This window comes from Acinetobacter wuhouensis (assembly GCF_001696605.3).
In the GTDB taxonomy this organism is placed as follows: Bacteria; Pseudomonadota; Gammaproteobacteria; order Pseudomonadales; family Moraxellaceae; genus Acinetobacter; species Acinetobacter wuhouensis.
In genome coordinates, this window is record NZ_CP031716.1 from 2,363,438 (window position 1) to 2,421,108 (window position 57,671).

Annotated in this window: 53 protein-coding genes and 1 tRNA gene (2 of these 54 running past the window's edge); 33 read left to right on the forward strand and 21 right to left on the reverse strand. The window is 37.4% G+C overall.

Annotated elements, in window-relative coordinates:
• Both BEN71_RS12065 and BEN71_RS12070 read right to left on the reverse strand, forming a co-directional pair.
• Positions 1–2,366, reverse strand: the 5' portion of a protein-coding gene (locus BEN71_RS12065; protein WP_068976175.1) for a translocation/assembly module TamB domain-containing protein. It extends 2,173 nt beyond the left edge of the window; only the first 2,366 of its 4,539 coding nucleotides appear in the window; it begins with the start codon at positions 2,364–2,366; the stop codon falls past the left edge of the window.
• Positions 2,367–2,401: 35 nt separating this feature from the next.
• The gene (locus BEN71_RS12070) at positions 2,402–5,128 is read right to left on the reverse strand and encodes an autotransporter assembly complex protein TamA (protein ID WP_068976176.1); all 2,727 of its coding nucleotides are present in this window, start codon (positions 5,126–5,128) and stop codon (positions 2,402–2,404) included.
• Between the two features lie 176 nt (positions 5,129–5,304).
• Between BEN71_RS12070 and BEN71_RS12075 the strand changes: the two genes are divergently transcribed.
• Entirely contained in the window at positions 5,305–6,624 is a 1,320-nt protein-coding gene (locus tag BEN71_RS12075; RefSeq protein WP_068976177.1) for an MFS transporter, read from the forward strand.
• Between the two features lies 1 nt (position 6,625).
• Entirely contained in the window at positions 6,626–7,261 is a 636-nt protein-coding gene (gene coq7 / locus BEN71_RS12080; protein WP_068976178.1) for a 2-polyprenyl-3-methyl-6-methoxy-1,4-benzoquinone monooxygenase, read from the forward strand.
• 85 nt (positions 7,262–7,346) lie between these two features.
• Here coq7 and BEN71_RS12085 read toward each other — a convergent pair whose 3' ends face one another.
• The 6 genes from BEN71_RS12085 to BEN71_RS12110 form a co-directional block, all read right to left on the reverse strand.
• A complete protein-coding gene (locus tag BEN71_RS12085) occupies positions 7,347–8,066 on the reverse strand; it encodes a hypothetical protein (protein ID WP_068976179.1) in 720 nt (239 codons plus the stop codon).
• Between the two features lie 604 nt (positions 8,067–8,670).
• Positions 8,671–9,510 carry an SDR family NAD(P)-dependent oxidoreductase gene (locus tag BEN71_RS12090; protein WP_068976180.1) on the reverse strand — a complete coding sequence of 280 codons (840 nt, stop codon included), beginning with the start codon at positions 9,508–9,510 and terminating at the stop codon, positions 8,671–8,673.
• 245 nt (positions 9,511–9,755) lie between these two features.
• Positions 9,756–10,190 carry a 2-amino-4-hydroxy-6-hydroxymethyldihydropteridine diphosphokinase gene (locus BEN71_RS12095; RefSeq protein WP_068976181.1) on the reverse strand — a complete coding sequence of 145 codons (435 nt, stop codon included), beginning with the start codon at positions 10,188–10,190 and terminating at the stop codon, positions 9,756–9,758.
• The gene (gene folB, locus BEN71_RS12100; RefSeq protein WP_068976182.1) at positions 10,147–10,527 is read right to left on the reverse strand and encodes a dihydroneopterin aldolase; all 381 of its coding nucleotides are present in this window, start codon (positions 10,525–10,527) and stop codon (positions 10,147–10,149) included. The genes BEN71_RS12095 and folB overlap by 44 nt, the downstream gene beginning before the upstream one ends.
• A gap of 155 nt (positions 10,528–10,682) precedes the next feature.
• Positions 10,683–11,981: an ABC1 kinase family protein gene (locus BEN71_RS12105; protein ID WP_068976183.1), complete on the reverse strand. Its 1,299-nt coding sequence runs from the start codon at positions 11,979–11,981 to the stop codon at positions 10,683–10,685.
• A 39-nt stretch (positions 11,982–12,020) separates the two neighbouring features.
• Positions 12,021–12,800, reverse strand: coding sequence for a HesA/MoeB/ThiF family protein (locus tag BEN71_RS12110; protein WP_068976184.1), 780 nt, complete (start codon positions 12,798–12,800; stop codon positions 12,021–12,023).
• Here BEN71_RS12110 and BEN71_RS12115 point away from each other — a divergent pair.
• Complete coding sequence (locus tag BEN71_RS12115) at positions 12,799–13,365, forward strand: hypothetical protein (protein ID WP_068976185.1); 567 nt, start codon at positions 12,799–12,801, stop codon at positions 13,363–13,365. The two genes, BEN71_RS12110 and BEN71_RS12115, sit on opposite strands and share 2 nt — an antisense overlap.
• A 150-nt stretch (positions 13,366–13,515) precedes the next feature.
• A complete protein-coding gene (locus BEN71_RS12120; protein ID WP_068976186.1) occupies positions 13,516–13,989 on the forward strand; it encodes an Lrp/AsnC family transcriptional regulator in 474 nt (157 codons plus the stop codon).
• Between the two features lie 106 nt (positions 13,990–14,095).
• Here BEN71_RS12120 and BEN71_RS12125 read toward each other — a convergent pair whose 3' ends face one another.
• A complete protein-coding gene (locus BEN71_RS12125) occupies positions 14,096–14,848 on the reverse strand; it encodes a YebC/PmpR family DNA-binding transcriptional regulator (protein ID WP_068976187.1) in 753 nt (250 codons plus the stop codon).
• 107 nt (positions 14,849–14,955) lie between these two features.
• The gene (locus BEN71_RS12130) at positions 14,956–15,519 is read right to left on the reverse strand and encodes a 1-acyl-sn-glycerol-3-phosphate acyltransferase (RefSeq protein ID WP_068976188.1); all 564 of its coding nucleotides are present in this window, start codon (positions 15,517–15,519) and stop codon (positions 14,956–14,958) included.
• 350 nt (positions 15,520–15,869) lie between these two features.
• On the opposite strand from BEN71_RS12130, the gene BEN71_RS19145 reads away from it, so the two are divergent.
• The 4 genes from BEN71_RS19145 (at position 15,870) to BEN71_RS12145 (ending at position 19,872) form a co-directional block, all read left to right on the forward strand.
• On the forward strand, positions 15,870–16,013 hold the full coding sequence (locus BEN71_RS19145) for a hypothetical protein (protein WP_161553511.1): 144 nt from the start codon (positions 15,870–15,872) through the stop codon (positions 16,011–16,013).
• A gap of 131 nt (positions 16,014–16,144) precedes the next feature.
• Positions 16,145–16,221: transfer RNA gene (locus BEN71_RS12135), tRNA-Ile, on the forward strand.
• A gap of 494 nt (positions 16,222–16,715) precedes the next feature.
• A complete protein-coding gene (locus tag BEN71_RS12140) occupies positions 16,716–18,776 on the forward strand; it encodes a TonB-dependent receptor domain-containing protein (protein ID WP_068976189.1) in 2,061 nt (686 codons plus the stop codon).
• 373 nt (positions 18,777–19,149) lie between these two features.
• Positions 19,150–19,872, forward strand: a complete 723-nt coding sequence (locus BEN71_RS12145) for a pirin family protein (protein WP_068976190.1) — start codon at positions 19,150–19,152, stop codon at positions 19,870–19,872.
• Positions 19,873–20,022: 150 nt separating this feature from the next.
• Here the strand turns inward: BEN71_RS12145 and BEN71_RS12150 are convergent, their stop codons facing one another.
• The 3 genes from BEN71_RS12150 to BEN71_RS12160 all read right to left on the reverse strand — a co-directional run bounded on the left by BEN71_RS12150 (position 20,023) and on the right by BEN71_RS12160 (position 24,406).
• A complete protein-coding gene (locus tag BEN71_RS12150; RefSeq protein WP_068976191.1) occupies positions 20,023–21,669 on the reverse strand; it encodes an AMP-binding protein in 1,647 nt (548 codons plus the stop codon).
• A gap of 564 nt (positions 21,670–22,233) precedes the next feature.
• A complete protein-coding gene (locus tag BEN71_RS12155; RefSeq protein ID WP_068976192.1) occupies positions 22,234–23,370 on the reverse strand; it encodes an acyl-CoA dehydrogenase family protein in 1,137 nt (378 codons plus the stop codon).
• Between the two features lie 265 nt (positions 23,371–23,635).
• Entirely contained in the window at positions 23,636–24,406 is a 771-nt protein-coding gene (locus tag BEN71_RS12160) for a 3-hydroxyacyl-CoA dehydrogenase (protein ID WP_068976193.1), read from the reverse strand.
• A 220-nt stretch (positions 24,407–24,626) separates the two neighbouring features.
• On the opposite strand from BEN71_RS12160, the gene BEN71_RS12165 reads away from it, so the two are divergent.
• The 5 genes from BEN71_RS12165 to BEN71_RS12185 all read left to right on the forward strand — a co-directional run bounded on the left by BEN71_RS12165 (position 24,627) and on the right by BEN71_RS12185 (position 29,268).
• A complete protein-coding gene (locus BEN71_RS12165) occupies positions 24,627–25,652 on the forward strand; it encodes an AraC family transcriptional regulator (RefSeq protein ID WP_068976194.1) in 1,026 nt (341 codons plus the stop codon).
• A gap of 177 nt (positions 25,653–25,829) precedes the next feature.
• Positions 25,830–26,177: a hypothetical protein gene (locus BEN71_RS12170; protein ID WP_068976195.1), complete on the forward strand. Its 348-nt coding sequence runs from the start codon at positions 25,830–25,832 to the stop codon at positions 26,175–26,177.
• A gap of 280 nt (positions 26,178–26,457) precedes the next feature.
• On the forward strand, positions 26,458–27,429 hold the full coding sequence (locus tag BEN71_RS12175) for an aliphatic sulfonate ABC transporter substrate-binding protein (RefSeq protein ID WP_068976196.1): 972 nt from the start codon (positions 26,458–26,460) through the stop codon (positions 27,427–27,429).
• The gene (locus BEN71_RS12180) at positions 27,429–28,244 is read left to right on the forward strand and encodes an ABC transporter permease (protein ID WP_068976197.1); all 816 of its coding nucleotides are present in this window, start codon (positions 27,429–27,431) and stop codon (positions 28,242–28,244) included. Before BEN71_RS12175 ends, BEN71_RS12180 begins: the two co-directional genes overlap by 1 nt.
• Positions 28,245–28,356: 112 nt before the next feature.
• Positions 28,357–29,268 carry a bestrophin family protein gene (locus BEN71_RS12185; protein WP_068976198.1) on the forward strand — a complete coding sequence of 304 codons (912 nt, stop codon included), beginning with the start codon at positions 28,357–28,359 and terminating at the stop codon, positions 29,266–29,268.
• Positions 29,269–29,333: 65 nt separating this feature from the next.
• Here the strand turns inward: BEN71_RS12185 and prmC are convergent, their stop codons facing one another.
• Positions 29,334–30,152, reverse strand: coding sequence for a peptide chain release factor N(5)-glutamine methyltransferase (gene prmC, locus BEN71_RS12190; protein ID WP_068976199.1), 819 nt, complete (start codon positions 30,150–30,152; stop codon positions 29,334–29,336).
• Positions 30,153–31,241 (reverse strand): peptide chain release factor 1, encoded by a 1,089-nt coding sequence (gene prfA, locus BEN71_RS12195; protein WP_068976200.1) that lies wholly within the window; start codon positions 31,239–31,241, stop codon positions 30,153–30,155.
• A gap of 393 nt (positions 31,242–31,634) precedes the next feature.
• On the opposite strand from prfA, the gene BEN71_RS12200 reads away from it, so the two are divergent.
• The 5 genes from BEN71_RS12200 to BEN71_RS12220 all read left to right on the forward strand — a co-directional run bounded on the left by BEN71_RS12200 (position 31,635) and on the right by BEN71_RS12220 (position 35,906).
• Positions 31,635–32,069: a hypothetical protein gene (locus BEN71_RS12200; RefSeq protein WP_068976201.1), complete on the forward strand. Its 435-nt coding sequence runs from the start codon at positions 31,635–31,637 to the stop codon at positions 32,067–32,069.
• 569 nt (positions 32,070–32,638) lie between these two features.
• Positions 32,639–33,196, forward strand: coding sequence for a glycine zipper domain-containing protein (locus BEN71_RS12205; protein ID WP_068976202.1), 558 nt, complete (start codon positions 32,639–32,641; stop codon positions 33,194–33,196).
• A 177-nt stretch (positions 33,197–33,373) separates the two neighbouring features.
• Positions 33,374–34,387, forward strand: a complete 1,014-nt coding sequence (locus BEN71_RS12210; protein ID WP_068976203.1) for an LLM class flavin-dependent oxidoreductase — start codon at positions 33,374–33,376, stop codon at positions 34,385–34,387.
• Between the two features lie 238 nt (positions 34,388–34,625).
• Positions 34,626–35,102 carry an inner membrane protein YiaA gene (gene yiaA / locus BEN71_RS12215; RefSeq protein WP_068976204.1) on the forward strand — a complete coding sequence of 159 codons (477 nt, stop codon included), beginning with the start codon at positions 34,626–34,628 and terminating at the stop codon, positions 35,100–35,102.
• A gap of 249 nt (positions 35,103–35,351) precedes the next feature.
• Positions 35,352–35,906, forward strand: coding sequence for an NAD(P)/FAD-dependent oxidoreductase (locus tag BEN71_RS12220; protein WP_068976205.1), 555 nt, complete (start codon positions 35,352–35,354; stop codon positions 35,904–35,906).
• A 715-nt stretch (positions 35,907–36,621) separates the two neighbouring features.
• Here the strand turns inward: BEN71_RS12220 and ppsR are convergent.
• Positions 36,622–37,458, reverse strand: coding sequence for a posphoenolpyruvate synthetase regulatory kinase/phosphorylase PpsR (gene ppsR, locus BEN71_RS12225; protein WP_068976206.1), 837 nt, complete (start codon positions 37,456–37,458; stop codon positions 36,622–36,624).
• 155 nt (positions 37,459–37,613) lie between these two features.
• Here ppsR and ppsA point away from each other — a divergent pair, with 155 nt between their 5' ends.
• From ppsA to dnaB, 14 genes are all read left to right on the forward strand, one after another.
• Positions 37,614–39,989 (forward strand): phosphoenolpyruvate synthase, encoded by a 2,376-nt coding sequence (gene ppsA / locus BEN71_RS12230; protein WP_068976207.1) that lies wholly within the window; start codon positions 37,614–37,616, stop codon positions 39,987–39,989.
• Between the two features lie 302 nt (positions 39,990–40,291).
• Positions 40,292–41,053 carry an RDD family protein gene (locus tag BEN71_RS12235; protein ID WP_068976208.1) on the forward strand — a complete coding sequence of 254 codons (762 nt, stop codon included), beginning with the start codon at positions 40,292–40,294 and terminating at the stop codon, positions 41,051–41,053.
• 600 nt (positions 41,054–41,653) lie between these two features.
• On the forward strand, positions 41,654–42,706 hold the full coding sequence (gene cyoA / locus BEN71_RS12240; protein ID WP_068976209.1) for a ubiquinol oxidase subunit II: 1,053 nt from the start codon (positions 41,654–41,656) through the stop codon (positions 42,704–42,706).
• Positions 42,707–42,709: 3 nt separating this feature from the next.
• Positions 42,710–44,704, forward strand: a complete 1,995-nt coding sequence (gene cyoB, locus BEN71_RS12245; protein ID WP_068976210.1) for a cytochrome o ubiquinol oxidase subunit I — start codon at positions 42,710–42,712, stop codon at positions 44,702–44,704.
• Positions 44,705–44,708: 4 nt separating this feature from the next.
• The gene (cyoC, locus tag BEN71_RS12250; protein WP_068976211.1) at positions 44,709–45,329 is read left to right on the forward strand and encodes a cytochrome o ubiquinol oxidase subunit III; all 621 of its coding nucleotides are present in this window, start codon (positions 44,709–44,711) and stop codon (positions 45,327–45,329) included.
• Positions 45,329–45,658, forward strand: a complete 330-nt coding sequence (gene cyoD / locus BEN71_RS12255) for a cytochrome o ubiquinol oxidase subunit IV (protein ID WP_068976212.1) — start codon at positions 45,329–45,331, stop codon at positions 45,656–45,658. Before cyoC ends, cyoD begins: the two co-directional genes overlap by 1 nt.
• A 6-nt stretch (positions 45,659–45,664) precedes the next feature.
• Positions 45,665–46,543: a heme o synthase gene (gene cyoE / locus BEN71_RS12260; RefSeq protein ID WP_068976213.1), complete on the forward strand. Its 879-nt coding sequence runs from the start codon at positions 45,665–45,667 to the stop codon at positions 46,541–46,543.
• Positions 46,544–46,683: 140 nt separating this feature from the next.
• Positions 46,684–48,771 (forward strand): hypothetical protein, encoded by a 2,088-nt coding sequence (locus BEN71_RS12265; protein ID WP_068976214.1) that lies wholly within the window; start codon positions 46,684–46,686, stop codon positions 48,769–48,771.
• A 5-nt stretch (positions 48,772–48,776) separates the two neighbouring features.
• Positions 48,777–49,517 (forward strand): DUF3142 domain-containing protein, encoded by a 741-nt coding sequence (locus BEN71_RS12270; RefSeq protein ID WP_068976215.1) that lies wholly within the window; start codon positions 48,777–48,779, stop codon positions 49,515–49,517.
• Between the two features lie 75 nt (positions 49,518–49,592).
• A complete protein-coding gene (locus BEN71_RS12275; RefSeq protein WP_152033044.1) occupies positions 49,593–50,324 on the forward strand; it encodes a hypothetical protein in 732 nt (243 codons plus the stop codon).
• Between the two features lie 168 nt (positions 50,325–50,492).
• Positions 50,493–50,879 (forward strand): 30S ribosomal protein S6, encoded by a 387-nt coding sequence (gene rpsF, locus BEN71_RS12280; RefSeq protein ID WP_068976217.1) that lies wholly within the window; start codon positions 50,493–50,495, stop codon positions 50,877–50,879.
• An 11-nt stretch (positions 50,880–50,890) separates the two neighbouring features.
• Entirely contained in the window at positions 50,891–51,118 is a 228-nt protein-coding gene (gene rpsR, locus BEN71_RS12285) for a 30S ribosomal protein S18 (RefSeq protein ID WP_004719336.1), read from the forward strand.
• A gap of 9 nt (positions 51,119–51,127) precedes the next feature.
• A complete protein-coding gene (rplI, locus tag BEN71_RS12290) occupies positions 51,128–51,574 on the forward strand; it encodes a 50S ribosomal protein L9 (RefSeq protein ID WP_068976218.1) in 447 nt (148 codons plus the stop codon).
• Between the two features lie 209 nt (positions 51,575–51,783).
• Complete coding sequence (gene dnaB, locus BEN71_RS12295) at positions 51,784–53,232, forward strand: replicative DNA helicase (RefSeq protein WP_068976219.1); 1,449 nt, start codon at positions 51,784–51,786, stop codon at positions 53,230–53,232.
• A gap of 72 nt (positions 53,233–53,304) precedes the next feature.
• On the opposite strand, the gene BEN71_RS12300 is transcribed toward dnaB, so the two are convergent.
• A complete protein-coding gene (locus tag BEN71_RS12300) occupies positions 53,305–53,889 on the reverse strand; it encodes a hypothetical protein (protein ID WP_227542602.1) in 585 nt (194 codons plus the stop codon).
• Between the two features lie 68 nt (positions 53,890–53,957).
• Positions 53,958–54,377, reverse strand: a complete 420-nt coding sequence (locus BEN71_RS12305) for a DUF4259 domain-containing protein (RefSeq protein WP_068976220.1) — start codon at positions 54,375–54,377, stop codon at positions 53,958–53,960.
• A gap of 282 nt (positions 54,378–54,659) precedes the next feature.
• Here BEN71_RS12305 and alr point away from each other — a divergent pair, with 282 nt between their 5' ends.
• Positions 54,660–55,733, forward strand: a complete 1,074-nt coding sequence (gene alr / locus BEN71_RS12310) for an alanine racemase (protein WP_068976221.1) — start codon at positions 54,660–54,662, stop codon at positions 55,731–55,733.
• Positions 55,734–55,971: 238 nt separating this feature from the next.
• On the opposite strand, the gene BEN71_RS12320 is transcribed toward alr, so the two are convergent.
• The 3 genes from BEN71_RS12320 to BEN71_RS12330 all read right to left on the reverse strand — a co-directional run.
• A complete protein-coding gene (locus BEN71_RS12320; RefSeq protein ID WP_068976223.1) occupies positions 55,972–56,706 on the reverse strand; it encodes a proteasome-type protease in 735 nt (244 codons plus the stop codon).
• Positions 56,707–56,788: 82 nt separating this feature from the next.
• The gene (locus tag BEN71_RS12325) at positions 56,789–57,568 is read right to left on the reverse strand and encodes a transglutaminase family protein (RefSeq protein WP_068976224.1); all 780 of its coding nucleotides are present in this window, start codon (positions 57,566–57,568) and stop codon (positions 56,789–56,791) included.
• Positions 57,565–57,671: the end of an alpha-E domain-containing protein gene (locus tag BEN71_RS12330; RefSeq protein ID WP_068976225.1), read on the reverse strand. 502 nt of this gene lie beyond the right edge of the window; the window shows 107 of its 609 coding nt (coding positions 503–609); its start codon lies beyond the right edge, outside the window; it ends in the stop codon at positions 57,565–57,567. Before BEN71_RS12330 ends, BEN71_RS12325 begins: the two co-directional genes overlap by 4 nt.

A 57,671-nucleotide genomic window follows, 5' to 3' on the forward strand; every position in this document is an offset into this window, starting at 1 on the left:
GCAGGCGCATTCACTTTTAAACGTAGGTTTTGTGCATTTCCTGTTGCTTGAACTTGGTTTTGTGCATAAGACAAGAATAGGTCATTTGCCTCAAACTGTTGTGGCATAAATCCTTTTTGATTATTGTTTAAAACAACAGCAAGGTTACCTTTTCCGCGTAAAGGCTTACCATTAATCATCCCTGCAATATTTAATTGCTGAATATTAATTCTTTTTAGTTGATCAGACCAATTGCCTTGTGTTTTAACATTACCAGAAACCTCACCACGTACAGCAGAGACAAAGTATTGTGGCTTAAAGCGAACCAATGAGGCATTGATGTCCCAACCGATTCCATTGCTGATATGCACCAAACCATTGGCAAGTATTTTTCCAGCGATACCATCATGCTGAAATTCGCTAATTTTGATGAGCTCAGGAGTTCCTGCAACTTTAAGTTTGAGTAAGCCACTGCCTTGCTTCATTTGTGTTGCATTTAATGCACCATCGTAATTCACCGCAAAGCCTTTAAAACCACCACCCGCTTTTTGATCATGGAAAAGTACAGCAGCAGTACTCTTACCTGTTAACTGAATTGTTTCAGCATTGGCTTGACCTGCCATGCGCCCTGTTAAATTAATCGACTCTAAGTTGATAATTTGCTGATTTGGTTGTGCATATCCACTGGCTTTGAGCTGACCATTGAGTAAATTAACTGGTGCTGTATCAATAATACTTTGCGGATTAAAATTCTTCGCATTTAATAAAGCGTTCCATTTTAACTGGCGTTTCTCATCTGGTAATTCTACAACCGCACTCCCCGATAAAGCGCCTTGATCAGCTAGATAATTGAACTGTGGTACATGTAAGTCATTGCCTTTTAGATCAAGTTGAACATCGTATTTTCCAGCAGGCAGACTGCCTTTTTCATGCTTTTTCACTACTGTTGCGACATGAATGTTTTGCTGACCTTCAACAAGCGCTAATTTGACTTGCCCTTGCTCACTACTCAACCAACCAACATAGGGTACCGCACGATCAATATTTTTCCATGCAACATCCATTAACATTGGTTCAGGCTTTTTACCCTTTTGCTCTGCCTGATCTAATCTTACATTCCAATTTTCATACTTATCAAAATCAACTTTTGCAGATAAATGTAAGCCTTGTTTTAATTCACCAACTGAACCAATCTCAGCATCTAAAGATGGGGGTAAGAAATCCTGTACCACTTGTGGAATCAGCTTGTCTTTTGGATTTAGACGATCTAAACGACCTTTAATATCCCAATGCACATGATCTTGCCAACTGACTAACCCAGCCGCATTGATTGCGCCCCCCATCAACTGAGCATTTAAATTATTAATATTGAGTTGGTTGACTAAATCGGTATGTGCGGATGCAGTGTATTGTCCCTGTGGAATATTCTGTCCACTCAAATCTGTATTTAAATCTAGATTTAAACCTTTAATATCACCTTGGAATGTCGCTTTACCTGATTTCGCCAACAATTTTTGCTCAAGTAAAAATGGCAAATGGTAATCTTTAAAAATTAAAGCGCCATTCATTGGTACATTTGGACGCATCGGATGGACAACCGCCCAACCTGTCAACATATCAGGCGTCTTGGTTGCAATACCTGCTCTGATTGTACCCAATGAACCACGCGCATGTACGTAAATGTCTTCAACATTGATACTTTTTAAAGCGGGTAATTTTACGATTGCTGTTGCATTTAACGGATAATCACCTTGTTTAAAGTCCATACTCCCTGTGGCATTACGTACTGACAGATAGCCCATATCCATTTTGGAGTTTTTAAATTTGAGCGCAGTTTCAGACCACAATGTATCTTCAAGATGAATATCATTAAAACTTATTTTTGATGAGGCAGTTTTTATTTCAAGATGATCGACATCAGCTTTATCTAAACGCAAAACAAAAGGCAGTTTAATTTCGTTGAATTTGAATGGTTCATCACTGGGTGGTGATTTGCTGATGATTTGTAAATTGTTAACATCGGCATGGCTCAAATGAATTTCTTTATCTAGAATTGCGCGCCAACCAAGTGATACATCCGCACGATCAATTTTCACATCGACAGGTTTGAGCGTTACCAAAATATTTTTGAGAATAATACCTTTGAGTAAATTACCACCTTCATATTCATAATGAATAATTTTCTGACTAGAAGCGACACGGTCTAATAAAAACTTACTGCCTTTATCCGTACTAAACATAATGACCAATGCCGTAATCAAGAGAATGATCACCAAAAGCAAAGACATCAGGACATTACGTAACCAATGACGTTTTTTTGCCTGCTCTTGCTCTAGTTGATCATTTTGCTGTTCATTTTGAACATCTTGATGCTCTTCATCAGCCATAATATTTCCAGTAATTCTCTTATATTTTTAGTCGATTAAAGTTGCGAACCAATAAAAAAGTGCAGTCGAATTGGATGCCCAGGATCGGATATACCTGACGCGACATCTAAACGAATTGGACCAATTGGAGATTTCCAACGAATCCCTAACCCTAAACTGTATTCTGAATCATTACTAAATGACTTGTCGTAAGCATTACCAAAATCACTGAAGATTGCACCACGCCAACCTTCTTTAAATTGGTAATTGTATTCCAAAGTACCTACAGCTAAACCTTGACCACCCACTTTATAACCATATTCAATTGGAGAAAGGCTCTTATAATCAAAACCACGCAAGCTTTGATCTCCACCCGCGAAGTAACGTAAATTATAAGGAACTTTCTCAAAGTCTTTGGCAAAAATATACCCCACATTCAAGCCACCTACGACTTGGTGATTATCATTTGCCCCAAAAGAATATAAACCTTTCCAATCTGCACTGGTAATCGCCATATCTGTATCAGACAGTAACGATCCGCTACCTAATTGAATTTTATAACTTTGCTTATAACCACGGGTTGGGTTAATACGGTTATCACTTGTCGTTTTAGTCGCTTCATAACCAAGCAATAAAGATTGTTGTTCTTGATTTGAACCTGGAATCAAAAAAGCATCTGGAATATTGGAAATATCGACTGGACCATCTTGAGTGACACGGTCTAAACGATAACGCACGCCCAAAATATGTTGCCACTCTCGACGCGAACCTTTGATAATACGGTCTACCCCTGCAACAGCAGACTCAATAACCAAATCCATGTCATTACCAATACCATCCCTAGTTTCACGCTCATAACCTGCGACTAAGCTAATATAGTCATTCAGTGGATGCTTATATGGAATGTTGTAGCGTGCATCTATAGATTGGCGGATCTGAGACAATTCCATATTGGCGTCAAAAGAATGCCCTAAATGATTGACGATAGCACGGCGATATTGTCCACGTAAACGAACACCTGTATCCGTTCCATAACCAATACCTGTTTCTAAGCTATTTAAACGATCTGCATTCAAAGTCACAATCACTGGAATTTTTTTAGTTTCACGCGCTTGCTCACGCATCGCATCTTCATCCAATTCTTTTTCTTTTTGCTGGGCTTGTAATTGTTTCAAATTAGGATTTACACCCGAATTCTGAGTCCCCGCAAACTGATTCTCATTGACTACATTCTGGGTCACTTCCTTATTGGAAACATGCGCCTTTTCCACACCAGTCTGTTCAGTAAATACTGATTCAGCGACTTTTTCCTGATCCACCAATGCTTGTAGATCTGCTGGAAGCTCTAGTGGTTTTACAATTGCATCAGGCTTAACAGCATCTACTAGGGTGTAGTTAAAATAACGCGAGTTGGTTAAGTTATTGGCTAAACCATTGACACGCCATGCCGTATAGTCTGCCCCATCTTTCCAAGGTGCTAGTGTTTTGAGAATTTTTAAATCAATAGGCAATGGCTTAGATGGATCACTCATTCTAAATTCGACATCAGCCAATTTATAACGATCACCCGTTTCATATTTTAAATCAATTTTGGCCGTATTTTGAGGTTGCTCAACTTTGACATCATGTAAGCGCCAATAGCTATCAAAAAAACCATTGTTTGAAGCAGCGTCGCTAATCCGCATTTTCATGGTTTCATAAGCACCATGATGCAGAATATCTCCCTTATCTAAATCTGGTAATACGCTAATCACTTGGAATTGTGCAAGCTTCGAGCCTGCTCCAGAAAACTCTATATTTTGATCAACAATTTTAACTGGATTGTTCGGTGTTACATCCACATGTAAAGCATTATCACCCGCTTTGGAAAATTTAAATTGCGCATTGTAATACCCTACTGCTTGTGCCGCTTGAACCGCTAGAGTACGCAGTTGAGGAACCGAACCATTAAAATCAGAATAAGCTTCCTGAGTAAATGTTCCAAGTTTTGCTTTTAAATTATTGGTGAGAATCGTAGGCGCGCCTGAAACCGATACACTAATTTTTGCAATTGCCACACCATTGTCTTGAGGGCCTCGAACACGATTTACAATCCGTTTAAAAAAGCCTGGTTTCTCTTGCTCAGCTTCTACATTCTCTGAATCATTGCGATCGACTAAAGTTGTACCTGATGCATTTTCACGGACATCAATTTTATTGTCTGCGCGAATAGTCTGAATCAATTGATCAACATTAATAGGCGCCTGAGTGATTTCAGACATTTCTATTTGTGTCGCTTCACTTACACCGACTTCTGGTGCTTTCGTTACACCATGTTCAAAATTTTGTGCTTCTGTTTTGGCAGCTTCAGCTGTTTGATAAATTTCATTTGCTAAAGACTGATCAATAGATACTGCTGGTAATTCTTCAAGATCTTCAAACTGAATTGGTTTAAAGTCATTTTGAACACCTAAACCTTGTTGTTGCTGTTGCAACATTTGAGTGCTATCAAATTGATCAATGTGTCGTGCTTCTTTGATTTTTTGATCTAACTGGTCTATTTTTTCGTTCGATACACCTTGTTGTAATGCAGCAGATTCTAATTGTTCTGCACTATGCGTAATTTCACTTTTCACCTCAGTCGGATTCAAGTTGTTTGAAATCTGTTCAGCATTACTTACAGGTACAGCAAAAATACTTAAAAAAACACTTGCGCATAACATTTTATTGATATGATACCAATCGAAATGTGGCTGTATAGAATAAGCAAGCACTGATTTTTTAAACTGATTTTTTGCTGGCATACCAAGCTCGAATAACCTGAATTTATGGAAAGTTAATTCTGTTTAAAAAGAATCTTTCAAAACACTCAAAACAATTGGTTTTAAACATGATTTAAGGTTAAAACATCATACATGATTTTGCACGAGAGTTACTATTTTCAAACATTTCTTCTAAATAACTAAATGAAGTCAACTCAATGGAAAAAAATAAACATATCTTAGGTACACGACGGTTTTTACCGATGTTCCTGACCCAGTTTTTTGGGGCTTTAAATGACAATGTGTTTAAACAATCACTGCTTTTAGTGATTACCTATGGATGGATTCAACAACAAACTGCCGCAGTCAGTACCTTAAATAATGTCGCTGCTTTGCTCTTTATTTTACCTTATTTCATCTTCTCTGCGACCGCTGGGCAAATTGCGGACAAATATGAACGTTCATTTTTAGTCCGAAACATCAAAATATTAGAAATCGTTATTATGCTAATTGCGACAGCAGGATTTTTATTGGGCAATTTATGGATTTTATTGGCTGCGTTATTTTTGATGGGAACACACAGTACTTTCTTTGGTCCAATTAAATATGCCATTTTGCCTGAAATATTGAAACCGAATGAACTGATGTCAGGGAATGCGCTATTCCAATCTGGAACATCTATTGCAATCTTAGTGGGAATGATCTTAGGTGGTGCGGTCATTTCACTTTCGCAAGGCAATATGGTTTGGATTTGTTTAACCATCTTGGCGATTGCAGTTTTAGGTTATTTATCTAGCCGATTTATTTTAGAACAACCCACTTCAAATGCTGATTTAAAAATAGATTGGAACTTTTTCCGCACCAGTTTTCAGACTATTAAATATGCCAAAAGCCTTCCATTAGTATTTCTCGTATTGCTTGGAAATTCATGGTACTGGTTCTATGGCGCAACGTATCTGACTCAAATCCCACAACTAACACAACAAAACCTACATGCCAATGAAAATGTCGTCAGCCTTTTACTGACTTTCTTTTCTGTCGGTATTGGTGTCGGTTCATTACTGTGCCGTAAAATTGGTGGCGCAAGTGTAAATATTAAAATGGTGCCCATCGGTGCTATAGGTTTAACTGCATTTGCACTTTACTTAGCTGGGAGTTTAGCGTTTGTTCCTGTAGTTACTGGAGATTTGCTTACCGTCGGTGATATGTTTAGCTCAGGTTTAGTCTATTATCATGTGATGCTTGCTGTAACACTTCTTGGTATCAGTGGTGGTTTTTATATCGTTCCCCTTTATGCCATGATGCAAGCCTATGCACCGAAGTCGCATCGTGCGCGCGTTGTTGCAGCGAACAATATTTTTAATGCAATATTTATGGTTTCATCTGCAATTTTCTCGATTATTATCTTAAGTATTTTGAAAATAGATATTAAAATTCTATTTTGTATTACTGCTGTACTCAGTGCTATTTTTAGTATTTGGTTACTGACTCGTTTAAAACCATTAGTGGCTACAACTCAAGTGTCTTTGGAGGACTAATATGCGTCAATATACGGGCATCGACAAATTGATCAATTCATTCGATCAAGCTTTAAGAAGTTTAGTGCCTGGCGCAACTTCTGCTCAACGTGCCAATCCTTCAAATGAAACTGAAACCAAACTTGCAGTGAGTGAAGCTCGCCATGTTGCAGGTTTAATGCGTGTCAACCATAGTGGTGAAGTCTGTGCACAAGCACTTTATCATGGTCAAGCTTTAACAGCCAAACTTCCAAATGTACGCCGTGAAATGGAATTTGCTGCGATCGAAGAGCAAGATCATTTGGCATGGTGCGAAGATCGCTTAAAAGAATTAGATAGTCATACCAGTCTACTTAATCCAGTTTGGTATGGGCTTTCTTTTGGTATGGGCGCACTTGCAGGTATTGCAGGTGATAAATATAGTTTAGGTTTTGTTGCTGAAACTGAACGCCAAGTCAGTATGCATTTACAACATCACATTAGCCAGTTGCCTGCACAGGATGAACGCTCACGTAAAATCTTAGTGCAAATGAATGAAGATGAATTACATCATCGTGATACCGCTTTAGATGCAGGTGGTGTAGATTTACCGATCCCAGTGAAAATCACCATGACTGCGATTTCTAAATTGATGACCAAAACCAGTTATTTTATTTAAATCTTAAAATTTTAAATCGTATAAGTTGAATCTGAAGACCTGTTTTTATAACAGGTTTTTTATATTTCTAATCTTCAATAAAAGATCACTTAGCCTTTAAATCCTTTACATTTCTCAGACCATCACCATTCAATGCTAAAATAAGTAATCCACCTTCCCCTGCATCAAAACATCCAACAGCTTGCCATTGACTCGGTTTAAACCACGTATAATTTTGTTGATACCGATAATTTTCAGGTAGTACTTCTGAATAGGCAAGTTGTAAAATCCAACCTTTCGGGCAATTCCATTGTGCCTCTTTCGCTTCAAATTGATAATCTTGCGCAACTTCAATCAACAATTCACGATGCAGTTCAAAGGCTTGTGCAGAATATTGACCTAATTTCACAGGCTGTGGAAAATATGCTCTCGATAATCCAATACGTGCATCATTCGGGAGTAATTCAATATCATGCTCAGAATCTCCATCGCGATTTACCCACGTCCCCTTCGGCAATATAATTTCACCATAAGACAACGCTGTTTCAAGCTGAACATTTTGCTTTTTCACGATATTGAGTCGGGCACGATCTGTTGAAATATCACTCACCCAAATCATGCACCATGAAATAACAACCAGTATTGGAAATACACTTAACAGCACTAACAAACTTGTCACGATTGAGTTAGCAAATCGGCTTGTTGTACCTTTACCTCGACGATAGTATTTCCAACCACCCCATATTGCAAAAATGACCAATACATTGATAAAGGTAAGGAATAAAACAATCACGCCACCTGCACCAGCGCCATATCCTAAGCCCATGATTGTTTCCTATAAATTTATGCAACTCATTTACCCAACATATACTTTTGGAATGTCGTTTCAAAAGCATGTAATTTATATTCTATCTACCTTTTAAAAGTTATGACATAGTCAAAATACGATGCATTATTCATACTTATTTCCAATTTTATGGGTTAATAATTTAAGCCAGTATTCATTTTAAAGCACCGACCTATTTTCATTATCAACTAATGTTACGCAGTAACATCAAAACATTTTTTATTTCTCAATAGAATTGGATACGCGGTAACGTCATCCGCAACGTGTTTGAGGCATGAGCCAGTCATGGCGCAAGATCTATAAGTTAATGTTTCTGCGATATATCAATCAAAAGTTGGTAGTTGACGAGTTTTGCGGTGAGAAGCGAAGCTTCGCAAGATGGTTTCCTTGCGCAGTTTCACTGCTCATTTTTCCGAAACAAAAGTAGGTCAAGCTGAAAGCTAATCCTGAAATTGAAATTTTCGATGTACGACTCCGCCGAGTGTGCTCTAAAACTATTTGAAAGGTGCATTGTTTTTTTAAGTGCGTAACATCAATTATCAATAAAAAAAGCCCGTGGAAACGGGCAATTTACAAGTCAATTCTATTTCTTTTTGGTTAATTTTTTCGTTAAAAAATCGACAGTTTTAGCATAATGCGATGGCGTTACACGCTGAATCAAGTCTAGAATTTTTGCATCATTACCAATTAAAACACGCGCTTTATCTTGCTTAACAGCATCTAAAATCACTTTAGCGGCAACTTCTGGCGGTGTTTTGAGTACTTTATTAAATGAACGGCTGGCTTTTTCAGGATTCATGCCTAAAGCACGAATGCTATCACTCATCCGTGCCGAATTGGCAATATTGGTACGAATACCGCCTGGATGCACTGACGTTGCACTTACACCTGCATTTTCAATCTCTAATTCTTGACGTAAAGATTCAGTAAAACCACGCACTGCAAATTTAGTCGCATTATAGGCACTCTGTGAAGGTTGAGCTGTTAAACCAAATAAGCTCGAAGTATTGATAATATGCCCTTCACCACTTTGTTTTAAATACGGTAAAAAGGCTTTCGTGCCGTAAACCACACCCCAAAAATTGATATTGAAAATCCATTCCAATTCATCATAACTCATCCCCTCAACGGTACTTGCCAGTGCTACACCTGCATTGTTGAAGATCAAATTAATTTGACCAAATTCATTGAAACAACTTTCTGCCCATGCATAAACTGCCTCACGATTTGCCACATCTAATTTTGTAATGCTTACTTTTACAGGGTAATCTTTGAGTAAATTTAAAGTTTCAATCAAACCTTGTTCATTCATATCACTCAATGCCAAATGCGCACCTTGTTGTGCCAATTGAATCGCAAGTTGGCGTCCAATCCCTGAACCTGCACCCGTAATTGCTGCCACTTTCTGATTAAAATTTTTCATGAATGAATGTCCTAAAACCAAGTCACAACTTGATTGATTATAAATATTTGAATTGAATAATTTTAGAGTACAAAATTAAGTGACATGAATAAAATGATATTTTCTAATGCCTAACTATGTATAAAATTCATAATGATATTTAGAGAGAAAATAATAGCAAATGCATATCATTTTTATAACGAAGTATGATGCAATGCTGCCGTAAAGACAGATTTGATCAATATAAAGTTGAAATCAAATCAATTTTATACACACTCAACAATGGGAAAATGATGTACTGGATGTTGAAAAGCTTGATTTAGCCAAATATCCAACATCGGAATTTTCACATCCAATGCTAAAGGCAGTTTTTTTGGATTAAATTGCATTTGAGATAAATCCGTTCCCCATGCAATCAGATCAACATCCAAAGAAATTTGATGTGATGGACGTACACGTCCTGAACCTGCTTCCATTTTTTTTAATAAAGCAATCATCTCATTGACAGATAAATGACTTTTGACGAGACACGCAGCATTCCAATAATCCGCACCGACACCATCACGACATGGAATTAGATAAATTTTAGAAAACGTTACTTCGCCCAAATGACAGATTTGAGCAAAAGCATTTTTAAAATTTTGTTGAGGATGGTTGTTACTCGCCAGTGCTAAGGCGAATATCGTTGCGGTGTCGTTCAAGACGAATTCCTACAGAATTTGCTTGCGGGATAATAGCAGGCTTACGGATCGTAATCATAATTGATTCAACCACTGGATAGGTAGTAAAAAGTGCATTTAATACTAACTTGGCTGCATGTTCGATCAATTTCGGGGCAGCTTCTTGAATCACTTTGGTTGAAATTTCACAAATTTCCGCATAATTCAAAGTATCGTCTAATTCATCTGAATTGGATGCTTGCTCTAAACTGGTTTGAATCGTGATATCGAGCATTAAAGGCTGAATGATTTGACGTTCCCAATTGAAACACCCCACCACTGTATCGACTTTTAACCCTTCAATGATAATTGCATCCATGAATGTTCCCTTAGAATCCCCCCTTGCGGAGTATGCTCCTCACCTTTTATAAGGGAGACTTCCAACTCTCTAATTTACAATATAAAAGAAAGCTCCTCCCTTTTATAAAGGGAGGTTGGGAGGGATTATTTAATCTATGAAGTTTACTTAGAAAATCAATGCTTCAACAACGAAGCAGGATCTAAATCTTGCACCATTTGCAAACGCTGATCTGCATAAATATCAGTATACGGCGCAAGCACACGCATGAAACGATCAAAATACAACATTTGCTTAAATAACAATGCGAAATCACGTGGGAAACGGATACCGTGACGCTCACCTACGCCAACCATATCCATCATGATGTCATTTAAATCTGAAGGATTCGAAGTCATGATTTGTGCAGGATCAGCCAATAATACGCCACTAAATAAACGCTCTAAATCATCTGCAAGCACTTTGGTATCAATCTGCTGACTGGTCATGCCCATTTTCAGCATATTTTCAGCCATGAGTGGATAATCTGTCTTTTGCAGCGCATCCATAAATGCCATACACGCTTGCCAAACTTCAGGTTTTAATTGACCAACAATACCAAAGTCAATAAAGCCGATACGACCATCTTCAAGCAACATCAGATTGCCTGCATGTAAGTCTGCATGGAACGATTTACATAGCATTAGACTACCAAACCACGTATTCATTGCGGTAATCAATACTTGAGATGGATCTTTAGCCACCTTCTTCACCACGTCAAAGTCGGTTAATGGTACACCGTATAAACGTTGCATGGTGAGTACACGGCGCGTTGAATATTGGTGATAAACCTTTGGTGCAGTCGCAGCGGTATTTTGTGAAACATTTAAATAATTTACAAAATCATCGAGGTTTTGTGCTTCTTCAATAAAATCAACTTCACGCACCATACGGGTTTTAATTTCATCGACAATATCTGCCAATGAAGCAAATTTAACCTTTGGCACAGCTTTTTCTAAGATTTTTGTCGCCCAATGTAAGACATTCAAATCTGTATAGAGAATGGTTTCCACACCTGGCTTTTGTACTTTAATCACCACATCTTCGCCACTGACCAATTTCGCAGCATGCACTTGTGCAATTGACGCAGATGCAAGTGGTTTTTCTTCAATTGAAGCAAAAATTTGACTTAAATCACGCCCTGCAAATTCAGAAGCTAAGACTTCTTGTACATAGCTAAATGGCAATGATGGAGTTTGATCTAAACAGCCTTGAAATTCTTCAACATATTCACGTGGAAAAAGTGATGGCGTACTGGCAATAAATTGTCCCAACTTAATATAAGTAGAACCCAGCGACTCAAAGGTTTCACGCATTAACTTTGCATTACTCGGTTTTTCAGTCGCATATTTAATGCCTGCTTTGGCTGCAATCACCGCAGTTTCCCCCACTCGGGCAACTGAACGCAGACCATCTAGAAAGATATTATTTTTCATAATGTCAAAATAAAATTAAATTTGTCTGAGTGTAGCAAATTATTGAGCATTTGCAGTATGGCTTGCCTGACAGTTTGGACAATCTCTATCTTTTTCAAAGGCTAAAATTCGTTGTTTCATTGTTAAACCATCCCAAAGCATCAGTTTTTGCTTGAGCGGTGTTGCACCTAAACCTAAAAAGAGTAAAGCATGATGCGCTTGTAAACTCGCCATGACATTCGGTGTAGTTGCTAAAACGCCTGAATCTGCACAGCGTAAACTTTCATTTGCCTGTTGTTCTTTTGGGAATAGACATTCATAACATGCTGAATCCCCTTCGACCATAAACAATTGCCCCTGAAAGCCAATCGCAGAAGCACTAATTAACGAGACTTGTGACGATGTGCAAACTTGATTAACGAGATAGCGTGTCTTGAAATTATCACAACCATCGAGAACTAGATCTTGTTGAGAAATTAAATCTTGTGCATTCGATTGATCTAACTTATTTGTATAACTTTCAACTTGAATAAATGGATTGATGCTTTGTAATCGTTTGGCAAGAATTTCTGATTTATAAAATCCAATATCTTGTTCTGTATAGGCAATTTGACGTTGTAAATTACTGATCTCAATAGTATCTGCATCAATTAAAGTGATTTTACCGACACCTGCACGCGCGAGTAATTCTGCTGTAGTACAACCAATCCCACCACAACCCACGATCAGCACATTGGCAAGTTTTAATTTTTCCTGTGCGTCTATGTCCCATCCATCTAACAAAATTTGACGTGAATAAAGGTGCATTTCTGCTTCGGTGAGTTCGAATTCCATATTCATGATGTACTCAATCGATTTTGATGTTACGCTTTACAATATAACACTTTTACAAAGCTATTATTCCAACCTTAATCAATATTTTAAGACAATGAACCTAAAAAAAATCTTTGGAACATTAACCACAATTTGTTTTGCATCAGCAATGCTCATTTATCACCTAACATTTCCACACCCAACTCCAAATCTTGAAGATATCAGGATTTATGAAACTGTTCCCAATCAATATTTTTCGCAATATCAACCTGCATTAGACATCGGTTTTAAAAAACCTGAAGTAAAAACTATGCAAATTCAAATTGATAAATCAAAAATGCGTTTAGAAGATATGGCAGCTATAAAATCGCAACTTATACAGAATCATTGGCGAGTAATAAAAGAAACAAAGTATTACTTTGAATTATGTAATGGAAAAAATAACCAATTATCAATTCTTTTCCCAACTAATTCTCCCCAAACAACTAGTTCGGGATACGAGTTTAAATTTGATAATCTTAATCAATGGACTATGGACAACCACTATAATATTTCGGGAATTGATGTATGTGAAGAATCCTCTAAAAAATAATGAAACTTATGAACACCCTATTTATTTAAAATAAAAATTCCCATTAATGAATAATTCTAAGATTTTATTTCTCATTTATTATTAAATATTGAAAATAATAATAAAAAAAGATACATTTAAGGAGAAAATATTTCCATTTGGAAGACAATCATGGAACTTGACCGCTACGACAAACAAATTCTTGAAATTTTAACCCATGAAGATATCAACCTAAACGAGCTGTCAGAGCGTATCAACCTATCGGTTAGTTCTGTACATCGTCGGATCAAACACCTGATTGAAACCGATATTATGACCAATTTAAAACGTGATATTAATTTTCAAAAATTAGGTTTTAAACTGCATGTAATTTTACAAATCTCACTCAGTAAACACGATACTGATACCTTTGCAAAGTTCTTAGAAGAACTGGAAAATATTCCTGAAGTCATTAATGCGTTTTTAGTGACAGGACAAACAGCAGATTTCTTGGTCGAAGTGATTGCCAAAGACATGGAAAATTATAGTGAAATTTTACTGAAAAGAATTGGGAAAATTGATCATGTCGTTGCACTCCACTCTAGTTTTGTGATTAAAGAATATAAACAAGTATTTAACTGCACTGGTTTGTTGAATAGAGTTTAATTGAACTAATGTGCACGATTTTAAGTTTTAATAATAATGAAAAATAAAAAACGCACTCTGAGGTGCGTTTTTTTAATTCGAGGTTTTTTAATTTGAGTAAGTTAACTTACATCGCATCTAATTCAGCCATTACTTCGTCAGTGAATTCAACGTTGGTATAAACGTTTTGTACATCGTCTAAATCTTCAAACATATCAATCATTTTTACGATTTTTTTCGCTTGATCAATATCAGAAATCAATGCTTTAGTTGAAGGGTTCATCGTCACTTCTGCATTGTCAGATTTTAAACCCGCTGCTGTTAAAGCATCTTGTACATCACCAAATGCTTCAGGAGTTGTGATGACTAAGATCTCTTCTTCATCCACTTCGATGTCTTCTGCACCTGCTTCCAAAGCGATTTCCATGATTTTATCTTCTAAAGATACATCTTCAAAAGAAATTTCACCACGTTTCGTAAACATATAAGCCACTGAACCTGCAGTACCTAAATTACCATCAGTTTTAGAGAAACAGTGACGAACATCTGGAACAGTACGGTTTAAGTTATCTGTCATTGTTTCCACAATCACAGCTACACCACCAACGCCATAACCTTCATAAGTGACTTCTTTCAAGTCAGCATTTTCTTCACCACCAACACCACGCTGAACTGCACGGTTGATGGTATCGCGTGTCATATTTGCGACCAATGCTTTTTCAACAACAGCACGTAAACGTGGGTTAGATGCAACATCACCACCACCTAAACGAGCTGCTGTTACGATTTCACGAATAAATTTTGTGAATACTTTAGCGCGGCTCGCATCTTGTTTTGCTTTACGATGCTTTGTGTTAGCCCACTTGGAATGACCCGCCATGCGAAATATGCTCCTGTAGATTGGCCTTATGCCATATCAAATTTTTTGCAATTCTACCATAAGCGCTTTTTTTTGAAAAAGGGCTTATTTTTTAGATTTAGAAAAAATTAAGTATTTTTTTGTTCAGGAATCACAATATCCAAGCCTGTATGCTCTTTATATAAGCGCTTGATTTCCGCCAAATCTTGATCTAAGTCTGTTGGATAGATCTTTCCAAAAATCCCACCCTGCTTTGTTTTAGAGTTTGCATACATCAAAACAATCGGAACACCAGCTGCTTTGGCAATATGCCAGAAGCCGGTACGAATCGGTTTACGCGCTTGACCTCGTTCTGCGCGAGTTGCTTCAGGCGCAATCACCAAATTGAACTCATCATTATTTTGAAAATGCTCAACCATTTGCGAAACAATATCTTTGTTTGATTTACGATCTACTGGAATGCCCCCTATTTTTTCTAAAATAGGTTTCATTGGACCTTTAAATAGTTCTTTTTTAATTAAAGTATGAATTTTTATATCGTATATTTGGAAAATAGCAAGTGAAAGGACAGCATCCATCATTGAAGTATGTTCAAAACCAATAATAACTTGTTTTTTTTCTAATACACTTGGATCAACTTCGTATGACCAACCCGATAGCTTAAAAGTAAGCTCTCCTAACAACTTTTTCATAGAAACCTGATGTCATAAAATCGTAATACGCAAATTGTCAGAGTAAAAACTAAAAAAAACAATCTCTATTCTGATTATTTTTTTACATTTGTATATTTATTTTGTTATCTATATTCTCCAATGAGTAAAAAGTAAATTTACTTAAAATGTGAAATAGTTTTTTCAATCTAAAATTTATGATAATTACCGCATATAAAAAATCCAACATTCATAATAAAAAACAATGGTATAAGTGATTTTTTGTATTAAAATTAATCAAATAAATATATTCAGATTTCGATGAATCATATAGACTTTAGTCTTAATGAGCCACAAGCTCAAAATTCGAAAATGCGCAAAAGGATTGCAGCATGCTTATTACATTATTTGTTGTTATTGTTTCAGTATTTTTGATCATATGTGCTTGGAGCGCATTTGATATTTATTTAGATAAACGTAAACAAGCCAATCAATCACTCAATGTAATTGCCCAAAGTACTGATGATCATCAATAATTTAATATCTCCCCCCTAAACAATGTTTAAAATTTATCCATTAAATTTAAGTACTTGTTAAAGTTCTTGTAATTCAATTTTATTTTCGCTAGTATTCTTCAACGAAAATACTTGCAATAGCAGTATTTACAGGGCCTGTAGCTCAGTTGGTTAGAGCAGCGGACTCATAATCCGTTGGTCCCCAGTTCAAGTCTGGGCGGGCCCACCATATTAAACCTCGTAGATCAATGATTTATGAGGTTTTTTATTATCTGTTGTAGAGAAACTGGCTTTAGCCTATGGAAACCACTAAATAGCGAATAATGTAAAAAATGACACGCCTATAATAAACCAAACCTCATACACATACTATTTACATGGTTTTTAATAAAATCAATCAATAACCATGAAACAACTCACCCAAAACTAGATACTGTCATAAGCCGTAGGAAGCCGCTCGAACTATCAATGCAGATTTAAAATCAAAGTAATACGACGCTATAAATACAAAAAATACTTAAAAATTTATTATATATTAATAACTTAATTCTATTCCCTTCCCCTAATAACTCCCCCAAAAACTAAGTAACGACCATTATTACTATACAATTGTGCATATCTTAATGATATTAATTATCATTATTGTTTTCATTAGCGATTACAAGCAAATACAATACGCAACACTTCCTTCACAATCCCCCCCAAATTAAGTGGTGTATTAACATGAATAAACAATTGATACTGAAAACACTTTCACTTTCTATTTTAACCGCGATGTCGTTTTCAACTTATTCTGCTGAAACACAAGATAAAACAGCTCAACTACAAACTATTGTTGTTACTGCAAGTAGTGAAGCTGTTGATATTAAAGAAGCACCTGCAAGTATCAGTGTCATTACGAGTGAAGATATTGAAAAACAACCTGTAGGTAGCATTGCAGAATTGTTAAGTAAAGTTCCGGGCGTAACTGGTGGTATAAGCCCATCGGGTGAAGGATCAAAAATTAAATTACGTGGTTTACCAGAAAATTACACTTTGATCTTAGTCGATGGCAAACGTATCGGGTCTTCACGTGATACAAATTATCGTCCTGATTTAGGTCGTCAAGATTTAAACTGGATTACACCAGACATGATCGAAAGAATTGAAGTTGTACGTGGCCCTATGTCATCGCTCTATGGTTCAGATGCAATGGGTGGTGTTATCAATATCATCACGAAGAAAATTCCAAATAAATGGGGCGGAAATGCAACGCTTAACTACACTCAACCAACTACATCTTCAGATTTAGGAACATCTCTACAAACAAGTATAATGGCTGCAGGCCCTTTAACGGATACTTTAGGTTTACGACTTACTGCCGGTTTAACAGAACGCGAAGCTGATAAAAAATACCTTGCAGGAAGTGGAACAACAGGTTCCCAAGATCAAAACTATAATGCAATGCTACATTATAAGCCGTCTGATCAGCACTCATTAAGTTTTGAAGCTGGGCATAGCATTCAAAAAAATGAAAAAGGTTCTAGAATTAATCCAACCACAGGTGCTGAAGTTGCCACTAGCTGGGGTGCAACAGAGTTGGAGCATAACTCAGTGAGTATTTCGCATGATGGTGAATGGAATATTGGTAAGTCGAAATTAAGTGCTTATTACAATGATTATGATTCAAGTATTGCAGACTCTATAACAAAATCTAATGAACTCATCGTTGAAGGCAATTTAACCATGCCTTTTGAAGCCGTATTTGATCAGGTATTAACTTTGGGTGGTCAATGGAAGAAACAAGAGCTCACAAATACTGACACCATCGGAACTCTACCAGGAGGAAGTTGGGATGGTCAAAGTTATACAAATCCTAAAGTAGACAATAAAAGTTGGGCTTTATTTCTTGAAAATAACATCAGCCTTTTAGACAATTTAAAATTGACCGTGGGTGATCGTTTAGATCATGATGATAAATATGGTACGCATCATAGCCCACGCGGTTATTTAGTTTTTAGCGCCACAGATGACTTAGTGATTAAGGGTGGGGTTGCAAAAGGTTTTCGTGCTCCAACTGTCAAAGAATCAACGCCTGGAGCTGCAACACAGTCTGGGGGTAATGGATGTAACGGCTTAAAAGGTCAAGTTTGGAAAGATATGGCTACAGGCAAAGATCTAACCTATATTAGTGGTGGATGTTATATGACAGGTAACCCTAATCTAAAACCTGAAGAAAGTACAAATTACGAAATAGGTGTCAATTATACTGGTTTTGGGACAGATCTAGGTTTGACATTCTTCCATACAGATTTTAAAAACAAAATTGCATATTCCCCTTTAGGTGTTAGAAACGGTGTTTGGTTCACACGTAATGAAAATATTCAAAGCGCTGTAACACGTGGCTTAGAAATGGTTGCAAATTTCCCAATTTTAGACAATTTAAAATGGAACAACAACGCAACCTACTTCTTAAAAGCTAAAAATGAGGATACAGGTACTACATTACTTACTACGTCAAAATTAACCATCAATTCATCATTAAATTGGCAACCTATTGATCCCTTAAATATTGATTTATCAGCACAATACCTCGGTAAACAGTATTTAACTGAAAAGACTACAACCTCAACCATGCAAAAACCACATACCATTGTAAATTTAGCAAGCAATTATAAAGTGAATGATAATCTTACGATTCGTGGTGGTTTTATTAATTTACTGGATAAAAAGCTTTCAAATGGATCTGATGCCTATTTAGTAGAACGTCAAAAAGTATTTGTAGGTGCAACTTATAAGTTCTAATTTTTTTAAATTAGAAAATATTCAATAATCAATACGAAAGATTCCTACTTTGATAAATATTTAGGAATCTTTCTTCATTTTATTGAATTCAGTTTGCTGTAATTTAAACCTAACAACCAGTTTAAGCATAAGGCAACTAAAAAGGATCGCATATAAATTCACTTATACCTGGAATAGTCTAAAAGCTGGTCATAGCACTAAAACTGCTAAGTTCTTATTGAAGCGAAACATATACCTCTACATAAACAACGTTCTGTTACGCACTTTCAGCGTTCTAAAAATCATACTTAGCTTTTCATTTTCAGCGCTTATTCAATAGAGCTTCTCCGCTATGATTTATTCATGGTTAAAAATTAAATTACGGAGAATTACAATGTTTGATATGCGTCTATCTCAAGAACGTGGTGCAGCACATCACGGTTGGTTACAGTCAAAACACAGTTTTTCATTTGCAGATTACTGGGATCCAAAACAAGTCGGTTTCTCTGATCTGTTGGTGATCAATGATGATACTGTAGTGCCATCCAAAGGTTTTGGCACCCACCCTCACCGTAACATGGAAATTATTTCCTATGTACTCGAAGGTGCGCTTGAACACAAAGACTCGATGGGTACAGGTTCTGTAATTATCCCTGGTGACATTCAATTAATGAGCGCAGGCAGTGGTGTTGCGCACAGTGAATTTAACCATTCAGCACAGGAAAATGTTCACTTTTTACAAATCTGGATTGTGCCGAATAAAGTTAATACCACACCAGGCTATCAACAAATCAATATTGCCCCTGAAGACAAACGTGGCAAATTGCATTTGATGATTTCTGAACAAGGCGGTGACAAAACCATTGCGGTCAAACAAGATATTCGTATCTATGCAGGCTTGTTCAATGGTGATGAAAGCGCTGAATTCACCATTCCTGAAGATCGTTATGTTTACTTACATGTCGCCAAAGGCAGCCTGATGGTCAATGGTCAACTGTTCAACACTGGTGATGCTGCACGTATTCGTGAGGGTGGCACACTGAGTTTCAGTGGTGGTGATCAAGCTGAGATTCTGTTGTTTGATATGCGCCCAGAAGAACGTCCAAGCATGGCGTAATATTGAAAATCTTCAATAAAATACTCAAAATGCCTTAGTTCGCTAAGGCATTTTTTATGTTTTAAATACTTAAAGCTTTCTAGACTTTATTTAAAAAAAAGCACCCTTTCGGGTGCAAAGCATGGAACTGTAAAATATTTTTCTTAAGAATTAACTCACCTGTTGAATCCCTTGCATCTTGGCAATTTCTTGTTGTTTTAATAAATTACGTTGAATTTTCCCGCTTGAGGTTTTTGGCAAACTCTCCACAAATTCAATCTCACGTGGATAAGAATGTTTCGATAAACGAGAGCGGACATAATCCTGTAATTTGTGATTAAGCTCATCCGAAGCTGTATATTGCGGTTTCAATACCACGAATGCTTTCACAATTTCAGTCCGTTCAGGATCAGGCTTACCAATGACTGCCGATTCAAGAACTTCTGCACATTCCAATAAAGTACTTTCGACATCAAACGGTCCAACACGATAACCTGACGTTGTAATGACATCATCGGCACGACCAATAAAATCAACCCCACCAAGTTCATTAAAGCGAACCGTATCCCCTGTTAAATAATAATTTCCAACAAATGATTTACGATTATTACCACCATAGCCCTTAAACCATGTGAGTGGTGATTGTGAGAAATCGATTGCAAGCGTACCAATTCCGCCCTGTTCTACTTCTTCATTATTTTGATTCAACACGGCGAAACGGTGCCCAGGATTGGCAAATCCTGCCGAACCAATTTTAATCGGATGTTCTAAAGCATGATGATTGCCGATCACCATGCCTAATTCAGTTTGTCCATATTGATCGTAAATATTGACGACTAAATCATTTTTGAACCAATGAATCACTTCAGGTGTTAATGGTTCACCTGCACTACTGACAGCGCGTAGATGTGATTTAATCGTTTCATCAAATTTTTCTTTAAAGCCAAAGAACATACGAAATGCAGTCGGTGAACCTGTCAAATTACTGACTTTATATTGACGAATGATTTCTAAAGCATTGTCTACACTGAAAGCACGTTCATCCATGATAATACTATGCCCTAAACCCAATGGACCTGTGATGCCATAGTACAAACCATAAGCCCAACCTGGATCTGCGAGATTCCAAAAAGAATCTTCTTCACGTAAATCAACTGCATGGCGCATATATTCTTTGAATGCCAAGACTGCTTTTAACGGTACAGGTACAGACTTCGCCAAACCTGTTGTACCTGAGGTAAACATCATTAAAAAATCATCTTCAAAAGTCAGCATCACAGGCGCTTGTTCAGATGATTGTTGATTTATTTCAGTCCAAAAATCAGGATCTAGTCTATGCGCAGTATCCTGTTGATGAACAGTGAGAATATTCGCAAGTTGAATACCATTTAATTTTGGGCGTTGTTCTTCATTGGTCACGATCAATTGAGTTTGCGCAGTTTCAACACGATGCTCTATGGCTTTCGATTCAAATGCGGTAAATAAAGGCTGATAAATTGCACCAATACGCCAAGTCGCAAAAATCGTAATCAATAGTTCAGGTGTCCGTGGCAAAAGCCCTGCGATACAATCACCTTTTTTCAAGCCGATCTGTTGAAAATAATTGGCGAGCTTTGCCGATGCTTCTGCCAATTGTTCAAATGTCCACTGAGATGATTCACCATTTTTACCCTGCCAAATCAAAGCCACTTTATTTAAACCGATATAACGTCCACAGCATTCTTCATAGGCATTGATGGATTGAGGATTGCCAAACAATTGCGTTTCGATCAATTGTTCATAATCAAATTCTTGGTAGGCTTGTTCTAGTGTTTTCATGTCCATATCCTTGTTTCAATTTTACAAATCATCTCGATTTGTATGTCCATTTAGCTTTTTGCTATTTAGGTTTTAGCTTTTATTTCAAATGTTGAATCATTCAACACGCTGACTGATGTCTATAGATAATCATGATTAGAATTTGCACACAATTTCCAAATACCTCAATTGTGTTGCAGTTTTTGAACAACCTCATTTACACAGTATTTTTGCACAATAAAAAAGGACGAATATCTATTCATCCTTTCATTTTAGTCATTGAATTTATACCAATCTGTTAAATTAACTTCATATAATTTAGCTTTTTTCTTTTTGTACCTATTGCTTTACACATGGTGATGCTATCGTGAGGCGACATGGATGTCGCCGTTGGCCAGGGGTATAGAACATACCCCTCGCCCAACAAAGGATTTTTGTAACCTTGCGGAATACATTCCTCATCCTTCAAAAGTTAGGCATCGACTACGCAAAGCAATTTAAACCATTCAATGTATATCGTGTCTGTGTAAACCTTTTATTTATATTGTCTAACTTTTAATGAATGGTATTAAAATATAAAATCAATCAAATCTGCGTCACTTCCCGTGCAATCACCAAGCGCTGAATATCAGAAGCCCCTTCATAAATTTGACTGACACGTACATCACGATAAATCCGCTCTACAGGGAAATCAGATACATAGCCATAACCACCATGAATTTGTATTGCATCAGAACAAACTTTTTCAGCAATTTCCGAAGCAAATAACTTCGCCATCGAGGCTTCTTTTAAACACGGCAGTCCTGCATCTTTTAAACAGGCCGCATGGTAAATCAACTGTCTTGCCGCTTCGATCTGAGTCGCCATATCTGCTAAACGGAATGCCACTGCTTGATGTTGAACCAATTCCACACCAAAAGCTTTACGCTCATTGGCATATTCCACAGCAGCATCTAAAGCTGCTCTTGCCATACCGACACATTGTGAAGCAATACCGATACGCCCTGATTCCAAATTGGACAATGCAATCTTGTAGCCTGCACCTTCTTGACCCAATAAATTTTCAGCAGGAATTCGGCAGTTTTCAAAGACGATCGTTGCCGTATCTGAACAATGTTGTCCCATTTTGTCTTCGATTCGAGAAACGATATAACCTAGTGTATTTGTTGGAACAATAAAACAGGAAATTCCTTTTTTCCCTGCGGATTTATCAGTAATGGCGAATACAATCGCCACTTGGGCATTTTGTCCTGTGGTAATAAATTGTTTGGTGCCATTAATCACCCAAGAATCACCATCACGTTCCGCTTTACACAACAACGCACCTGCATCAGAACCAGCTTGTGGTTCAGTTAAGCAGAAACAACCAAGCCATTCACCTGTAGCGAGTTTTGTTAAATAATCTTGTTTTTGTTGTTCTGTACCGTATTTTTGAATAATTCCACATGGCAATGAATTTTGTACACTGACAATGGTGGAGATCGCACCATCACCTGCGGCAATTTCCTCAATCGCAGCCACCAATGAAATATAATCTAGCCCTGCACCACCCCATTGTTCAGACACGGTCATGCCTAGAGCGCCTAATTCACCTAATTCTTTTAGTTCTTGGGCAGGAAATTGCGAAGTTTTATCGCGTTCAGCAGCAGTCGGTTTCAATTTATTTTGCGAATAGTTTCGCATCATATCCTGAACCATTTTTTGTTCTTCATTTAAAATCATTTAAATATCCATCCCTGTAATATTCTGTTTTTACACACTTGCATTTTTAAGTCTGTTCTAAAAATAATTCGAAATCTTAAATTTATTCACTCACAATAAAAATTTATATTGGAAGTCCCTTCTCCCATTGGGAGAAGGCTAGGATGAGGGGAATTGCTGCAAGAAAATAAAAAGTTTAATTATTTAAACGTACAGAACGATATGCCTCATCTTTTTAAGAAAATAAAACTCGCATTGTGAATTGGGTATCGTTAAGAATTTACAATCACTTCGGTTGCATACGAATTGCGCCATCTAAACGGATCACTTCACCGTTTAAATAGCCATTTTCACAAATATGCCCAACCAAATGTGCAAACTCTTCAGGCTTTGCCAAACGTGGTGGATATGGCACCATCGCACCTAAAGCATCCTGAACATTTTGCGGTAAAGCTTTCAACATTGGCGTTTCCATGATCCCTGGCGCAATCGTCATCACCCGAATATGTTCACGTGCCAATTCACGTGCCAATGGTAAAGTCATTGCAACCACCGCACCTTTTGAAGCTGAATATGCGGTTTGTCCAATTTGACCATCAAAAGCCGCGACAGAGGCTGTATTGATAATCACGCCACGTTCTTCTTCACCTGCTTTTAGCTCATAACGTGAAATCACATCAGCAGCAAAGCGCAACATATTGAACGTGCCTGAAACATTAATATTTAAGACTTTTTGGAAATCTGCCAAAGCATGAATACCATTTTTACCCAAAACTTTTGCCGATGGTCCAATGCCTGCGCAGTTAATCAAACCATTCAATTGACCATAATCTTGTTCAACATTTTTGAAGAATTGCTCAACAGCAACTTCATCCGTCACATCCAATTGAACGAATTTAGATTTTTCACCTAAACGCTTTTGCATTTCTTCGCCAAGTGCTTGGTTCATATCGACCATAATCACTTTTGCACCTTGCCCGACAAGGTGTGTAGCCGTTGCAGCGCCAAGACCTGAAGCACCACCTGTAACAACAAAAACTTTTCCTTCAATTTTCATTTTATTTTCCTGATTGTTTAAACATTTTTTGAATAGCAGTTTCAAATTGTGAGTTTTGAATCACAAGCTTTGAATGGCAAATCATACTTTTTCGACTTAAGATGCAGAGTAAACATAGTCAAGCTTGAGTACAATTTCCAAAAGTTGCATCCTGTATGATGGATTTGGACAATTTAAAATTGCCTGTGCAAAAATCAATCACAAGATAATGGAATAGACCGTGATTAATCAACAATTCAGTGAAAATAAAGGCACCATTTCAATTGCACTCGTACAAGAAGCGCTGATTGATGCTACGCAAAAGGGCTTTGATCCTCATCACATTCTAAATCAAGCAGAAATTCCACTTGAATTGTTTCATGCACCTAAAGCACGAATTTCCGTTTCGACCTATGCAAAATTATGGACTGAAATTGCCAATGTGATGGATGACGAGTTTTTCGGTATGGACAGTCATCCTATGCGCCGTGGTTGTTATAAATTATTGTCTAAAATGGTCATGCATACAGACACGCTTAGAAATGCAATTGAACAAATACTGCAATATTTCAATTTTATTTTGGATGATTTTTCCAGCAAACTGATTATTGATGAAAATTATGCATACATTGTCATTACCAATAAATTACAAAATAAAAGAATGTTTTGCTATGCCACCTATATCATGCTGATTCATAGTCTGATCTGTTGGTTAGCAGATCAACGGATTATCCTGAATCAATTGCAATTAAAATGTGATCCTCCACAAGATGACCAAGATTATCGCGTGCGCTTTTGTGAAAAAATCAGCTATCAAGCGGATGAAAATTATCTACAATTTGATGCCAATTATTTAAATATTCAGATTAAACGTGATCAAAAATCATGGTATGAATTCATTAAAAATAGCCCTGAAAATTTACTGATTCGTTTTAAAAATCCACTAGCACTCAGCTCAATCATTCGAAAACAACTGCTTTCAATTACCCCATGTGAATGGTTGGAACTGAGTGAACTTGCACAACAACTTAATATTTCCGAAGCGACATTTCAACGCCGTTTAAAAAATGAAGGCATGAGTTATCAGCAACTTAAAAATGATATTCGGCGTGACATGGCGATTGATTTGCTCACACAATCGACGGACAGCTTACAAGACATCAGTGATCAGTTGAATTTTCAGGATGTCAGTGCTTTCCATCGTGCATTTAAAAAATGGGTAGGCGTTAGTCCAGGCGCTTACCGTGATCTACAAAGTATTGGCTGATTTTTAAAATATTTGTGTTTAGAAAACCATCTCCATGATTTTAGAAAATATTTACAGTTCGTCTGAATAAGATTGCTTTTTAAACCAATTTGGTATAATTTTCACTCAATTTAGAGCAGTCTTTCTGCTCACTCCTGCGTCAAACTCCTCCCCTTTAATCACCTTCAGGTCACTACCATGATTAAGATGATTGATGTACTAGACCACAATCTAGTTCAAAATTTTATCCATTCACTTTCTGCTCAAAATGAACATTTCGATGAATTAATCGATGGCATACTCAATGCGCCCGATCAAGATTTTGACAATGCAATGCAGCATTTTTTTAGCAATAATAATCCACTTGATCTTGCTCAAGCACTTGATATTAACCAAGATCGCTTGAATGCAATTCGTTCGGGTTTAGCAATGCAAAAAGAAAATCTTGCAGACACTGCAAAAATCGTTGCATTGTGTCTCACACTCGAAACAGGCAGCCTAGACCAAATTGAAATTGCGGATTGTTTAGAAGACTATCTTGTATAAAAACCACTTATTTATAAAAATGGCATCTCTATGATGCCGTTTTTTTATATATTCAAAAAAATATACTAAGAAAATTATTAGATAAGTGTTTCATTTAATTGTCTATAATATAGATTACACAAATTAAATATTAAAATTACATTTAAAATAAAGCACTTAATTAAAAAATAATAATTAATTCAATTTTCATGAAGTCTTTATCTATTTTTCTTTTTTGTACTTACATCGTAAAAACTATACATATCTATTCTGTTTTCTCTTTGAATTTTATGGAGTATTTATGAAATTTTTCGGCAAAAAATTGACAACGCTTGTTTCAGGTCTGACTCTTAGCTTGACTGTCACCTCGTCATTCGCAGCCATTCCTACAACATTAAAACTTGACTATGCTTACTACGCACCAACAAGTTTAGTCGTCAAAGAGCAAAAACTGTTAGAAAAAGCTTTACCTAAAACAGAGGTCAAATGGGTCTTTAGCCAAGGCAGTAACCGTTCACTTGAATATCTAAATAGTGGCAGTATAGACTTTGCCTCAACAGCTGGACTAGCTGCAGTATTAAGTCGTGCCAATGGAAGCCCAATCAAAACTGTTTATATTCAAAGTCAACCAGAATGGACAGCATTAGTCGTTGCTAAAAATTCAACGATCAAAACTTTAAAAGATTTAAAAGGGAAGAAAATTGCGGCAACCAAAGGAACTGATCCGTTCCTTTTCACGCTTCAAGCACTTGAAACAGTTAATTTAAACAAACGAGATGTTCAACTTGTTCATTTACAGCACCCAGATGGCAAAACTGCATTAGAACGTGGACAAGTCGATGCTTGGGCAGGTCTTGACCCACTTATGGCTTCAGCCCAATTACAATCAGGTGCTAAACTTCTTTATCGTAATATTTCATTTAATAGCTATAGTGTTTTAAGTGTAAAAGATCAATTTGCAACTCAAAGTCCTGAAGCTATTGATGCCGTCATAAAAGCCTATGAACAAGCACGTAAATGGGCAAAAGCAAATCCTGACAAACTTGCCGAACTTTTAGCGCGTGAAGCAAAATTACCACTCGAAGTTGCAAAACTTCAACTCAGCCGAACCAACCTCGATCAGAATATTCCAACAGCGAAACATTTAAATGCGTTGAAAAAAGCAGGAACAATTTTGAATGAAGAAGAATTAGTCCGCAAAGGCACCAATGTCAACCAAGTAATTGATCAATTATTTGATAGTAAATATGCGCAAAAGGTTGTTGGGAAATAATGAATAAAATTTCGGCTTCAGCAGTCAATACAATTGCACCTACGGCTGTCAAAAAAGTTGTTATAAAAGCCAAGCTCATTAAATGGTTAAAAGCAATAACCATCCCAGTTTTGTTCATTTTACTCTGTGAATATTTTGTTCGTGCTGGTTGGGTTGAACCATATCTTCTTCCAGCACCGAGTAGCTTATTTGAATCTTTTAAAGATCTAGTCAATGGCGATTTGTTCATGCATGTATATACCAGTACATGGCGAGTTTTTTTTGGTTTTTTTGTGGGTAGTGCTCTTGGACTGATTATTGCCATTGCGGTGGGTTTGAATCAACACATTGAAGAATTTTTAGAGCCAACATTCTCAGCGATCAAATCCATTCCGAGTCTTGCATGGATTCCTCTATTACTGTTATGGCTAGGAATTGATGAAGCTTCTAAAATTACTTTAATTGCGATTGGGGCTTTCTTTCCAACTTATACCAATACCGTTTCAGCCATTCATGGTGTAGATAAAAAATTACTGGAAGTCGCCAAAGTCTATCGCTTGAATTATTTACAAACTATTTTTCAAATCGTACTCCCTGCTGCTTCACCAGGAGTTTTAGTGGGTTTAAGAAATAGCTTAAGTTTGGCTTGGATGTTTATGATCGCTGCTGAATTAATCGCTGCCACACAAGGCATAGGTTATTTACTGAGTGATGGTCGTGAAACCTCCCGACCAGATATAGTGATTATTGCAATCATTTTATTGGCAGTACTGGGCAAATTGACCGATACGCTGATGAAATGGATTGAAAACTGGTTTTTACGCTGGCGAACCTAAATCATGAAAAAATACGGCTTTTACTCAGCCGTATTTTTAATTTTCCTATTTGAAACTTGCATTTATAGTTTTGTCTATGAAACACTGGCAAAGTTATATGTAGGTAAACAGTATGATCATTCGAGATAAAAGTAACAGCTTTGCCCTGCTATTTGCATGGCATGGCACGATTCTTCCTAAAGTATTACCTGCCTTAAGTGTAGTGGTACTGATCTCAACGATCATCGTGTATTTATCCTCACAGCATTATTTTACGTTTCCTGCTGTACCTGCGATTGGTTTTACTGTGTTCGGAATTATTTTGTCGATATTTCTCAGCTTTAGAAATACGGCATGTTATGACCGCTGGTGGGAAGGACGTAAACTTTGGGGCGCTTTAATCGCCACCTCTCGTCATATTTCACGTGATAGTCATGTCTTGAATGATAATGAACGCAGAATCATGATGTATCGTGTGATGCTATTTACAGGTTTACTGCGTAATCGACTTAGAAATAGCCAACAATCTATTGAATATTATCGTGATAAAGTCAATTTCAATGAACAGCAATTCAATGCGCTCTCCTCACATATCAATGCATCACAATATGTTTTAGAAGAAATCCAAAAGTCCTTGGTACAATCCCTAAAATCAGGTGAAATTTCCGATATTATTTACCAAGGGTTGAATCACCACATTGTAGAATTAGGTGCAATTCAAGCAGGCTGTGACCGTATTTTAAGTACTCCATTACCTTATTCTTATTCAGTTTTATTGCATCGTACTGTCTATTGTTTTTGCCTGATTCTTCCCTTTAGTTTGGAATCAAGTCTAGGAATTTGGACACCTGTAATTGTCAGTTTGATTGCTTACTTATTTTTAGGCTTGGATGCTTTAAGTGCTGAACTTGAAGAACCTTTTGGTTTACAAGACAATGACTTACCGTTGGATTCAATCACTCGTCTGATTGAAAGAGAAATGCTTTCCTCACTCGGTGAAGAACTCTTAGAACCGATTCAATTAGTGAAAAGTAATTTGACTTAAGAAAGAAGTCCTCTCTCCCTTTGGGAGAGAGTTAGAGAGAGGGAAAGTTGAGGCTGTAAATAAAACTAACTCTGCCACTGCCCCAAAGTCACACGATCATTCCCACCATAATCTTTTACAGTACGAACTTCCTTAAAACCCGCACCCTTAAAAATATTGCGAACCGCTTCACCCTGATCATAACCATGCTCAAGCACAATCCAACCTTGAGTTGCAAGCCACTTCTTGCCCTGCTGAATAATATGCTCAATATCCGCCAAGCCATGATTGTCTGCCACCAAAGCACGTTCAGGTTCAGTCGCAAGATTTGCCATGTGCTCATCTTCAGCATCAATATAAGGCGGATTCGACACAATCACATCAAAATATTGACGATTTAAAGCCTTAAACCAACTGCCTAAAAAGAACTTCACATGATCCAACTCATGCTTTTCAGCATTATGCAAAGCCACTTCTAAAGTCGGTTCATAAATATCTGTCGCAGTGACTTGCCACTCAGGACGTTCACTTGCCAATGATAAAGCAATCGCACCTGTACCCGTACCCAAATCCACAACACGACAATCTTCAGGCAATTCAATCTTTAATACTGTTTCAACCAAGATTTCAGTATCAGGACGAGGCACTAAAGTATCTTTGGTTACAGTTAAATCAAGCGTCCAAAACGGTTGCGAACCTGTGACATACGCCAAAGGCTCACCTTCAGCAATACGTTTCAAACCATCCACATATTGCTGTTCTTGTTCAGCTGTCAGTTCTTGCTCTTTTTTCATCACCAAATCAAAAGAATCAATTTTGGTAATGTGCTCAAGCAACCATGCATTTTCTTGACGTTCGTAGCTTTCAGGTTCACCACGTAAGGCTAAAGCCTGTGCAATATTCACTTAGCCACCATTTTGCTGTGCAAGCATCGCAAGCTGATCCGCTTGATATTCACGATGTAAACTATCTAACAATTCTGTCAAATCACCTTCCATCACCGCATCCAACTTATATAAAGTTAAGTTAATACGGTGATCAGTCATACGACCTTGCGGATAGTTATAGGTACGAATACGTTCAGAACGGTCACCCGAGCCAACGAGATCACGGCGCATTTCCGAAGTTGCAGCATCGGCAGCAGCACGTTTAGCATTTTCCAAACGAGAAACCAAAAGCGCCATCGCTTTGGCTTTGTTTTTATGCTGTGAACGTTCATCCTGACACTCCACCACTGTACCTGTGGGAATATGGGTAATACGCACTGCCGAATCTGTTTTGTTAATGTGCTGACCACCCGCACCCGAAGCACGGTAAGTATCAATACGCAGTTCTGATGGATTAATTTCAACCGTGGTATCAACATCAATTTCAGGAAGAATCGCCACAGTACATGCTGAAGTATGCACACGACCTTGTGATTCAGTCGCAGGAACACGTTGCACACGATGTGCACCACTTTCAAATTTCAAGCGACCATAGACGCCTTCACCATTAATCAGGCAAATGACTTCTTTATAGCCACCGTGTTCGCCTTCATTTTCAGACAGAATTTCAATACGCCAACCTTGTGTTTCGGCATATTTACTATACATACGGTATAAGTCACCTGAGAAAATCGCAGCTTCATCACCACCTGTTCCTGCACGGATTTCCAAATAAGCAGAGTTGGCATCATTTGGATCTTTCGGAATCATGAGAATATTCAACTCAGCTTCGAGTTGCTCTAATAAAGCTTTATTCTCTTTAATTTCTTCTACAGCCATTTCTTTGAAATCTGGATCTGTCAGCATCACTTCAGCAGTTTCAATGTCTTCTTCAGCTTGCTTATATTGCTTCCAAACATTGGTAATTTCAGTTAAATCATTATGCTCACGTGACAAATTACGGAAACGCTTATTGTCTGAAATAACTTCTACATCAGCCAATAATGCTTCTAACTCTTCATGTCGATCACAAAGTTGATCTAATCGTAAACGTAACGATTCTTTCATTTTAACTACATTCTCAATCTAAACCTTAACCAACTTCAATGCCTGATCTACCGTGCATTTCAAAGTCGTTAAGAAAATTCTAAAATTGCGCATAGTTTAACGACTATGACTTTTAAATGACACTGTTATCTCGACAGGAAAATACAAACTTGTGAAATTAACTTTTATATTTCAAATAAAACCACATTCATATCCCACATTTTCTTCTCAATTTTCATTTTTGTTTTTAAATTAGCCGTTTAAGTCACATTGTTAATAGAAAACATACATTCAGATACCAAACACTATCAATTAACAGGATCATCTCCACATTTCCAGGAAAAATTTTTGTTACATTTACCTCATCGAAAAGAGAGATAGAGCTGTCCGATTATTCAGGACATGGAGCAACATATGAAATTAAATACATTATTATTGAGTACTGCTTTGACAGTAACTTCATTATTTACAATGAGCGCTCATGCAGACAACTCAACTCGAATTGCCGCTACTTCAGCTTTAGGTAGTGTTGCGGGTACAGCAATTGGTAAACAAATGGGTGGTAACACTGGTGCAATGATTGGTTCAGCAATCGGTGGCGCAGGTGGTGCCGCAGTTTCTACAAACCGTCGTGACCGTACAGCTGCTGCGATTGGTGGTGGTTTAGGTGGTGTTGGTGGTTATACCGTTGGTAAAAATGTTGGTGGAACAACGGGTGGTTATATTGGTGCTGCCGCAGGTGCTGCGGGTGGTTCGGTTCTCGGTAAAAAAGTATCTGAAGACCGCCATTATGATCAACGCAAGTACAATAAAAAGTACTACAAAAAGCATCGTCGTCATAACCACTAAAACGTGGATGATCTGAAAAGCACCTTTGGGTGCTTTTTTCGTTTTAATGTATTCATCTATTTAAAAATTATAAATTTAAAAACCAAAAGTTGCTGTTAAATTCACTTGATGATGAATACCTTTTAGATTGTTGGATGCCTATTATTTACTACACACATCCGAAAATTAATTGATTTTAGAAAATCGTGAATTCACCAAACAACAAATGAGACCTTTACTACAATCAAGCTCTGTGAGAGTCATAACCACACTGAATGATTTGGAATTATTTACAGCAAAATAGCATAGAGAAATCCATTTTATAACAATGAAATAAAGCTTTATTTTCTCTATTGCACTCTCATCTACATTATTTTTTAATATTTAAAATAAAAACATTTTAAATATTAAAATAACATATTGTGAATTATAGACTTATTTAAATTATGAATAAAAATCATAGATGAAAAATACAATCTAGACACAAAATTGTGAAATTGATTACATCTGCATCCATAATTATTGCTATATGTTTCGATATGATCATCTCAAGTTAAATAATTCGAAGAAGCTTCGACACGGAGTTTGAAATGAAAATACAAGCAATATTTGGTGCAGCGGTAATCGCAACAGCAATGATTTCAACTGCTCATGCAGGTAACTCAACCAATACAGCATTGACCTCTGCCCTTGGTGGCGTAGTTGGCGCAGCGATTGGTCAACAAATGGGTGGCTCAACAGGTGCAATGATCGGGTCAGCAATCGGTGGTGGTGTCGGTGCAGGCGCAGCATCAAATAAACGTGACCGTAATGGTGCAATTATCGGTGGTGCTTTAGGTAGTGCAGGTGGTTATACCGTTGGACGTAATGTAACAGGTACATCAACTGGTGGTTATATTGGTGCAGGTCTAGGTGCAGCTGGTGGTGCTTCGCTTGGTAAAAAAGTCAGCGATGACCGACGTTATGATGATCGTTACGGTGACAGATATGATAACCGTTATGATCGATACGATGACCGCTATGACCGTAGTCGTTATGGATACCGCAATACCAGTTATAATTACAATGATCGTGGATACCGTAAAGACAACGGCAACCATTATGGTCAGTACAAAAATCAAAACCGTTGGAAAAATTGGAAAGACTAATTTCTCTGGAATACCAAAAGCACTTTCGAGTGCTTTTTTCATGTCTGCGGTAAAACCATTTAAAAAAACCAAAATAATAATGACTTAAACACATGGAAACAAAATATCGAAAATTATCGATATACATTTCACACTTCATATCGTATTATTTCGATATATAGATTAAAGAGTTTAAAAATGTCAGTTTCAACAGACAATTCGTTTAACAACACCAAGTTCTCAATACTTGAACTTGCGCCTGTCCGTGAAGATCAAAATGCTGAATTCTCCCTTAAACATGCCTTAGAACTTGCGCAGCATGCTGAGCGTTTAGGCTATGACCGACTCTGGTTAGCTGAACATCACAACATGGATGGTATTGCCAGTTCAGCAACAGCAGTTTTATTGGGCTATATCCTTGCCAATACACAAAATATCCGTGTGGGTTCTGGTGGTATTATGCTACCTAATCACGCCCCTTTGGTTGTCGCTGAACAGTTCGGAACTCTCGCCACACTTTATCCAAACCGTATTGAGCTTGGACTAGGGCGTGCGCCTGGTACAGATCCAATGACCATGCGAGCACTTCGACGTGGTCGCCAAGAAACTGAAGATCAATTTCCACAAGATGTTTTAGAAATTCTGAGTTATTTTGCTGATGCTCAACCTAATCAAAGAATTAAAGCCACACCAGGACAAGGTACACATGTCCCTGTATGGTTATTGGGTTCAAGCTTATTTAGCGCGCAGCTTGCAGCAAAATTAGGTCTTCCCTACTCATTTGCCTCACACTTTGCGCCAAGAATGCTAGGACAAGCCATTCAACTTTATCGTGATAATTTTGAACCATCGCAATATTTGGACAAACCCTTTGTGTCGATGGGCGTTCCAACTGTAGTGGCACCAACCGATGAAGAAGCACAATATTTAGCGACCAGTGTTTACCAACGGATTCAAGCCTTATTAACAGGACAAAGTTTAAAACTTAAACCACCTGTGGACAGTATGGAGGGACGTTGGTCTGTTTCCGAAAAAATGGCAGTGCAAAACTTCTTAGCCATGGCACAAATTGGTTCTCCTAAAACAGTAAAAACGGGTCTTGAACAGCTTTTAGAAAAATATCAAGTCGATGAATTTATTTTTACTTGCGATATTTATGACACACAAAAGCGTTTAGAAAACTTTAGTTTATTGATGGATTTGAAAAAATAATACAGACATAGTCACTTTTCCTCTTTACCAAAATGAGACGCCATGTTTCATTTTGGTTTTTTTTAATTCAAAAAACAAAAACAGCATCACATTTATTTAATTTTTAGCATAATTTTACAATTCACATCGCTTTATGATTTTTCATCAATAGAGACCAACTTGAAATAAATTGCCATCTCTTTTCAAATCAGCATAATAGATCATATAAAAATCTATAGAAAATCAATAAGAGGCAACCATGAATCAATATATCAACAAACCCACCCCCGCTTTTATTGCTGTGAGTTGGATTGCCTTACTTGCAGGAGCTGCAGCTTATTGTATTGGCTTATTCAATGCACAAATTCAGTTGAATGAAAAAGGCTACTATCTCATCCTCATTCTTTATGGTTTGTTTTCTGCTGTTTCATTACAGAAAATTGTTCGTGATAAATTAGAAGGTCAGCAAGTAACTGCCATTTATTATGGACTATGTTGGGCTTCGGTCGCGATTTGCATTGTACTTTTAGCTTTAGGGTTATGGAATGCAACCATGACTTTAAGCGAAAAGGGTTTTTATATCATGGCATTTTTATTGAGCTTATTTGGTTCTGTTGCTGTTCAAAAGAATATTCGAGACCTAGAATACTTGCGCACACATAATACTCAAGAATTACCTCATATCACTCAAAACATCGAGTCAAAAGAGATTGAAAATAAAGAAGATGTTTTATAATCTCTAAAATTAAAACGATAAATCACACATTATATGGCGAATTCTATCAATCCAATTTGTATATTTTGGATAGATAGAATTCGTATCAAATCAAATAAACTTTCAAAGTATTTTTCTCAAAATCAATCATCAATACCAAAAGCTTGAGGATGACTGGCAAGCTTGCACAAACTCAAGCAAAATTTCTGAGTTGGATATATAAGTAAATATGGAACGAACCGCTGTTCATAAATAAAAAAAGGAAAGAATATGCTCAACAGGAAAAAGAGCCAAACCGAAGGTTTTTTTCAAAATTTACCTGAGTTTTTTAAATGCTATAAAGGTAAATGTATCGCTTCATCAGAGATCAAAATGACGGACTTTTCAGGATTAAAGGTCGCGATTATTGGTGCTGATCAATTGACAGTTACCCATTTAGATCACATTTTAAATTCAGCTGAATTTGTTAAAGTATTTCAGATCGCCCCTACCTTTATCTTGCCTCAGACTGAAAAAGGTGTGCAAAAACTGGTTTCACATCCCCTGATTATTAAAAACCGTCGTTTGTTTAATCAGCGGGTTAAATCTATGTTGTCTATTCGTTTTCTAGAATCACAAGTCCAAGAACAATGGTTAAAACGTCAACTCATGCCGAATTCTGCAGCAAAAACCAAAGTATTTTTTAAATCAGATAGCTATTACAAAGCACTACAACGCAATAACTGTCAGTTAATTACTTGGCCCATTGTTAAAATTACAGAAAATGTGATTCAAAGCATGGACGGTGTTGAACATTTTGCAGATGTGATGATTAGCACTTATTAATTCCCCCCAATTCTAAGCGAAGTCTTCTTTGGACTTCCCTTAGTCCCCATTTTTTCAATGGTTTGTCTAAGTCCAAAATGGTTCACTGCATCAGTAAGGTTTTCAATCTAGATTCAAAACGATTTAAATTCCTAATTCCTAATTCCTAATTCCTAATTCCTAATTCCTAATTCCTAATTCCTAATTCCTAATTCCTAATTCCTAATTCCTAATTCCTAATTCCTAATTCCTAATTCAATGATGATAGAACTACATTACTTTTATTTCATTTTTAATCAATTTTAAAATGATGCCTTGGATAAAATTCAGCAAAAAACTGTTTTAGGAACAATAAAAAGACAATTAGATGAATTTTTTTACGCTACAAAAAAACAAATTGTGTATTTATTAGTCGAAATTGTCTAAATTTTCCTAATTTTACTATTTAGATTTTAAATAGTTGCTATACCTAATATCATTTCAGATAATATTCACATCATTTTTTTTATAACTATGCCTCATTTTTTTGAGTGATACCTTATAAACATGTTAAAAAGCCCAGATCAATAATGGGTATAATTTAATCAAATTCTGCTAAATACAGTCCATTTTATTGTGCTAATTAATAGAAATTTTATATGAATAAGCACAATATTTGTAATGACAAAACATAAAAAAAGCTGAATTTACATTCAGCTTAATCACGACAAAAAAATAGATTTTTAGAGATTAAATATCAACCAATTCGACGTTTTAAACCAGTCATTTGCAGTACACGTGTTGAGATTTCTTCAATCGACATTTCCGAAACATTTAAGTATTTAATCCCCTCTGAAATGTAAATTCCTTCCACAGCCCGTAGTTCCATTTGGCATTGTGAAAAGCTCGCATAACGGCTATTCGCCTTACGTTCTGTACGAATCGCAACCAAGCGCTCAGCATCAATCATCAAACCGAACAACTTGTGTTTATGTTCTTTAAGCACTGCTGGCAAGCGGTTGTCATCCAAATCTTCTTCTGTAAGTGGATAATTTGCAACACGAATTCCAAATTGTAATGACAAATAAATCGAGGTTGGAGTTTTCCCTGAACGTGACACCCCGATCAAAATTAAGTCAGCTTTATCGTAATGACGTGTACGTGCCCCATCATCATTATCCAAAGCAAAATGTACTGCATCAATACGTGCTTTATATGACTCAGAATCGGTTACCGCATGGGTCTGCCCGACTAAAGTCGTAGGCTGAGTACCTAAAACATCCGACAATTTACTAATAAGCCCTTCAAAAACATCAAGATTTACAGCATTTGCAGTATTAATAATATCACGTACATAAGGGTCAACCAAAGTGTCAAAAACTAGGGGTTGTTGACCGTCTTTTTCCGCACGAATATTGATCTCTTCAACCACATTCATGGCAGCTTCTTCAGAGGTAATATAAGGAATAATATGTATATCAAACTTTACATGAGGAAATTGCGCTAATAAAGAATGTCCAAGGGTTTCAGCAGTGATCGCTGTACCATCAGAAATAAAAAATACACTTCTCTTTATCTGGTTACTTTCTGACATTAAAAATCTCCTTACACATTTGTCTTAGCGATGTATAATCTTTATAGTAAGCCCATCTTACATGACCTTAGACTGAGTGGAATAAAAAAGCTCAGTTTTTTGTTATAATTTCACGCCAAGATAGTGATTAAAACTGCATAAGTGGAGTAACAACTTTGGAAGCACGCGTAATCGGTCTGGAAAAACTAGGAAAACACGACGTTGAACTCGTGGGTGGTAAAAACTCATCACTGGGAGAAATGATCAGCCATTTAGCTAATGCTGGCGTATCAGTACCAGGTGGTTTTGCAACTACTGCTGACGCGTACCGCGAATTCCTTGAGCAAAGTGGTCTAAACGCTAAAATCAATGCCGAATTAGCAACATTGAATGTCGATGATGTTATTGCACTTGCAGAAACAGGCGCAAAAATTCGTCAATGGATTGTAGACACTCCTCTTACAGCTGGTTTAGAAAAAGAAGTTCGCGAAGCTTTCGCAGCACTTTCAAATGGTAATCCAGACATTGCAGTTGCAGTTCGTTCTTCTGCTACAGCAGAAGATTTACCAGATGCGTCTTTTGCAGGACAACAAGAAACTTTCTTAAACATTCGCGGAATCGACAACGTTCTCATCGCGATTAAAGAAGTTTTTGCTTCACTTTATAATGACCGTGCTATTGCTTACCGTGTACACCAAAACTTCGCGCATGACATCGTTGCTCTTTCAGCAGGTGTTCAGCGTATGGTTCGCTCTGAAACAGGTGCTGCAGGTGTAATGTTTACCCTTGATACAGAATCAGGTTTCCGTGAAGCGGTATTCATCACTGCCTCTTATGGTTTGGGTGAAATGGTTGTACAAGGTGCAGTAAACCCTGACGAATTCTATGTTTCAAAACCACTTCTTAGAAATGGTAAACACGCAGTCATCCGTCGTAACCTTGGTTCTAAACACCAAAAAATGATTTATGGTGAAGAAGGTGCGGCAGGTAAATCTGTTGTTGTTGTAGACGTTGAAAAAGCTGAACGTCAACAGTTCGCTTTAAATGATTTAGAACTTCAAGAACTTGCTAAACAAGCATTGATCATTGAAGAACATTATCAAGCGCCGATGGACATCGAATGGGCGAAAGATGGTGACGACGGTCAGATCTATATCGTTCAGGCACGTCCTGAAACAGTTAAAAGCCGTGAAAATGTCGGCACAATGGAACGCTACCTACTTAAACAAAAAGGTACTGTACTTTGTGAAGGTCGTTCAATCGGTCAACGTATCGGTTCTGGTAAAGTCCGTATCGTTACTTCTATTAAAGAAATGGACAAAGTACAACCTGGTGATGTTCTAGTATCAGACATGACTGACCCAGACTGGGAACCAGTGATGAAACGTGCCGCAGCAATCGTCACTAACCGTGGTGGTCGTACTTGTCACGCAGCAATTATCGCTCGTGAATTAGGTGTTCCTGCGATCGTAGGTTGTGGTAATGCAACTGAAGTCCTTGTAGATGGTCAAGAAGTGACAGTTTCATGTGCTGAAGGTGATACAGGCTTTATCTATGAAGGCGCGTTAGATTTTGAAATCCAACGTAACTCGATTGAGTCTATGCCTGCACTTCCATTCAAAGTGATGATGAACGTCGGTAACCCTGACCGTGCATTTGACTTTGCACAAATTCCAAACGCAGGTATCGGTCTAGCACGTTTAGAATTTATCATCAACCGTATGATCGGTGTGCATCCAAAAGCATTATTAAACATTGACAGCCTACCACGTGAAACTCGTGCAGCTGTAATGGCACGTACTGCGGGTTATTCATCACCAATCGAATTCTATGTAGAAAAACTAGTTGAAGGTATTTCTACGCTTGCTGCTGCATTTGCGGATAAGCCAGTCATTGTTCGTATGTCAGATTTTAAATCTAACGAATATGCGAACTTGATCGGCGGTAAATTGTACGAGCCTGAAGAAGAAAACCCAATGTTGGGCTTCCGTGGTGCAAGCCGTTATGTGTCTGATAACTTCCGTGACTGCTTCGAGTTAGAATGCCGCGCGTTGAAAAAAGCACGTGACGAAATGGGCTTAACCAATATCCAAATCATGATTCCTTTCGTACGTACAGTTCACGAAGCGAAACGTGTCATCGAATTATTGGCTCAAAACGGTCTTAAACGTGGTGAAAATGGTCTTAAAGTGATCATGATGTGTGAATTGCCAACCAATGCGTTATTGGCTGAACAATTCCTTGAACACTTCGATGGCTTCTCTATCGGTTCAAATGACTTAACTCAGTTAACGCTTGGTTTAGACCGTGACTCTGGTATTGTTTCTCACTTGTTCGACGAACGTGATCCAGCGGTTAAAGCATTACTTTCTATGGCGATTCATGCTTGCCGTAAAGCAGGTAAATATATCGGTATCTGTGGTCAAGGCCCTTCAGATCACCCAGACTTAGCTTTCTGGTTAATGGAGCAAGGTATCGAATCTGTTTCTTTAAACCCAGACTCAGTTTTAGATACTTGGTTCTTCCTTGCTGAAGAAAAATCTAAAGCTTAAGCTTAATTAAGCTGATAAAAAGACCCTTTAGAGGGTCTTTTTTATTTCAAACGACAACACACAATAAAATTAAAAACATAGTGACAACATAAAATAGCTATTAAGCTTTAATGTAAGTTTTTTAGTGAAAATAAACACATAACAAAAATGTTTCTCATCGTTGATTTTAAAATTTCACGTAAATTTAATTTTCAACAGGGTAAAAATCTTGTATACATAGTCGTTTATAAAAATTGATGAATTCAGTTTATGTTATATTGTATTCATTCACGATTTTAGATTTATTTTGAGATTTAAGTTTTATGCAAATTTACTTGGCGAGAAATAACCAACAAGCTGGTCCCTACTCAGTTGAAGAACTCAACCAGATGCTTGCAAGTCAACAAGTTTTATTGACTGATTTAGCATGGTATCAAGGTATGACTGAATGGAAAGCACTTGGCGAACTTACACAAGGTAAACTTGTATTTGAACCTATACACAATCCACCCGTGTCAAATCCCCATGAAGCAAATCCAACCATACAAAGCCTAAAAGTAGAGAAAAAGACTCAAGTATCGGTCACACCTGCTTCTGTAGGTAAGCGTATTTCTGCAAAACTGATCGATTTTTTATTGCTTTTAATCCCGCAGATGTGTGCCATTATCTACTACCTACCTGCTGATGCGTATAAAATAGCAGAATCAGGATATTCAGCTGAGAATCAAACAAAAGTCACTGAAATGCTTACACAAAGCATGCCAGTTTATGTGAGCACTGGTTTACTGGTATATTTATTTGCATTATTAATTGTACAATATTTTTTAATCAGCAAAACTGGTCAATCCATTGGTAAAAAAATATTCAAATTACAAATTGTTGATGTAGAAACCAATCAACTTGCTGGCTCTCTACGTGCTTTTTTTGTACGTACATTCTTATTTCTACTTATTTCTCAATTAACAAGTATTATTCCATTACTTGTGATTGTTTTTATTGTCGATTTCGTTATGTTCCTTTCAAAACCACATTATGCCTTACATGACCGTATCTCAAAAACCAAAGTGATTGACATTTCAAAATAGAAAATGTAATTACAAGCATTAAAAATGCTTCACAAATTTCCAAATGAATATAAAACTCAGTGTTTTATATTCATTAACTTACATCAATAAGAACACATAAAAACATAACCTCATTATTGAAGAATCATACTGAGCAAACATCTAAACATTTATCATCCAAACACAACCTTCTCTTATTCTAAAAATTAAGTTTCGATTCTCTAAATTGCAAAGCATGATATATATCATTGTTTTCAGTCAAAACTGCTAAGTTTTACTTAACCAATTTGCTAAATACAAAGTGATAAATGAAAAACTTTTCACATAAACATAGGGATGTAATTTAAAACCATACAATTCATAAGCAATTGTTTTTATTATCCAAATAAGCTCAATTGAATTTAATCCTGAGTAAATAAATTGGTTTTTATTACAGTCATTTAAAGCCACTTTATCTATAGCTAAGTTTGCTGATATGAGGCATAATGCCCTACAACGTAGCGGTGTCAGATGATTGAGAATGTTTGCTATTTGTAAATAATAGTCATTTTCAATCATGCGACACTTTATTCGCTATCCCGAATTTATTTAGGGAATGGGACTCTTCACCGAGGTTGTAAAATGAGACAAACGACTTTAGCTGTATTGTCTTTATCTGCGATGGCTGCACTCTTAACTGGGTGTGGCGGTGATATGGTACTTCTAAACTCAAAAGGTCCAGTTGCTGAAGGTCAAAGTAACCTGATGATGACTGCGATCTACTTAATGTTATTGGTCGTAATTCCTTCGATTTTAATGGCATTATGGTTTGGTTGGAAATATCGCGCGTCAAATAAAGATGCAGACTATAAACCTACATGGGCACATTCAACTGCAATTGAAATTGTAGTATGGGGTATCCCTTGTATTATTATTGCTATTCTTGCGTATTTAACATGGTGGGGCTCACATAAATATGACCCATACCGTCCGCTTGAATCAGACAAAGCGCCTGTAACTATTCAAGTTGTTGCTGAACAGTTTAAATGGATCTTTATCTATCCTGAACAACAAATTGCAACTGTTAACGAAATTCGTTTCCCTGAAAAAACGCCAGTTAACTTTAAAGTGACTTCTAACTTTACAATGAACTCTTTCTTCATTCCTAAGTTAGCAGGTCAAATCTATGCAATGGCAGGTATGCAAACTCAGTTACACGTATTAGCTGATGAAACTGGCGTATATCGTGGTTTCTCTTCTAACTATAGTGGTTATGGTTTCACACAAATGCGCTTCTTAGCTCATTCTGTTACTGAACCAGAATTCAACAGCTGGGTAGAAGCAGTTAAAGCAGGTAAAGGAACTTCAATTAACCCTGAAGCTCAACAAAAAACTGTTTTAGATGCAGCAGAATTTGCAGCGCTTAAAGATGGTGACCGTTCTAAGCACCAAATTGAGAATATGCTCAAAAATGCGCATACCCCAGAAGAAAAAGCACTTGCAGAAGAAGCTGAACGTAAAGGTCCATTCCCTACTAAGCCGTATCCTGTAACTTACTATTCTTCAGTTGAGTCTAATTTGTTCGAAAGCATTATCAATAAATACATGAGCAACTACCACGGTGCAGATCATTCTGCGCAAGCGGGTACTGAACATGTTGGTGCTGAACATGCAACTGCTTCAGTAGAGGAATAAGACATGTCGGTATTATTCGGTAAACTCAACTGGGACTCGATCCCTTATCAAGAGCCAATCGTACTTGTAACCATGGTCATCATGGCTTTAGGTGCAGCTGCGCTTCTTGGTGGTATCACCTATTTCAAAAAATGGGGCTACCTGTGGAATGTATGGTTTAAATCTGTAGACCATAAAAAAATTGGTATCATGTATATCATTGTATCTGTGGTCATGCTTGTGCGTGGTTTCGCCGATGCGATCATGATGCGTCTTCAACTGTTCCTTGCAAAAGGCGGCGGTGAAGGTTACTTACATCCTGACCATTACGATCAGATCTTTACCGCGCATGGCGTGATCATGATCTTCTTCGTAGCAATGGGTCTTGTTGTAGGTATGATGAACATCACTGTACCACTTCAAATTGGTGCGCGTGACGTTGCATTCCCATTATTAAACTCTTTAAGCTTCTGGTTATTCGCAGGCGCTGCTGGTTTGATGATGGCATCACTTGTATTAGGTGAATTTGCTGCAACTGGTTGGATGGCTTACCCTCCTCTTTCAGGTATTCAGTATTCTCCTGGTGTTGGTGTTGACTACTACATCTGGGCACTTCAGGTTTCAGGTTTAGGTACGCTTTTAACAGGTGTTAACTTCTTTGTTACCATCATCAAAATGCGTGCACCAGGCATGGGGCTTATGGACATGCCGATCTTTACTTGGACTGCACTTTGTACAGCAGTATTGATCATTGCATCTTTCCCTGTGTTAACTGCAACTATTGCAATGTTAACGCTTGACCGTTACTTCGGTTTCCATTTCTTCACCAATGAGCTTGGCGGTAGCCCAATGCTTTATGTGAACTTGATTTGGACATGGGGTCACCCAGAAGTATATATCTTAGTTTTACCTGCGTTTGGTATTTACTCAGAAGTAGTATCTACATTCTCTCGCAAAACTTTGTTCGGTTACAAATCAATGGTATATGCAACTATCGCAATTACAGTTCTTGCGTTCGTTGTATGGTTACACCACTTCTTTACCATGGGTGCTGGTGCCAACGTTAACGCGTTCTTCGGTATCATGACCATGATTATTGCGATCCCAACAGGTGTGAAAATCTTCTCTTGGTTATTCACCATGTATAAGGGTCGTATTACGTTTACATCACCAATGTACTGGACACTTGGCTTCCTTGTGACTTTCGGTATCGGTGGTTTAACTGGTGTATTAATGGCTGTTCCACCAGCTGACTTCTTAGTACACAACTCTTTATTCTTGATTGCTCACTTCCATAACGTAATTATTGGTGGTGTAGTATTTGCAATGTTCGCAGGTATCACTTTCTACTGGCCAAAAATGTTTGGTTGGAAGTTAAATGAAACTTGGGGTAAAGCATCTTTCTGGTTCTGGTTCTTCGGTTTCTATTTTGCATTCATTCCACTTTATATCCTTGGTTTCATGGGTATGACTCGTCGTTTGAATACATATGACAACCCTGAATGGGATCCGTACCTTGCAATTGCATTCTTCGGTTCTGTCCTTGTTGCAATCGGTATTTTCTGTTTCATCATGCAAGTTGTTGTAGGTTTCTTACAACGCGAACAAAACATGGACCACACAGGTGACCCATGGGATGGTCGTGTACTTGAATGGTCTACGTCATCACCTGCTCCATTCTATAACTTTGCTCACCTTCCAAAAATCAATGGTATTGATACTTTCTGGAATGACAAAGAAAATGGTGTAGCGTATGCACGTCCAACAGAATATGAAGATATTCATATGCCAACTGACCGTGCTGCTGGTTTTGTGATCGCAATGTTCATTACTGTAATGGGCATGGCTTTGGTATGGCATGTTTGGTGGCTTGTTATTGCAACTTTCTTAGGTGCTGTGATCAGTTTCATCGTAAGTTCATTTACGAAAAAAGTGGATTACTATGTGCCTGCAGCTGAAGTAGAACGTATCGAAAACGAACGTTATGCTTTACTTGAAAAACACTTGAAGAAGGACTAAGACAATGGCTGAAGTACTTCATCACGATAACCACGGACACGATGAGCATCATCATCACGATGATACTGACATCACTGTCTTTGGTTTTTGGACCTACTTGATGAGTGACTTGATTTTATTCGGTACACTCTTCATCGCGTTCGCTGTATTAAGCAGTCATATTCCACCTGGAACTCCTAGTCCAAAAGATTTATTTGGTGAGTCTTTAGGTTTCGTACTTGTAGAAACTTTTGCTCTCTTGATCTCTTCTGTGACTTTTGGTTTTGCAGTACTTGCTTCATACAAGAAAAATGTTGGTCAAGTTTTAACTTGGTTAGCGATTACTTGGTTATTCGGTGCAACGTTCATCGGTATGGAACTTTATGAATTTAATCATTTAGTTCATGCTGGTCATGGTCCAAGCACGAGTGCGTTCTTATCTGCGTTCTTTACACTTGTAGGAACACACGGTATTCACGTAACTTCTGGTTTGGTTTGGATGCTTGTGTTGATGTATCAAATCAAGAAAAATGGTTTGACTCTTCCAAACACACGTCGTCTTGCTTGCTTAAGCTTGTTCTGGCACTTCCTTGACATCGTTTGGATCTGTGTATTCAGCGTCGTTTACTTACTGGGAGTTATCTAATGAGTCACGATCATAATTCTGCAGGTGCTTCGCATGGTAATGTGAAACAATATACGATTGGTTTTATTGTTTCTGTATTGCTTACCATTGTTCCATTCTATATGGCAATGCATCCAGCTGACTTCGGTCGTGGTGCGATTATAGCAACGATTGCGATTACAGCTGTGGCGCAGGTTCTTGTTCAATTAGTATTCTTCTTGCACATGAACACTTCATCAGAACAACGTTGGAACGTAATTGCATTCATTTACACGATCTTGTGTATCGCAGTTCTTCTCATCGGTTCTGTATGGATCATGAACTACTTACATTCAAACATGATGCTCTAGGGTGTCATGTTGAAGAAATATCTATTCCTGACTAAGCCAGGAATTCTCTTCGGTAACTTCGTTACCACTTTGGGCGGCTTTTTCTTAGCCGCTCAAGGTTCTGTAGATTTCCTTTTACTTCTCATCACACTCCTTGGTACTACCCTCGTGGTTGCTTCTGGCTGTGTTGTGAATAATGTCATTGACCAAGACATTGACCAAAAAATGCAACGTACGATGAATCGTGCTTTAGTCAAAAAAACCATCAGCCCTACAGTTGCTTTATTGTTTTCTGCTGTGCTCGGTTTACTTGGCTTTGCTTTGTTGTGGTTTTTTGTCAACGCCTACGCATTTGGCTTTGCGGTACTTGGCTTTGTCGTATATGTGATTTTTTATAGTTTATGGAGTAAACGTACCACCATTCACCAAACCGTGATTGGCAGTATTTCTGGCGCAAGCCCTCCAGTGATTGGTTATACCGCTGTTTCAAATGAATTTGATGTTGCTGCGCTACTGATTTTTTTAGCATATGCACTTTGGCAAATGCCACATTCATGGGGAATTGCAGTTTATCGTTTCGATGACTATAAAAATGCTGGGATTCCTATTTTACCCGTTGCGCGTTCGATTTATCGTACTAAGGTTGAAAGCCTGATCTACGTGATCTTATTTGCACTGGTATTAAATGGTTTGTATTGTTTTGGCTATACCAATATTTTCTTTTTAATTATCTTTAATGTGATGTGCGCTTATTGGGTGTATTTATCGCTGATTGGATTTAAAGCTGAAAATGATCAGGTTTGGGCAAAAAAATACTTTTTGTATTCTGTAATTTTAATTACCGCTTTAAGTTTTAGCTTTAGTTTTAGTTACGTCTCCCCTGCACCACATTTACCAATTTTTTAAAAAGATAGAGTTCCACTCTATCTTTTTTTTAATCTGCTCTAAATCCCAAATCAATTTCGATTCAATAATATATTTTGCACTTTGTATTCCCTGTTTCACTTGTTATCATATTTTCAATAATTACAACTTTCACATTTTCAATGAAGACTCAAACTAAATTCATTTATAAAATCCTATTCAGTTCCACCCTACCTTTTTTATTTTATAGCGCTACTGTGCATGCAGGTGCTGAAGACATTTGTGAGCCTGATTTTTATTTAAATGGAGACAGCTACAATAAGTGTAGTAATTTACCCGTTCTCGTTCCAAGTAATGACAACCAAACCAATATGCTGTTATTGCTCAGTGATTTAGGACTGGCGAATATTAAACCGCGTCAACCCGATACTGAGTTATGGACATCCGCTTATGGTCAAACACCTTTTGAAGGTGTTCCTTCTGCAGAAAATCGGGTTGCCAACCAACGTATTAAATTTGCAAATGATCAACAAGGTTATGATGAACGTTGCAATACTTTAGCCAATGGTAAAACCAGTTTCATTACTCAAGTTCAAAATAATAAAAATATATCTGCATCTGAAAAACAGGCTCTCATCTCTGAACGTAATAAAATTTCAGAATGTACCAATAAAATTCCATTAATTCCAATCAATGCGCAATGGTCACCTACTACTCGACAATATGCCTCCTATTTAAATGCAACAATTGCATTTTACAATGCTAACTTTTCCACAGCAACAAAGATATATTCAGTACTATCCACTGTAGATGATGCATGGCTCAAAGAAACTTCGCAATATATGCTGATTCGCTCAAGTTTAAATTCAGCCTATGCAACAGGAACCAACCAATATGGTGATGTAGACTTAGATAAAATTAACAAAACTTTACTGAAGCAGTTTTTAGATAACATTACAGCTTATCTCAAAGCTTATCCAAGTGGTCAATATGCTGCCAGCGCACGTGGATTTATGCGTCGTGGATTTTGGCTTACTGGACGACAAGATTTATTGGTCAATGAAATTGTTTGGCAAATCAACAATCCGAAATCCAAATACTACAATCTAGATGTCAATGAGTTCCCTGCCGAAATTGATCGTCGTGTTTTTAGTAGTCAATATTTCAATGTTAAAAATTTAAATGACCCATTTTTATTGGCAACTTATGATCTCATGCAAATGAGGGATTCTTCTGCTGAAGGTTATAAACCAATTGCATGGGCGCAGTTGAATGCGCAAAAAGAAATTTTTAAAAATCAACCTGAGTTGTTTAAACATTTACAAGCTGTGCATTTATTTTATGTACAGAAAAAACCACAAGAAGCTTCAAAATATTTATCAGATAGCAATGATTTAAATCAATACATTCAACTGAGCCAAGCCTTTTTAAAAGGACAAATCTTAGAAAAAACCAATCCCACGCAAGCTGAACAATATTGGTCACAACTACTCAATAAGTCGAAAAATTCTTATCAGCGCGGCTTATTTGAAACAGCGCTGTCTAATCATTTAAATACCAAACAAGATGTCAGTGCATTTATTGGTAAGAAACCTTTGATTGGCCAGATGAATTTACAAAAGCGCTTTATCCTCTATAAAGCCAATGATAAATCTTTGCAAAATATCATCCAGAATAATGTTGCAACAACTGATCAAAAACAGGCAGCGATTTACACCCTACTGCATAAATCGTTGAATCAACAAAATTATGCTCTGTTTAATCAATACTATAGCCAGCTACCAAAAGATGCTGTGCAATATAAAGATTATGAAAGTTCCAATAAATATAAAGAAAAACCACCCTTTGCCGATTTTGTTTGGAATGGCACAACCATTACACAACAGCTCAAATGTTCCAATTTACCAACATTGACCAGTCAATTAGAAAAATCCCCCAAAGATCCACTGTTAAATGTCTGTATGGGTGAATATGTTCGAACTGGTCATCATGGTTTTCCTTATCAAATGAATGGGGAGAATACTTCAAACCAAGAGGATAAAGGCGAATTTGCTCGTGGTGATGTTTATAAATCAATTATTAAATCAAGTACTAAAGGTGAATTACATGCCTATGCCCTATATCGTGCCATCATGTGTTATTCACCGAGCGGTATGAATGATTGTAATGATAAAGAAGTACCTAAAACTGTCCGTAAACAATGGTACGACCAAATCAAACAAGATTATCCAAATACCACTTGGGCAAAATCTTTGAAGTATTATTGGTAGTTTCCATGTCAAAAAGATTGATTCGGTTTTTATGGCTATCACTTTGTTGCTTGAGCATTATTGCATGCCAGCCGAGTCAATCTGCATCTTCAAATCATCATGTTAATGCAAATGATTATGATGCTTTTTGGATTTGGGGCGATATTAAATCTGCACCTTATTTAGCCAAAGCCAAAGAAATTTATATTTTACAAGGTGAAGTTCGGGTCGATAAACGCTCTAAACAGTCTGTTTTAATTCCTCAAGGCACAGGAATTTTAAAATTAACTCACCAAAAAGTATGGCTCGTGTTTAGAAATCATCATTTGAATTGGCAAGCTCATGAATTAGATCAAATTTTAAAACGTGTTCGACAATGGGAAAACTCAGGCAATCATATTCAAGGTATTCAGATTGATTTTGATGCACGAACGAAGAACTTGAATAAATATGCCCTTTTTCTACAAAAACTTAGACTACAATTGCCTAAACAATATCAACTGAGTATTACCAGTTTAATGGATTGGACCAATATTCAAGATCAAAATACGCTTAGGCTATTTAGAGAAAATATTGATGAAACGGTGATTCAGACTTATCAGGGTTCAACGACGATTGCGAATTATCAGCAATATTTAAAGAAAGTTTCGGCTCTAAAATTGCCTTATAAAATTGGGCTGGTTCAGCATGGTGAATGGAATCCAAATTTAAACTTTAAAGCTGATTCAAATTTTAAAGGTTATGTGGTTTTTTTGCTGAAAAACTAGCCATTTTTTAAATAATGAATATCACCATTTCAAACTTACGATCTCTCATACAATAGATTTTATTATTTTAAACTCATGGAAATAAGCATGCTAAAAAGAACACTTTGTTTAATGTTGATATTACAAGGATGTAGCACAAATCCGCCTCAAAAAAATTTGGACACCAAACCTTCAGAATCATCCGCAATTACAGCCCCAATTTCTGAGAATAAAGCCCCTGCTTCAAAGAGTTCAAGTACAAAATTACAAGATGCTTTAAGGGCGAATATCTATCAAGTATCAACAATCAATCGCGATGAAGATTTATGGGATTTTCCACCAGTAAAATACAAAAAAGTTACTTTTGAACAATTAACTGATCAAGAAAGAACTGTGTATACCGCTTTAGAAAAAAACTATTTAAATGAGTGGATTATGTGCAATGGTAAAGAATATGTTTTCTCTAGCGGTGGTGCTCCGTTTTTTCTATTTTTTGAAGTCATGAATTATCAAGCTCGTGTAGAAATCAATACACGTCCTCTTAATCAGCAAGATCGTATAGATCAAATCCAGTGGAAAGGTAATATTCGCCTAGGATTTTACAAATCTCTGGCTCGCGATGTGGTAATCAATCAAAAATATACTTTTTTATCTGAAGACCCGTACCAATCCTTACCTAATTTCCGTTGGTATAGTAATAATAGTGACTTTCAATTAAAAAATGATCGCATTTTCCATGAAGATCGTCAAAAAATCGTAGCTTATGAAATCAACCCGCCTAAACTAAATTGTGACTTGGTACAAAAAGTTTTAGAAACCACAAAATAGTACAGCGAAACACGGTTTATTTAGATTGTAATTCAATGGTGTTATGCCTATAATACCACCTCGCAAATTTTGCGGCTTAATCTGTTAGCTGTTTCAGTTAACGTTAGATTATGACTCCTTGCTTCATTCATTTTTGGATGGGGCTGCATAAACCGTAAGGAGCTGACAATGCGTCACTACGAAATCGTAATTCTGGTACACCCAGACCAAAGCGATCAAGTGGTAGGTATGGTAGAACGCTATATCTCTCACATTAAAGATGCTGAAGGTCAAATTCACCGTCTTGAAGATTGGGGCCGTCGCCAATTGGCTTACCCAATTAACAAAATCCACAAAGCGCACTATATTTTGATGAACATCGAATGTGGTCAAACTACGCTTAATGAATTAGAAGAATTGTTCCGTTATAACGATGCAATCCTTCGTAATGTAATTATCCGTCGTGAACACGCTATCACTGAAGAATCTTTACTCGCTAAGAGTGCTGAAGAAAAACGTGCGCGTAAAGCTCAACGTGAAGAAGCACAACAAGCTCAAGATTCTGTTGAAGCATAAGGAGAACATCAATGGCACGTTTTTACCGTCGTCGCAAGTTCTGCCGCTTTACAGCTGAGAACGTTACGTACATCGACTACAAAGATATCGACACTTTAAAACAGTACATCACTGAAAACGGCAAGATTGTTCCTAGCCGTATTACAGGTACTAAAGCTCGTTACCAACGTCAATTAGCGCTTGCTATCAAACAAGCTCGCTATTTAGCGTTGATTCCTTACACTGACAATCATAAGTGAGGTTGAGCCGTGGATATTATCTTATTACAACGCATTAAAAACCTTGGTAAATTAGGCGATAAAGTATCAGTTAAAGCTGGTTACGGCCGTAACTTCCTTATCCCTCAAGGTAAAGCAGTTGCTGCTACTGAAGCTAACACTGCTGCTTTTGAAGCTCGTCGTGCAGAACTTGAGAAAGCTGAAGCTGAAGTTTTAGCTACTGCTCAAGCACGTGCTGACCAATTGAACGAAGTAAATATCGTAATCACTGCGAAAGCTGGTGACGAAGGTAAATTATTCGGTTCTATCGGTACTCGTGACATCGCAGACGCGTTAACTAACGCTGGTCTAGTTGTTGACCGTGCTGAAGTACGTTTACCTAACGGTGCGCTTCGTAACACTGGTGAATTCAACATCGCAATCCAATTGCACCATGATGTTGTTGCAGAAGTTCTCGTTACTATCGTATCTGAGTAATTTCGTACCAAAAAAAAGAGCATACTTTTGTATGCTCTTTTTTTATCTTTAAAATTTCAAACATTCCCCCATTTACCTATGTAAGTTTGATATGCTCCCTTATCAAATATACTCGTTAGATAATTTTAGACTGCTGCATTAAGATACTTACTTGATCAAGTAAGTAATTTTTTTTACCGCATACACATTATTTAAAATCAAGGTCTTATATGTCACAGGCAACCGCCACAGCTTCATCAAATAATTTTAATAAAGATGCTAAGTCATCAGACACAGCACAGCAATTAAAAGAATTTCGTACGCCACCCCATAACTTGGCGATCGAACAAGCTGTGCTTGCTGCATTGATGACCGTTGCCGAATCATTTGAACAAGTCAATGACATGTTGAATGAAAACGACTTTTACGCAACACGACATAAATACATTTTCCGTGCCATTGAAAAACTTGCCCAAGAAAGTTCGCCTTATGATGCAGTTTTGGTCAATGACTGGTTGATTAAGCAAAATCTACTCGATGCCATTGGTGGTGAAGAATATTTAATGCAACTGATGGCAGACTCACCATCAAGTTTCTACAACCTAGAAACCTATGCAGCTAAAATTAAAGAATTTGCGACTTTAAGAAATATGATTAAAGTCGGCAATGAAATTCTCCAAAATGCTTATGACACCAAAGGTCGAGATGTCAGTGAAATTTTAGACCTTGCTGAAACCAATATTTTTTCGATTGCTGAACAACATAATAATAATGCCAAAGCACAAGGTCCTAAACCAATTACCTCAGTTGTAGCTGACGTATTCGATAAATTGAATGAGTTGTCACAACTTGATGGCAATATTACAGGTTTAACCACAGGTTTTACCGAGCTTGATAATAAGACTTCGGGAATGCAAGCGGGTGACATGATCATTGTCGCTGCGCGTCCTTCGATGGGTAAAACCACGTTCGCGATGAACCTCGTTGAAAGTGTTTTATTCAACTGCGACTTACCTGCGCTCGTGTTCTCTATGGAAATGCCCGCGGACTCGATCGCCATGCGTTTGATTTCAGCTTACGGTAAAGTCCACCAAGGTCACTTACGTTCAGGTAAACTGGACGGTGATGAATGGTCTAAGGTCACAGGTACAATCCTACAACTTCAAGAAAAGCATCTGTATATTGATGACTCTTCTGCCCTACCGCCTACGGAAATGCGTGCGCGAGCTAGACGCATTGCAAAACAGCATGGTGGTAAGTTGGGCTGTATCATGGTCGATTATCTTCAGTTGATGAAAGTCCCAGGCATGGGCGATAACCGTGTGGGTGAAATTGGTGAAATTTCACGAAGCTTAAAAGCGCTTGCCAAAGAAATGATGTGTCCTGTCATTGCACTGTCTCAGCTCAACCGTTCTTTGGAGAACCGTCCAAATAAACGTCCTGTTATGTCTGACTTACGTGAATCTGGTGCGATCGAGCAGGATGCCGATTTGATTATGTTTATTTACCGTGATGAGGTGTATAACAAAGAGTCGAAAGAAGCAGGTACAGCAGAAATTATTATCGGTAAACAGCGTAACGGTCCAATTGGTACTGTACGTTTAGCTTTTGAAGGTCAATATACCCGATTCAGTAATTTATCACCTGAATACTATGCGCAATATGATGATGAAGAGTAAGGGATTCCCTGCTCTTTGTTTCATAAGTGGGCTTTAATTTACCGTTTTATATTCAGGCTGATATTTTCAAAACTACGACTTAAACCAGTTGATCAGCCTTTCCCACCACAATTTCCAACCCGCCGTTACTTGTGAATGTTGAGGATGATCATTCATTTCAAGTGGTGGAAATGCCTGATTTAACTGCTGACAGCCTAGATATTTCTGTTGCAGTTTTGCCAAATAATAAACTTGGTCATGTTCTAAAAAACCATCCAGAATTCCTATGTCTTTCCGATTTCCCAAGGCACAATTCGAAGTTTGTTTATTCCACGCTAAAAATGGTGCAATCGGTTTAGAAATACTCAACTGATCATTCTCACAACTCAGTTCTGCAAATGAAGCGATCTGATATTGCTCAGGCTTTCCACCATCAGGCGCATAAGCTAAACCAATAATTAGACTGTCTTTCGCAATATTTTGGCTTGAAAATGTACTGTGCCATTGCATCGGTTTGGTATATTTAAATATATCCGACCATGAACGGAAAATAAACTGATCTGAACTGAGCACTACAGCGAAATTTGAGCCGTCACCCTGCACTGCTTGAGAACTTTGAAAACGTGCAATAAATACATCATCCGCTGAGTATGGCATACATGCCAAAACTGTCTGCATAAAAAATAATGCACACAATCCAATATAATAAGAGATACGCATCATCAATTTATTCGGTATATCAAAGTTTATGATGCATTTTTTAATATTTCTTTCAGTTCATTTAAGTTTTGTGTCCATTCTTCATAATCATCAGAATCTTGCCACAACTCATCGAGTTCAGAATTTTCTTGTGTCAGGATATCAATAACGATGATAGCTTTCTGAATCAGCGCAGTAGGAGGTCGTGCATCCAGTTGATCAATCCACTGACTCACACCATCCAGAAAATCTAGATCCTGTGTCCCCTTACCCGTGATTTGAGCCAACACTTCCGCTGCCGCATGCGCAATACTGCCATCGTCAGCATCAATAAAATCTTCATTTTTATCTGCAATGACCTGATCTAAAGCTTGCTCTATCACAACAAAGCCCGTGCTTTCCTCTAATTCAGCCGCCCAATCACAGGCGGTGTCATTACCAAATGGTTCGTGTGACCATGCTCCCATCTTTCTACTACCCTTTCAAAATATCATGTTTATAAAATGTACAATTTTATATTAAAAATAAAGTCTGAAATTTTTACAAATTATGTTCAGAAGCAATTTTCACAAAATTTTCGATTTTAAGTCAAATCATGATCAGAAACACAAATGTTGATGTTTATTTCAAGTTGATCGGCATACAATAGACAGCATTGGAAAATCCTCAGCAATATTTGATATTTTCCAAATGACGTGCAGCTTAGACTGCACGTTTATTTTTTAAATCTTCCTGAAGGAGTAATCAGGGTGCGCCAAGCAACAGTTTATATTGACAGTAAAGCGCTGCAATATAATTTAAACCGTGTTAAACAACTTGCCCCAACTGCTAAAATTGTCAGCATGGTCAAAGCCAACGCCTATGGGCACGGCGTAAAAGACTGTTTAGCCGCCTTAGCTGAAACGGATGCATTCGGTGTTGCCTGCCTTGAAGAAGCTTTAGAAATTCGTGCATTGGACTATCAACAGCCGATTACCTTAATCGAAGGTATTTTCAGTGCCGATGAAATGGCTGTGGTGGTTGAAAATAACATTGAAGTCGTCGTCCATCAGCAAGAACAGTTAGATTGGTTACGCACTCAAAAAGATGCCTACATTGCCAAAGGATTAAAAGTCTGGGTCAAACTCAACAGTGGTATGAATCGCTTAGGTTTTAAAGTCCCTGAAATTATTGATGTGATTAACTCACTCAAAGCAGATGGTTTTACTTGCGTACTTGCAATGCACTTTGCCAATGCTGATGCAGAAGATCATCCGCTCAATGAGCAACAAAAAAATCAATTTTTAGATGTCAAAGAAGCCTGTGATCCAATTATGGCGTCATGCTGTAACTCAGCTGCGATATTTAAATGGCCTGAATTAAATTTTGACTTTGTCCGTCCAGGCATAATGCTCTATGGTGCATCACCTTTTGCCGATAAGTCTGCCAATGATTTAGACATCAAACCTGTGATGACGTTTACTGCGGAAATTATTGCTTTAAATCATATTCAAGCAGGTGAATCTGTTGGTTATGGCTCAACATTTGTTGCAGACACTGAGATGGATATAGCCATTGTGTCTATTGGTTATGGTGATGGTTATCCACGTGCATTTCCTAAGCAAAACTACGTTGTGATCAATAGCAAAGCAACTCGTGTAATTGGTCGAGTGGCAATGGACATGATTGCGATTGATGTCACAGGTTTAAATGCACCTTTGGGTACTAAAGTCGAACTTTGGGGTAAAGATCGTTTGGTCGATGATGTTGCAGAAGCCAATGGCACGATTGGTTATGAATTGCTGTGTCGTATGAGTAATCGCCCTGTTCGTAAGAAAATTTGAGGGTTGTAAAAAATGAGGGCTATTTAAAGCTCTCATCCTCGTGCTAATAAGTTAAATAAAATTATTGAATAGATTCATAAAAATCTCCCCTCTTGCGCAACGTTGTTGCTCATCTTTAAAAAAGAGGGGGAACTTCTTGTAACTAAAATAATTTCCAGTAATGAGAAGCCCCCTCCTTTGAAAAAGGTGAGGAACGTGTTCCGCAAGGGGAGGATTTAAATAAAAACCAACATATAACTCACTGAAAAAAATCATCATTCGGTTTTGGTAAATCTTGTAAACCTTTCTTCAAGGTTTCTGACCATTGTTTGCTGATCTGCTGAAAATAAGGTTCATCTTCATTGATTCTTTTTCCTTGCGGAATCACAAAAGAATCTTTTTGATAGACCAAAGTATCCAATGGCATACCTACAGAAACATTGGAACGCAAAGTAGAATCAAAAGAAATTAAACTGCAACGTAAAGCTTCATCTAAAGGCATGTCATAACTTAGAGCACGATCTAAAATCGGCTTACCATACTTACTTTCACCAATCTGAAAATACGGCGTATCACTGGTCGCAGAGATAAAATTCCCTTGTGGGTAAATATTATACAACTGCATTTCCTCGCCCTTGATCTGACCACCGACCAATAAACTACAGAAATAATTGCTTTGCTCTTGCGTATCTTCGGTTACATCTGCGATCACTTTACGTAGAATCTGCCCCACCAAACCCGCAACCTCAAACATGGTATTTACACTGTATAAATTGGGTTCTTGTTTGAGTGCTAAATGATTCTTTAAATGTCCAATCACAGCTTGAGTTGTTGCCAAATTTCCAGACGTTTGAATGCAAATGAAACGCTCATTCTGCACCCCAAATGTATACAGTTTTCGATATACCGAAATATGATCTACACCTGCATTGGTTCTTGTATCACTAATAAATACCAAACCATCTTTGAGCCTTAATGCACAGCAATACGTCATAGAATTACCTTTTACAACAACGTCTTAAATTTGAAATAAATCACACTTTTGCAAGTGTTTAGACTATTTAACACTCATCAGATTAACATGCAAGCACTTGAACGATAGAATACATGGTTTCAATTCCACCTAGCTGACGCATACCACGCACAGGGGCAACATCCCAATAATCACGCCCAACTGCTACATAAACATGTGAATCTGGACGAAAAAGTTGGTTACTCACATCCATAACATGCCAAGCACCATCCAAATAAACTTCTGCCCATGCATGACTGGCTAGGTGAGATTGCTGATTTACATGCAAATAACCTGAAACATAACGTGCGGGGACACCTAAGGCTTTCGCCATCGCAATCAAAACATGGCTATGATCTTGGCATACCCCTTGTCGGTCAGTGAAAGACTCCATTGCTGTATGCATCACTGTCGTACTGGCACTGATATACGGCATATAACTCAATAATGCTGCGGCAAGTTTTTTAAAATTCGACACGGTAATTATCGGTACATGTGATTTTACAAAATCCAGCATTTCTGTATTACATAAAGTTGCAGCAGTCGGTTGCAAATACAGCATGGGTGATAATTGATCGGAAACCCCAAACTGATTGTGTAAATTAATCTCAACAAACCCCTGTGCCATAATCAACATTTGTTGATAAGGCTCAGACTGCGAACTAGTCAACCAGACATTATCAAAAGCATCACGCTTCAGTTGTGTCACACCAGGTACACTCACCTGCCACGCTGTCACATGTTGGTGTATGTTTGATTGTGGCGTCATCTTGATATACTGAATACTATTCTTTGCCCATTCAGTATATTGATAATGTGTTTGATGATTAATCATGAGCTTCATAGGCGATCCAATTCGAATAATGAATCAATATGATCACTAAAATGATAATAATTCGCACGATTTGGCTGTTGTTTAAGTTCCAACCAAACATCAGGCAAACTAC

Excerpts from the sequence above, each read along its gene's own strand:
- BEN71_RS12070 (WP_068976176.1), bottom strand. The coding sequence starts at position 5,128 with ATGCCAGCAAAAAATCAGTTTAAAAAATCAGTGCTTGCTTATTCTATA.
- BEN71_RS12075 (WP_068976177.1), top strand. The coding sequence starts at position 5,305 with ATGGAAAAAAATAAACATATCTTAGGTACACGACGGTTTTTACCGATG.
- coq7 (WP_068976178.1), top strand. The coding sequence starts at position 6,626 with ATGCGTCAATATACGGGCATCGACAAATTGATCAATTCATTCGATCAA.
- BEN71_RS12085 (WP_068976179.1), bottom strand. The coding sequence starts at position 8,066 with ATGGGCTTAGGATATGGCGCTGGTGCAGGTGGCGTGATTGTTTTATTC.
- BEN71_RS12090 (WP_068976180.1), bottom strand. The coding sequence starts at position 9,510 with ATGAAAAATTTTAATCAGAAAGTGGCAGCAATTACGGGTGCAGGTTCA.
- folB (WP_068976182.1), bottom strand. The coding sequence starts at position 10,527 with ATGGATGCAATTATCATTGAAGGGTTAAAAGTCGATACAGTGGTGGGG.
- BEN71_RS12105 (WP_068976183.1), bottom strand. The coding sequence starts at position 11,981 with ATGAAAAATAATATCTTTCTAGATGGTCTGCGTTCAGTTGCCCGAGTG.
- BEN71_RS12115 (WP_068976185.1), top strand. The coding sequence starts at position 12,799 with ATGATGTACTCAATCGATTTTGATGTTACGCTTTACAATATAACACTT.
- BEN71_RS12110 (WP_068976184.1), bottom strand. The coding sequence starts at position 12,800 with ATGAATATGGAATTCGAACTCACCGAAGCAGAAATGCACCTTTATTCA.
- BEN71_RS12120 (WP_068976186.1), top strand. The coding sequence starts at position 13,516 with ATGGAACTTGACCGCTACGACAAACAAATTCTTGAAATTTTAACCCAT.
- BEN71_RS12125 (WP_068976187.1), bottom strand. The coding sequence starts at position 14,848 with ATGGCGGGTCATTCCAAGTGGGCTAACACAAAGCATCGTAAAGCAAAA.
- BEN71_RS12130 (WP_068976188.1), bottom strand. The coding sequence starts at position 15,519 with ATGAAAAAGTTGTTAGGAGAGCTTACTTTTAAGCTATCGGGTTGGTCA.
- BEN71_RS19145 (WP_161553511.1), top strand. The coding sequence starts at position 15,870 with ATGCTTATTACATTATTTGTTGTTATTGTTTCAGTATTTTTGATCATA.
- BEN71_RS12140 (WP_068976189.1), top strand. The coding sequence starts at position 16,716 with ATGAATAAACAATTGATACTGAAAACACTTTCACTTTCTATTTTAACC.
- BEN71_RS12145 (WP_068976190.1), top strand. The coding sequence starts at position 19,150 with ATGTTTGATATGCGTCTATCTCAAGAACGTGGTGCAGCACATCACGGT.
- BEN71_RS12150 (WP_068976191.1), bottom strand. The coding sequence starts at position 21,669 with ATGAAAACACTAGAACAAGCCTACCAAGAATTTGATTATGAACAATTG.
- BEN71_RS12155 (WP_068976192.1), bottom strand. The coding sequence starts at position 23,370 with ATGATTTTAAATGAAGAACAAAAAATGGTTCAGGATATGATGCGAAAC.
- BEN71_RS12160 (WP_068976193.1), bottom strand. The coding sequence starts at position 24,406 with ATGAAAATTGAAGGAAAAGTTTTTGTTGTTACAGGTGGTGCTTCAGGT.
- BEN71_RS12170 (WP_068976195.1), top strand. The coding sequence starts at position 25,830 with ATGATTAAGATGATTGATGTACTAGACCACAATCTAGTTCAAAATTTT.
- BEN71_RS12175 (WP_068976196.1), top strand. The coding sequence starts at position 26,458 with ATGAAATTTTTCGGCAAAAAATTGACAACGCTTGTTTCAGGTCTGACT.
- BEN71_RS12180 (WP_068976197.1), top strand. The coding sequence starts at position 27,429 with ATGAATAAAATTTCGGCTTCAGCAGTCAATACAATTGCACCTACGGCT.
- BEN71_RS12185 (WP_068976198.1), top strand. The coding sequence starts at position 28,357 with ATGATCATTCGAGATAAAAGTAACAGCTTTGCCCTGCTATTTGCATGG.
- prfA (WP_068976200.1), bottom strand. The coding sequence starts at position 31,241 with ATGAAAGAATCGTTACGTTTACGATTAGATCAACTTTGTGATCGACAT.
- BEN71_RS12200 (WP_068976201.1), top strand. The coding sequence starts at position 31,635 with ATGAAATTAAATACATTATTATTGAGTACTGCTTTGACAGTAACTTCA.
- BEN71_RS12205 (WP_068976202.1), top strand. The coding sequence starts at position 32,639 with ATGAAAATACAAGCAATATTTGGTGCAGCGGTAATCGCAACAGCAATG.
- BEN71_RS12210 (WP_068976203.1), top strand. The coding sequence starts at position 33,374 with ATGTCAGTTTCAACAGACAATTCGTTTAACAACACCAAGTTCTCAATA.
- yiaA (WP_068976204.1), top strand. The coding sequence starts at position 34,626 with ATGAATCAATATATCAACAAACCCACCCCCGCTTTTATTGCTGTGAGT.
- BEN71_RS12220 (WP_068976205.1), top strand. The coding sequence starts at position 35,352 with ATGCTCAACAGGAAAAAGAGCCAAACCGAAGGTTTTTTTCAAAATTTA.
- ppsR (WP_068976206.1), bottom strand. The coding sequence starts at position 37,458 with ATGTCAGAAAGTAACCAGATAAAGAGAAGTGTATTTTTTATTTCTGAT.
- BEN71_RS12235 (WP_068976208.1), top strand. The coding sequence starts at position 40,292 with ATGCAAATTTACTTGGCGAGAAATAACCAACAAGCTGGTCCCTACTCA.
- cyoA (WP_068976209.1), top strand. The coding sequence starts at position 41,654 with ATGAGACAAACGACTTTAGCTGTATTGTCTTTATCTGCGATGGCTGCA.
- cyoB (WP_068976210.1), top strand. The coding sequence starts at position 42,710 with ATGTCGGTATTATTCGGTAAACTCAACTGGGACTCGATCCCTTATCAA.
- cyoC (WP_068976211.1), top strand. The coding sequence starts at position 44,709 with ATGGCTGAAGTACTTCATCACGATAACCACGGACACGATGAGCATCAT.
- cyoD (WP_068976212.1), top strand. The coding sequence starts at position 45,329 with ATGAGTCACGATCATAATTCTGCAGGTGCTTCGCATGGTAATGTGAAA.
- cyoE (WP_068976213.1), top strand. The coding sequence starts at position 45,665 with ATGTTGAAGAAATATCTATTCCTGACTAAGCCAGGAATTCTCTTCGGT.
- BEN71_RS12265 (WP_068976214.1), top strand. The coding sequence starts at position 46,684 with ATGAAGACTCAAACTAAATTCATTTATAAAATCCTATTCAGTTCCACC.
- BEN71_RS12270 (WP_068976215.1), top strand. The coding sequence starts at position 48,777 with ATGTCAAAAAGATTGATTCGGTTTTTATGGCTATCACTTTGTTGCTTG.
- BEN71_RS12275 (WP_152033044.1), top strand. The coding sequence starts at position 49,593 with ATGGAAATAAGCATGCTAAAAAGAACACTTTGTTTAATGTTGATATTA.
- rpsF (WP_068976217.1), top strand. The coding sequence starts at position 50,493 with ATGCGTCACTACGAAATCGTAATTCTGGTACACCCAGACCAAAGCGAT.
- rpsR (WP_004719336.1), top strand. The coding sequence starts at position 50,891 with ATGGCACGTTTTTACCGTCGTCGCAAGTTCTGCCGCTTTACAGCTGAG.
- dnaB (WP_068976219.1), top strand. The coding sequence starts at position 51,784 with ATGTCACAGGCAACCGCCACAGCTTCATCAAATAATTTTAATAAAGAT.
- BEN71_RS12300 (WP_227542602.1), bottom strand. The coding sequence starts at position 53,889 with ATGCAGACAGTTTTGGCATGTATGCCATACTCAGCGGATGATGTATTT.
- BEN71_RS12305 (WP_068976220.1), bottom strand. The coding sequence starts at position 54,377 with ATGGGAGCATGGTCACACGAACCATTTGGTAATGACACCGCCTGTGAT.
- BEN71_RS12320 (WP_068976223.1), bottom strand. The coding sequence starts at position 56,706 with ATGACGTATTGCTGTGCATTAAGGCTCAAAGATGGTTTGGTATTTATT.
- BEN71_RS12325 (WP_068976224.1), bottom strand. The coding sequence starts at position 57,568 with ATGAAGCTCATGATTAATCATCAAACACATTATCAATATACTGAATGG.